The organism is Metallibacterium scheffleri, assembly GCF_002077135.1.
Classification (GTDB): Bacteria; Pseudomonadota; Gammaproteobacteria; order Xanthomonadales; family Rhodanobacteraceae; genus Metallibacterium; species Metallibacterium scheffleri.
In genome coordinates this window covers 1,125,455-1,178,339 of sequence record NZ_LDOS01000001.1, presented here as the reverse complement: position 1 = coordinate 1,178,339, position 52,885 = coordinate 1,125,455, and the positions used below count along the sequence as shown (strand labels likewise).

The window sequence follows — 52,885 nt, the reverse complement described above, 5'->3', positions numbered from 1 at the left end:
GCGCACTCAGGGAACTCGCCACGACATCGCTCCGCGTTGGGTGAAGTGGAAATCGAGCAGGCTGCCGCCTTGCTCCAGCAGTGCGCGGTTGAGCGTGAGCCGGTCCTCTGCGCCACACAGGAACATCATGAATCCGCCACCGCCCGCGCCGGAGATTTTCGCCGCGCGCGCGCCATTGGCAAAGGCCACGCGCTCGATGTTTTCGATCAGCAGGTTGCTGATGCTGCTGGCGGTTTGCTTCTTCGCCTCCCAGCCGGCACGCAAGGTCGCTTCCAGTCGCCTCAAATCGCCCATGAGCACACATTCCTTCATGGCCACAGCTTCGTCCTTGAGCCGGTGCATGGCCTCGATCGACGCTTGATTCTGCTCGCTGACGTTGCGCGACTGTTGATCGATGATGTCCGCCGAGGCGCGCGACACGCCGGTGAAATACAGCACCAGCGATGCTTCGAGCTCAGCCCACACCCAGTCCTTGACGCGCAGCGGGTTCACGATCACGCGGTCGTCGGCATAGAACTCCATGAAGTTGAAGCCGCCAAAGGTTGCCGCATACTGGTCCTGCTTGCCGCCCGCCAAGCCCAGGTCATTGCGCTCGATCTGATACGCCAGCCGCGCGACTTCGTACTCACCCAACGGCAAACCGAAGTATTCGACGAACGCCTGCAGCAAGGCCACCACCATGGTCGAGGACGACCCCAGGCCCGAGCCCGGTGGTGCATCGGAATACGTGGTCACGCGCAGCGATGGCTGCTTGCCGTCGAGAAAGTCGCGGCAGACGCGCGCATACACACCACGCGCCAGTTGCAATGGGCCACTGAGTGAATGTTCGTCGCCGCAGATATGCTCGGCGTGGTGCCGGACATCCAGCGCCTCGAAGCACGTGCTCTGCCCATCGCCCGGTCGCACGATGGCGTAGGCATAGCGGTCGATGGTGACGTTCATCACCTGACCGCCGAACTGGTCGCAATACGGCGAGACATCGCTGCCACCGCCGGCAAGACCCAGGCGCAGCGGAGCGCGCGCACGCGCGATCATGCTGCCGCCCGGGTAACATGGCATGGCGCAAGTCCAGTTCGCGCGCAAAGGCCTGCCATTGAGCGTCCGACGTGTAATGCGCATGCACGAATGCTTGCCCGGCCAGCGCGCGGCGACGCCATTCGGCATCGTCACCGATCAATCCAAGTATGTGCTGCGTGAAATCGTCGCCGCATCGCAGACAGCCAGCGCATCGCACCCGTCCAATCCCTGCGCGCCTGCCGATGTGGTGACGCACGGCACTCCATGACGCATGGCTTCGATGACCTTGCCCTTGATGCCGCCGCCGAAACGCAACGGCGCGACCGCTACGCGAGCATGTGCATAGCGTTGCGCCAACTCCGCGTCGGTGACAAACCCGGTTACCTCGACGCGTTCGTCTTGCAGGGCGCGCACATCGGCGGATGGATTCGAGCCGACCAGACTTAGGCGCAATCCGGGCATGTGCTGATGCAAGCGCGGCAATACCTCGCGCACGAGCCACAGCGCCGCATCCACATTCGGCGGGTGCGCGAATCCGGCGACGAAAATCAACCCCTCGCGCTCGTGCAGATTGCGCGTGGGGTCATCATGCAACTCTTCGAAGGCATAGGCAGGCACGGTGCGCGCGCACCTGCGCGCATGCAGCGCCAGCCAGGCGCGCACCTGCGTGGTTTCAGAATCTGATGGGTAATACACCGCATCCACACTGCGCCAGACCTCGTGCTCGAGTTCCGCGATCATTTGGCGCTCCTTGCGCACGGCAGCATCGTCAGGCATCACGCGCAATTGATCGTCCAGACGCAGATGATGCACGTCATGCCCGTAGTACAGCAGCGGCGCAGCCGAATACTTGCGCGCAATCTCGATGAACTGCACCGCGATATGTGGCCGACTCAACAAAATGTAGTCCAGCGCGACACCATGCTCGCGCATCCAAGCATCGAAAGCACCAGCATATTCGACGCCGTACATAACCTCAACCACCAAGCTGCAGTAATGGCGGCACATACACCGGATCGAAGTGCAGATTCTCTGGCCAGAACTTGACCCGATAGCCGCGCTCCAGGAAGCGCTGGATGAACTGCATCATTGTGCGCGAGCCGGCATCGCGATCCGGCTGTGGTGCGTAGTGGTCTATGATCAATATGATGCGCGCGTATTTATCACGTCCACGCGCGCGAAACACGTTTTCGGCGTTTGGATAATGATCGGCTTGCAGAGTCGACTGCCAGCGCTGGCGAAAGATTGCCTGATTGCGCACCTGGTAGGACTTGATGCCGCTGCCGGTGTCGGTGCCATGCGGGACGCCCTCGTAATGCACCACCACCGACGCGGGCTGGTAATAAACCTTGAGTCCTGCGGCGCGCACCTTGAACGCGAGATCCGAGTCCTCGCAGTAGGCCGGTGCGTAGATTTCATCGAAGCGACCCAGTTGCTCGAACAGCGCCTTGCGGATCAGCAGCGATGCGCCCGAGCAATAGTCGGATTCACGCAGGTAGTTGTAGATGCTGCGCTCGGGATCATCGAGGCGACCGTAGTTCCAGGCGCTGGCGTCCTGCCACATGATCCCGCCGCTTCCTGCAAGCGTCCATCCGGATAGACCAGTTTCGATCCCGCCAGGCCGCAATCGGGATAGCGCCGGAACACGTCCAGCAGCGCATCCAGCCAGCCTTCGGTAACTTCGGTGTCGTTGTTGAGAAAGTACACGTACTCGCCGCGCGCGAGCCCCGCCGCGCGATTGCAGGAGCGCACGAAGCCCAGGTTCTCGGGATTCTTTTCGTAGCGCAAGCCGCTGACCTTGGCCAATTGATCGATATCCGTATCGCCCGAGGCATCCTCAACGACGATCACCTCGAACGGTACGCTCGGCGGATGCGCCATGATCGGAGTGCAGGCAGCGCGCGGTGACATCCAGCATGCCGTACGCCGGCACGATGATGCTGACCAGCGGCGCATGGTAAGCAGGCAGGGCCAAATCGCTGATTCGAGCGCGCGGCAAGTAGTTTACAAGCGCCGGAGAGGACTCGATGCGCGCAGTCAGATCGCGTGCTGCTGGCGCATCGCGCGTCCCCGGATCAATGCTGGATTCACGAGCGGTCGCGGCGATGCGCGCCTGTTCGCGGCGGCGCTTTATTTCATTGCGCACCACTGGCCATTCGCCGCGCAGAATGCGCGCGATGACGCGCAAGGGGCGCGTGATGCGCCATGACCGGGAATCACGTATCTCCTCAAATAGACGCCGTGCTGACGCCGCCTCGCCCGCCATGCGCTCGGATTGTTCGCGTTGGTGCACAAGAGTCTGCTGCAGGGTGAGGATCAGCGTATCCCGGTCGCCAATGCGAAGTCGTGCACGATCCTCGGCCTCGCTGAAGCGGGTGCGCTCGACTTGCAACTCGCGATCCAATGATTGCGCCCACGACGCGACGCGCTCGTGTTCACGCTGCAACTCACCGAATTGCGCACGAGTCGACTCCTGTTCGTTCTCAAGCCGTTGTGCCCAACGCACGGCTTCATCAATGCGAAGTCGTGCACGATCCTCGGCCTCGCTGAAGCGGGTGCGCTCGACTTGCAAGTACTCGGCTTCCGCATAGGCAAGCGACTCGCGCGCGATATGCATGAGTGCCGCATCCGCGGCATCTGCCAGTTGTTTGAGATCCAGTCCAGGAGCGCTCAGCACCAGAGGCAACCGGTCGCTGCGAAAGGGCGTCAGCTCGGAAGCACGATCGGGCTCGGTACGCGCCGAGTGCAGAAAAGCATCAATGCGTTCCATGGCTTGCTCGTTCCAATCCATGTTCAGGGCGAATGTCGAATCAAGCCGCTTCATCTCGGTTCGCCAATCTTGCAGCAAGTGTGAGTAACGCAATTCCGCGTGCCGGTTGCGCGCGCTGCCGCGTATGGCTTCGACGGTATAACGGCACCACAAGGCCTCGCCCAATGCAGCGGGAATCGCATTGCGCTCGTGCAGCGAACGCGCTGTCTCCGCTGGTTCACGCAGCACGATCAGCGCGCAAGGCTCGATGCCAAGACTGCACAACACGCGCTCCCATAACGGCACGAACAGACATAAACGCGGATCCTTAACAGCCCACAATGGCGCATCGGAAAACTCGGACTGAATCAATTGCAGGATTTGTTGCTGGGCATGCTTCGCCGCCGCGCAGTGCAGCCAGCCCGCTGGCAGGGGCCGAAAGTCATCCCAACTGCGCCCCAGTTTCCCCAACAATCGGTCATGGATCTCGACCGCATCGAGATGTTCCCAAAAGCCCGTTGGGTTGTCGGGCGCCGGCGGCATCAGGCGCGATCCCAGCTCGACGCCCAGCAAATTGAGCACACGCGTGATGGCGGAGGTGCCGCTGCGATGCATTCCCAGCACCATGATCGCGCGTCGCGTGCTGATTTTGTTTGATGTCGCGCCAACCGCCGTGGAGCGCGTGATTTTCCGCTTGCTCATGACAACGTTCGCGTCAGCTCTCCGCGCAGATCATCGACGCACTCCACACCCACCGACAACCTTACCAGCGCATCGCTGATGCCGAGCCGCTTGCGCTGCGCGGGCGGGATGGAGGCGTGGGTCATGATGGCGGGGTGCTCGATCAGGCTCTCCACGCCGCCCAGTGATTCGGCCAGCGCGAACAGGTGGCAGCGCTCTAGCATGCTGCGCGCTTTCTTCAGCCCGCCCTTGACCTCGATGCTGATGATGCCGCCGTAGCCCTGCATCTGGCGTTTGGCCAGCGCGTGCTGCGGATGGCTTTTCAGGCCGGGGTAGATCACGCGCTCGATGGTGGGATGTTTCTCCAGCCAGCGCGCCAGTTCCAGTGCATTGTCGCAATGCGCGCGCATGCGCAGGTGCAGGGTCTTGAGGCCGCGCAGGGCGAGAAAACTGTCGAACGGCCCGGCGATGGCGCCGACCGAGTTCTGCAGGAAGGCCATCGGCTCGGCCAGTTCCTGCGTGCCGGCCACGACGATGCCGCCGACCATGTCGGAATGGCCGTTGAGGTACTTGGTGGCCGAATGCAGCACCAGGTGCGCGCCGTATTCCAGCGGGCGCTGCAGCATGGGCGAGCAGAAGGTGTTGTCCACCACCAGGGTCAGCCCGTGCTTGCGCGCGAAGGCACCGACCCTGGCGAGGTCCACCAGCTTGAGCATGGGGTTGGTGGGCGTCTCCGCCCAGATCATGCGTGTGTTGGGCTTGAGCGCCGCCTTCAGCGCGGCGCCGTCGTTCAAGTCGATGAAGCTGAAATCCAGCCCCGCCGAGCGCCGCCGCACGCGCTCGAACAAACGATAAGTGCCGCCGTACAAATCGTCCATGGCGATGACGTGGCTGCCGGAATCCAGCAGCTCGAGCACGGTGCTGGCCGCGGCCAGACCCGAGGCAAAGGCGAAGCCGGCGACACCGCCTTCCAGATCGGCCACGCAGCGTTCATAGGCGAAACGCGTGGGGTTGTGCGTGCGCGAATACTCGTAGCCCTGGTGCTTGCCGGGGCTGCGCTGCACGTACGTGGAGGTGGCGTAGATCGGCGTCATGATCGCGCCGGTCGATGGATCGGGCGCCTGCCCCGCGTGGATGGCGCGGGTGCCGAGGCCGAGGGGTTGCTGGGGTTTGTTCATGGGTGTCAGCGCAATCCGAGGTATTTGAAGATGTGCTTGGCCAAGGCATCTTCAACGTCGCGATGCCTCGGAATGGGTTGCTTTTGTCCTGTGCGCGGATTCAGCCAGATGTCATGACGCCCACCGTGACGCACCAGAACGCAGCCTGCCACTGCAAGTTGACGCAGCAGCTCCTCTCGCTTCAAAGGGCGATGTCTCGCACCTGATAACCAGGCGGCACATCCTCCAATAAGAGTTCGCGATAGGCGTCGCGCAGATTGGCTTCGAGCTCCTCGATGTTTTCGCCCTGACACATGATTTCAGGGTGGTCGACCAGCTTGCCCAGCCAGTAGCGATCGCCTTGCCAGAACACCATCTTGAGCTGAGCGTTCATCGCCCTTCCTCCGGCCATGTCGAAGCTCCTGAATTCTACCGCCGAACAGGCAGCACCTTACGATCCAGGCAGCGTTCACCCGTCGATTCGAAACCGGGCGCCTGCCCCGCGTGGATGGCGCGGATGCCGAGGGCGAGGGCTTGCCGGGGTTTGTTCATGGGTCAATGCGATCAGGGGAATGAGGGATGGGTCTGGCCGGATCGTCAAGGCTGAGGCGATGCCGTGTCCGATGGCCCATTGTGCCGTGTTACCGGGTTCCCATCCCCGACACAACCACTCGGGAACGGGGATCCATAGGGGGAAATGGGTTCCCGCCTACGCGGGAACGACGAAACCGAGATGGGAACGGCCAAGCGATCGGGCCGGCAGGATCACGGGACGTTGTTCGATGCGCTCGATGCGGGCGCCTGAACTCGATCGCGAATCGCCATTGCAGCGTGAATGGCGCATCCGATTCACCGGGACGGACTCGCGGATTCGCGCAGCGCGTCGTCCAGGACTTCGCGCAGGACATCACGTGCGCGCGCCCTGGAAAAGTGCTGGCGCACATTGTCCATGCCACCGCGCGACAAGCGTTGCCACAAGGCTTGATCGGTGTACGCACGTTCGATGGCCGCGGCCATGGCTGCGGGCGTGTCGGCCAGCAGTACGTCCACGCCGTCCGTCAACGCCATGGCCTCGGCCGCGATGCGGGTGGCGACCACCGGCAGCCCCGCGGCCATGGCGGTGTTGATCTTGCCTTTCACGCCGGCGCCATAACGTAGCGGCGCGACGGACACGCGACAGCGCTCCAGCCACGGCCGCAGATCATCGACGCGGCCATGGAAGACGACCTGCACGTCGCGCAACACATCGCGTGCCTGCGCATCGACGTTGCCGATGACGTGCAGGCAGAGCCTTGGCAGGCACGGGCGCAGCAGCGGCAACACTTCGCGCGCGAACCACTGCACGGCGTCGCGGTTGGGTGGATGCTGGAAGCCGCCGATGAACAGCAGATCGGCGCGGTCGGAAAACGGCGTGATCGGCTCGTGCACCTGATGAATATTGCCCAGCAGGCGCAACCGCGCCTGCGGCAGCTCAGCCTGCACCAGCGCGAGTTCGACCTCGCTGACCAGCAGGGTGCAGTCGCTGGCGGCGATCAAGGCCAGCTCGTGCGCGCGCAGTGCGTCGGCGCGTCGGGTATCGGATCGGGCCAGTTCCGCCGCGCGCCGCTCGCGCAGGAAGTTCAGATCGACCGTATCGAAAATGACCTGCGCGCGCGGCGCGAGTCTGCGCACCTGCGCCAGCCAGACCGACGCGACCGCATAGCGGCTCAGCATGACCACCGCGAAATCGTCACCGTGGGCACCCAGCCAGGATCGCGGGTTGCCCGGTACAACGACCTGCACACCCACGGCACCGAGGCGCGCCGCCAGCGCCAGATCCATGCGCCGGTCGTCCGGCATCAGGCTCACGCGCCAGCCCAGTTGCCCCGCGCTGCGCAGCAGCTCGACCAGGCGCAGCGACCCGGAATCGCGGGCAGCATCCGGCAGCGTGCTTTCGATCACCAGCAGGTACGGCCTGTCCGTTGCGGCGCGCGCGCTGGCCTCGGCTTCACGCGTTCCCGGCTGGGCTTGCTTGAGCAATGCGGCTGCCCACTTGCCGGCGAATTGCGCCTTGTTCTTCACCTGATGGCGCTTGACGCCCTGCTCGGGATCGATGCCCGCGGTCACGCCCTCGCAGTGGATCACGGTGCTGGCGGGCTGCACCAGCACGCGACGCCGTGCGGCATGCACCGCGAAAGCGAGATCGGTGTCCTCGTAGTAGGCCGGCGCATAACGCGTGTCGAATCCACCGACCTCGCGAAACAGAGCGGCCGGGATCATCAGCGCCGCGCCGGACACGTAATCGCACTCGCGGCGGTAGAGATAGCGCGGCTGATCCGGGCGCTCGAAACGCCCGCAATTCCACGCGCCGCCATCGGCGAACACCAGCGCGCCGCATTCCTGCAGGCGGCCGTCTGGATACAGCAGGCGCGATCCGGCGATGCCGCAATCGGGCACGTCCTCGAAGCAGGCGCGCAGCGCGTCCAGCCAGCCGGGTGTGACCTGCGTGTCGTTATTGAGGAAGCACAGGAACGGTCCGCGCGCGGCTGCGGCGCCGGCATTGCACGCACCGACAAAGCCGAGATTGCGCGGCAAGCCGAGCAGGCGCAGGCCACGGATTTGCGCGAGCGTCGCCGCGCTCGCGTCGGGCGAGGCGTCGTCCACCACGATGACCTCGAACGCGGTCGTGTCGCCACAGGCCGCGATGGAGCGCAGACACGCCAGCGTGTGGGCCAGATGCCCGTGCACCGGGATGATTACCGAAACGTCCGGATTGCCGGCCTCGGGCACCGCGAACGGCGCGAATGTCCAGTCCAGCGCCAGCAGATGCGGTTGCGACGCAGCGGGCGCGCTGCCTTTCAATTCCATCAGGATGCGCCGCCAGGTGCCGCGCCAGCCACGACTGAGCACGCTGCCGCGCGTCCGTTGCAACAGCGCGCGCAGACGACGCACGCGCCAGCTCAGCGCGTCAGTCCAGGTCATGGGCCGGTATCAGTACCGCGGATCCCGCATCCATGGCGTGAATGGCAAGGTCCAGTTTCACGGCAATGGTCATACACCGGAATCCCGAAGGTATTGATCGACGCATTGTAGGAGCGTGGCAACGCTGGGATTGGATCAAGACTGTAGGTCAACATCCAGCGCACGCCGCAGCTTGCGCCGCTGCTGCCACGACCACCAGCGCAGCATGGCGTGGCCGAGTGCATGATGGCCGTAGCTGCCCTCGAAGTGGCGCAGTGTTTCCGGCATGCGTAGCGGCTCTGCAAGACCCAGGTGTGCATAGACCTCGCGCAGCGTCGCCGCGGCATCCCGTGCCAGATCGACACTGCGCAACAGCAGCACCTGCTCGCGCGGAAAGTGATGCAATAACCGCTGCAATTGCGCCGCGTATTCACCGCGCGCGCGATAACTGTGATTGCGCAGTGACGAGTTCCATCCCAAGTCCCCGCGCGCGCGGTGCAACCGCCCGCGCTCGGCCAGCAATGCGCGCAGCAAGGGCAATGATTCCGTGCCGCGCGCACGCTCCATGGCGTGCTGCGAGATCGCGCGCGCGGCCGGATCGCGCAGCAGGATGATCCAGCGCAGGGCCGGGTTGTAGCGCGCGGCGCGGCGGATGGCCGTCTCCAGAAACAGGCTGATCGGCGTGGCATCGCCGTACACCAGCGAGTCCTGCCACGGCTCGGCAAAATGTGCGGCAAAGCGCGTATCGATGGCCTCTGGCAGCGCTGCGTCGTCGTAATCCGGCGCATCGAAGACATGTGCCTCCTTGCCCAGTGGCAGGCGCACCCGCGGATGCGCGCGCAGAAATTCGGCAAGCGCCGTGGTGCCGCATTTCTGCGCACCACCAATCATGAAGCTGATGCGTGGCGCGTGCGGGCTCATGTGATCGCGACCGCATGCGGACCGTCACGGACACCCGCGCAGAGTGTGGCAATGCGCGTGTATTCCAGTTGATGCATGGCCGTCGTGTTGATGCACGTCATAGCGCAATCGCGCCACACGGCAGAATCGGCGCGCGCAGACGACTGACAGTGCCGCGCGCACGCGTCGGGCTTTGCCAATGCCATGCCTACGCATGGCGTCGCTGATAGGCTCATGGCGAACGCAGCAAATGGGACGCGCGATTGTAGGCGAGGCAGCGCATGCGCGCTGGCGCCCGAGTGGACCCCACAGGCCGATTGCGCCCGTATCGCCGTGAAGGCGTCGAGCCGGGCCTTGGCCAGACTCGACGCCATGTTTACGCAATCCAGCAACTTGCCTGAGGCTACTCAGATCAGTTTGCAAGCATACCGTCGCGGCACAGCGCTGACACCCTTGTCGCGACAAGCAATTGCGCGCTGTTCATGTCAGCACCTTGGCATCGACGCGTCCTGCATCACTGCCAAAGTCCAGACCGCACCCTCATGATTCCAGCGCGCAGCTGGCAATAGCCCATTGCGCCGGAGATGTTTTGCAAACCGCTACTCAGAGGTAAGTGGGTGGAGACAGCCCGCAATAATCCGCCGTACCGCCAACCGCCGGCATACCAAAGTAGTACCAGTTATACCAATTGGTTGGATTAGTACCATAAGCGGTAGTTTCGAGCATGCCGTAATCGGCATTGCCCTGCGGATCAACGATCACCACGTTTTTCTGGATCAAATATCTGTAGCCCTGCAAACTCATGTTGGCCAGACTGCCGTTGGGCGTGGCGAACATGTTTCCGCTCGCAGCGCCGAAGCGCCAGGCGCACTGGTCACCGTTCTCGTAGCCATTGCCATCCCACCAGTCGTATCCGTAGAAGGCAAGGTTGCCTGTGCCCACCTCAGGATCGCTGGTGGCCTCCTCGGACTCGTGCGCGATCACGCTGACCATGCCATCGGCACCAGGGTTGTTGTTGGGGCTGTTCCACACGTAGTTGCTATACGACTGGAAGCTCTTCATGGCGATGCACGAGCCTGGCCAGGAGCCATAACTTTCCGCGGTCGCGCTGGCGCAGGCCTGGCCATCGCCCACAAAGGCGTACTTCACGTCCACGCCGTGCATGTTCAGGCCGTCGGTATGCCAGCCACAGTACTTGGTGCAAAAACCGCCCTGCGCGAGATTGCCGTTGCTCGATTCCATTACATCGGACGAGGTCAGCACGAAGTAGATGCCATTGTTGTCCAGCGGCAGTCGTCCCTCGGTGATCGCATCCTGCACGATGGTCTGGATATTGGCGTCACTGAGGTCCTGCCCCAGCGAATAATCATCAAAGGTTTGGCCCGCGAGCGTGATGGAAGGCATGATCGCTCTGTTATTGACCTTATAGGTGCCGAGAATCCGCTCGTAGGGCGACATGTTCAACGACTGCACGAACTGCGGGATGATGCTCAGCGCGCTGTTGCCTTGCCAATTGCCATACCAGATCAGATAGATATGGCGTTGGCTCTGCATCACCGGACCAAGCGGAAAATAATTGCCCGTGGTGTAGCAGTCGGAGCCCAGGCCACCGCACGCTGAAGATGCCCACGCATTTAAGCCATTGACGATCGGTGCATATGGATCGTTGAGTGGCGAAGTTTGCGCGTTGATGAGGCTGTTGCCGGCGACACGCCCGAATGTGTGGCCCTTGGTCAGAGAATAGCCCTTGGGCATGATGTCCAGAACATCTGGGCCGTTAGGGTGCGAAAAAATCTTGTGCCCGAATTGCTGGTTGGCTGCGGGCGGCAGCGCGGCTTGAACTTGCGGCACGGCCAGTATCCCGGCAAACGCTATTGCCAGCATGGCCCATACAGGTTTGTACATTCCCATGTGTGCTCCCCCTGAACAGTGAGATGGATGCAACAGGTCTCTAAAATGAGACGCAAAGCACTATATCTGCGCGTTGTTCACGTGGGTGGTGCGCAGCAGGTGCATTACGTATTTGTAATATCTGCGCAAATATACGCGGCACCTGCGTGCGTCCGGACGAGCACTTTTGCAATGACGCACTCCCTGGCCAGATCTTGCACCTCATGCTGTGCAAACATGGCTGCGGTAGGCATCGTGGCGCGCTCGAACAGCGGATCTCGACCTAACGCGCACGGTGCATTGCCCAATCTGCACGAGGCACGGCTGTAAGCAATGGCCGCAGTCCAACCTGACAAAGCGAAGCACATGCGCGCCCCGAAATGGGACGAGCTCTCAAGTGCTGGTCGCGACAAACGTGCTGCGATTTTTGCCGCGACAGTTTGTTTGCATGGAATCTCTAAGTGTCAGGCGGCAAGATGCCCCTTTTCGCACGCTGATCACCAACCATCTGTCGACAGAATACACTCCATGAACCAGCACCTGCCACGGCACCTGCAACGCGCCCAGCGTTATTTCGATGACGGCCAGCTCGTGGCCGCCTGCGCCACGCTCGAGGCGCATCTGCGGCGCACGCCCGATGACGCGGACAGCCTGTCCCTGCTGCTGCATGCGTGGCTGAAACGCGGGCGCATGCGACCCGCCGTGGAACTGGCGCAACGACTTGCTGCACTGCCAGCACGCGACGCGCAAGCTGCCTTGCGCACCGCGACCGATCTGATGCGCGTCGGCGATTTCTCGCGCGCGCGCGCGCTGCTGGATACCCCGCTCGTGCAAGACTCCCGCGATAGCGCCGTGCTGTTTCGCCACGCGCAACTGCGCGCGCGCGCAGGCGAATACCAACAGGTGCTGGCACTGACCGAGCTTGCCGCGCAACTGAGCGCCACCCCCGACACCAACCTATTGCTGCTGCGCGCGCGCGCGCGCGATTACTGCGGTGACGCCGATGGCGCCGGCGCCGATTACTCCGCCGCGCAACACCAGCGGCCCGATTCGGGCAGCGCGGCGCAGGGCCTGGCACGTGTGCATGCCAGCCAGCGTGATGCCGATGCGGCCACGGCGCACATCGCGCATCTGCACAGCGTGCTACCCAGTGTCACTGATGCCGACACCGAGGCCGCGCTGGCCTACGCACTGTTCGAGGAACTGCACACCTTGCAGCAATATCAGCAAGCCTGGCCAGCGCTGCAGCGCGGCGCGGCCGCGGCGCACCGGCAATGGCCGTACGACGCCGCGCGCGAGGCAACGCGCATCGACGCGCTGCTGCGCACCCAGCCGGGCACGGCCGCCACCGCCGTGCCACAGAGCGCGCCCGCGGGCACGGCCACGCCCATCTTCATCGTCGGTCTGCCGCGCAGTGGTACCAGCTTGCTGGAAACGCTGCTGGGACGGCATACGCAGGTGAGCGCCGCGGGCGAGCACGCGGATTTCGCCTACCAGTTGGGCCTGGCCACCGACTGCGACAGCGTCGAGCTGCTGCCGATGACCGCCATCGAGCGCAGCGCGGACATCGATTACCACGCGCTGGGCCAGGCTTACCTTGAGCACACGCGCTGGCGCGCGCGCGGGCGCAGCCACTACACCGACAAATTGCCATCAAACTGGATGCTCATCGCTCACATCGCACGCGCCCTGCCACAGGCACGCATCGTGCACGTGGCGCGCGCGCCCATGGATGCCGCTTTCGCCGTGTTGCGCCAGTTGCTGGGCGCAGCCTATCCGTGGAGTTTCGCGCAACAGGACATCGTTGCGCACTACGGCCACTACCGCGCGCTGATGTCCCACTGGCAACGCGTGTTGCCGGGGCGGTTGCTGCAGGTTGATTACGCCGAATTCGCCGATGCCGAGCGCCTGTTGCGCCGCGTGTGCGCGTTTTGCGCGTTGCCCTTCGAGGCGCAGTGTCTGGATGCGCGCCTCGACATCGGGGTGGTTGCCACACCCAGCAGTCTGCAAGTGCGCGATGCGATACGTCCGCGCGTGGGTGCATGGCAAGCCTACCGCGAGCACCTGGACGTTTTGCACGATGGCCTCGCGGGATGGCATGCGCCTGCATAGCCGGACGCCACGCATCCACCGAGCAGGATGTGCACGGTTGATGGCAACGACTTCACCTGCCATCGCCACTGCACTGACTGGCATTGCACGCCTCACCGGTGGCCGGGGGCCGCCGCCCCACTCGCAAAAGAAACGGGCGGCCCGGCCACGCTCCGCTCATAAAAGAGGGCAACCGGATTTCAGCGTAGGTTCCGGTCTGCCAAACGGTCAAGCCGCACGTTCGTTGTCTGCCATCGCGCGCCGCGCGGCTTCGGCCAGGAACCCGCTGCGCGTGGGCCATGCGTGCGTGCGTAAGCGTCGATGCGCTGCACCAGATTTTCCGGCAGCGACACGTTCAGGCGCACCGCGCGCGGATTCACCCGAGCCACGTCGATGTCAACCAGCAACCATTGACCGCCGGTGTACGCCTTGCCGCGCGGCAGCGCATCGGGCGCGGTCGGCGCCGGCACGTCCATCGCCTCACCCTCGAAATACACTTCCACAGCTTCCTGCACCGCGGCCGGCAAGTCGTCCAACGCATCGGCGGCTGCGAAGCAGCCAGGGAAATCCGGCAGGGTCGCGCCCCAGGCGCTGCGCTTGTCCTTGTGAATGTAGGCGGGGTAGATCATCGTTTCCTCCACTGCCAGCCGGCCTGTCGAAAAATATTGCGCGCGGTACCTTGCGGCAGATCGCGTTGCGGATGGGGTACGACCACGTACCCCGGCTTGTCCGGGTTGCTTGAACTTGTGATGCGAGCCGGCCACGAGGACTTCCAGCCAGCCTTCCTGTTTCAGTCTGCGGATGATGGTCTGACTGTCCATGGGCCATGATACACACCGTTACACACGCAGCGCAGCAGACGCGGGAGCCGCGATCCTGAGCAGCGCTGGCGACGACGATCAACAGCGGGCGGGTCAACGCAAGGCCAACCCGCACTGACATCCGGATACCCATAAAGGAAACGGGCGGCCCGGCCGCGCTCCACTCGCATCGGGTAGGGAGCCGGAATCCTCCGGTCCCCTCCCACACCACCGTACGTGCGGTTCCGCATACGGCGTTCATCGAGCTGACGCTGAAGATACCGGCTGGTTTTCGATCATTGAGACCAACTTCAGCCGGTCGAAGAAGGCTTTCGGAAACGCCTGATTCATGTGACTGGCACCACTGTTCCACCATGGGCCGTGCCCGTTGTGTCCCGAGTGCCAAGCCGCGCCTCCGGCAGCCCTCGTTTGCGCAGCAGCGCGGTACGCCGCGGACGCGTCTTGGCTTGCCGCCATAGCAGGCAGCGCAGCCGACGCCGCAGCCATCCGTCGAGGTCCTTCCACACCGTCTTGCTCTCGCTGAGCTGGAAATAGCCGATCCATCCACGAAGCACCGGGTTCAGTGTCTCGATGGTGTGGGTCAGGCTACGTCCGCGCCCCTGACGCAGCAGTTCACGCACGCGGTCGGTCAGGCGGGCCACGCTGTGCGGCGCGACCTTGAGCCTGATATGACCACCGGCGTTCGTCAGGGTGTAGCCCAGAAACTTGCGTTTCCATGGCGTGGCGCATGCGCTCTTGGCTTCATTGACCTGCAACTTCAGGCGTTCGTCCAGGAACACCTTCATGGCGGCCATCACGCGCTGCCCTGCCGCTTCGCTTCGGACATAGATGTTGCAATCATCCGCATAACGACAGAACGCGTGTCCGCGCTTTCCCAGTTCGCAATCCCAATCCGTGAGCAGGATGTTGGACAGCAACGGCGACAACGGCCCGCCTTGCGGCGTGCCTTGGTCACGTGCTGTTTCCACCCCGTCACGCATCAAGCCCGCTTCCAGATAACGGCGGATCAGCTTGAGCACCCGCTCGTCGTCGACGTGCCGGGCGACCCGCGACATCAGGATGTCGTGGTTCACCCGGTCGAAGAACTTCTCCAAGTCCATATCCACCACCCACGCACGGCCCTCCTGCACATAGTGCTTGGCCGCACGCAGAGCTTGATGGGCACTGCGCCCCGGCCTGAAACCGTAGCTCGATGCGGAGAACGTCGGCTCGACGATCGGTTGAAGGACTTGCAGCAGCGCCTGCTGGATCAGCCGATCCAGCACCGTCGGGATGCCCAGTGTCCGCACCCCGCCCGAGGGCTTGGGAATGTCCACCGCGCGCACCTCCGACGGCAGGTAACTGCCGTCCAGCAAGGCTGCTCTCACGCAGGGCCAGTGTCTCTTCAGCCAGTCCTTGAACGATCCCACCGTCAGGCCATCGACCCCCGGTGCGCCACCGTTACGAACCACCTTCTGATACGCCGACCACACGTTGCTGCGTTCGATCACGGCCTCCATCAGCCGTGACACCTCCGCTTTCGTTTGCCCGGCTGCCGCCGTGATCGACTCGGCACCACACGGCCTACCCACGGGATACTGTCCCGCCTCTTGGCCCTTGGCCCCGGCTTCCCGGGCTTCTGCTTCGTCGTCGATCATCGAGGTTCAGTCGTCCTAATCGCGGTCTCTCATGTTCGGCCCTTCGGTCGTAACGCACCTACTACGCCCCGCAGGAAGTCCCCTTGGGGGATGGCCTCTGCTGACTTCTCGCTCCGCCTTCCAGCGTCGCCCTTTCAGGCATGAGGCGAGATCTCCCCGGGTATGACGCACCTGCCTTCCCGCTTATGCCTGTCGGATATACGCCACGTCGTCTGTGCAAGTACCGGGCTTTGACCCCTTTTGCTGCCTCACCCCAACGTGTCGCCTCGTATCCGCTTCCTGTTCGTCAGGCCAGCGCTTTGCCTCGGGCTTCCTTCAGACGACCAGTCACCCGATTCGCCCTTGCCTCTGGCTAACTCTTCCCCTTGCCGGGTGAGTAGAGGACTTTCACCTCCAAGCAGGTGCGCCCTGCCGGGCGCACAAAAGAAACGGGCGGCCCGAGGGCCGCCCGTGTAGTGCATCCAGCAGTGATCCGCGGATCAGCTGCCGCCGCCTTTGCCACGGCCACCGCCGCCGCTTCCCGCGCCGTTGTCGCCGTACTTGCTCCAAGCTGCCTGCTTGCCCTGCACGTCGTAGTCGGTGAGGTTGCTCACCGTGCCGGAGGCGTTGTTGCGGTTCAGACTGGTGACCACCAGGTTGGGGAAGTACGAAACGACCGTCAAACGCCACTTGCCCGTGCCGGTGCCCAGCGCGCCGGTGATGGGCACACCCGCCGGGCAATTGCTGCCATTGGTCAGACAGGACGACTCAAGCTGCACGCTCTGGCCCGCAGCCAGCGAGAAACTGACTGGGCCGACGCCCGGGTGACCGGCATCATCGACACCGGTGATGATCACCTGGCCTCCCGCCGGACCCGTATCGCTGACGCGCAGGAAGCTATCCTGAGTCGTGTTGCCAGCCGGGTTGAAGGTGTACACGCGCACCACCGGGGCGTTGTATTGCATGGGTTGCAGCGCGCAGGATGGTACGTTCACGCTGATCCCGTTACGGGTGAACACCGTCTGCGGAACCACCGGGGTAGCTTGCAACGGAATCGTGTTGTTGCTGGGAACCGCGAAGCAAATGTTGGTGTACAGTGAGCCGGTGGAGAACGAGCCGCCATTGATCGGGAACATCTGCGACGCGGTGTACTGGAACGTCAGCGTGCCATTGCCATTGCTGAAGGCGCCGACCACGGTGGACGGCGCAGGACCGCAGGATGAGTTGTCGCGCAGCATGGCGGTGGCGCCTGCCTGATTGAACGCCGTGTACGCGCCTTGCAGCGTGGTGGTGAACTGATCGGTGGGGTTGAACTGGAAATAGCCGAAACCGGGCGCGGCCCCGTAATTGATATAGCCGGCATTAAACTGGCCCGTATCAAGCATGCCGATGCCGCCGGTGCTTGAGAAGTAAGTGCGGCTGGCATGGGCAGCATCCTGGCCAACGTCGATGCGCTCGTTCTGGTTGCCGTTCGGGATGCACACCTGCACCACCGGGTTGCCCGAGATCAACAGTGACTGGGTGATGGTGTTGAGGATCGGGTTGGTGCTGACCGGGTCAAAGAACTGCACCGTGGCGCCCACGGTTTGACCTGATGTTTGCAACGCGGCCAAGTTACTGACGAAGGTGCCCGTGGTCGGATTGATCTCGGCATTGGCACCGGTGATGTCCACGATGTCACCCGGCACGATGCCCGGAACCGGACTGGTGCTGGGCGGGTTGAAGTTGATGATCGCGGTGTTGGTGCCCACATAACCGCCAACCACCGTCACCGTCCAACCCAAGGGCGCCAGCGCAGGGCCGGCGGTGGCGACAAAGTTGTTGAACAGCGCGCCATTGTTGAGGGTGACGCGGATGGCGAAGCCGGTGGTGCGGCCGACGATGTTGTCGCTGGACAGCACGTTGACGCTAAGCATGGGAAGGATGCCGACCTGGGTGCTGGCATTGGCGATATCAAAGTTCGCGATGCCTTCGGGCAACGGCGTACTTGAGGTGACGGTCGCTGCAACGGTGGCGCCAGAGAGCGCAAGCGCTGCCAGCATGAAAGCAACGAGTGTGGAACGTTTCAGCATCATGAAATTTCCCCTCCTACGGCCAAGCAGCTTGACTGGTGATGACAAGTCTAGAGCAACAATTGCAAGGTAGTCCATCTGCGCGCATACAAATGATTACGGCATGGGCATGCATGCGTCCGGCGCTTGCAATCGTTGCCGTTGCGTCGTGCGCGTACCACGCGCCATGCAAGCTTGTGAAAGAGGTGGTTGCAAGTCGTGATGCGCCAACAAAAACGGGCGGCCCGAAGGCCGCCCGTGGATGCATCCAGCGTTGATCCGCAGATCAGTTGCCGTTGTCGCCGTAGTAGCTCCAGGTTGCCTGCTTGCCCTGCACGTCGTAGTTCGTCATGTTGGTCAGGGTGCCAGTGTTGTTGTTGCGGTTCAGGCTGGTGACCACCAGGTTGGGGAAGTACGAGGTGACGGTCAAACGCCACTTGCCCGTGCCGGTGCCCAGTGCGCCGGTGATGGGCACACCCGCCGGGCAGTTGGTACCGTTGGTCAGGCAGGACGACTCGATCTGCACGCTCTGGCCCGCAGCCAGCGAGAAGCTGACCGTGCCCGCGCCCGGGTGACCCGCGTCGTCGACGCCAGTGATGAACACCTGGCCGCCGCTCGGACCGGTATCGCTGACGCGCAGGAAGCTATCCTGGGTCGTGTTGCCCGCCGGATTGAAGGTGTACACATGCACCACAGGACCGTTGTACATCATCGGCGCCAGCGCGCAGGTGGTGCCCGGCACGGTCAGGCTGTTGCGGGTGAAGCTGGTGCTCACGCTCACCGCGGTCGCGGCGATCGGCGTGGTATTGCCACTCGGCACCTGGAAGCACACATAAGCTGTGCCGCCAGATGTGCTACCGCCAATGTCGCTCAGGTTGTAGGCGAACGTGGCCTGATTGGCGGCGGCGTTGAGCGTGCCAGTCACAGCAGCCGAACTGCACATCGGGCTCGTTGACAGGAACACACTGGCGCCGGCCTGAGCGAAGGCGCCAAAATTGCCGCTGGCCACGGTGCTGAACGCATCAGACGTCGTGTTGAAGGTGAAATAGCTGAAATTGGCCGCGGTCGAGGGACTGATGTCGACTGAGCCAGCTTCGAAGATGCCAGAATCCACCAGACCGATAGCGCCGGTCGTCGAGAAATACGTCTGACTGGCTTGTCCGTTGCCGAAGCCGACGTCGATCTTCTCGTTCGGGAAGTTCTGCGTGTTGCTGCACGACGCGACCACCGGGTTGCCCGAGACCAGCAGTGGCTGGGTGATCGTGTTGAGGATCGAGTTGGTGCTGACCGGATCGTAGAACTGCACCGAGGCATTCACCGTCTGCCCCGAGGTCTGCAGCGCCGCGAGATTGCTGAGGATGTTGCCCGTGGTCGGACTGAGCTCGGCATTGGCACCGGTGATGTCCACGATGTCACCCGGCACGATGCCCGGAACCGGATTGGTGCTGGGCGGGTTGAAGTTGATGATCGCGGTGTTGGTGCCCACATAACCGCCAACCACCGTCACCGTCCAACCCAAGGGCGCCAGCGCAGGGCCGGCGGTGGCGACAAAGTTGTTGAACAGCGCGCCATTGTTGAGGGTGACGCGGATGGCGAAACCGGTGGTGCGGCCGACGATGTTGTCGCTGGACAACACGTTGACACTCATGTGGTGGGCACAATGCCCACGTTCGTGGTGTTACTGGCGACATCAAAATAAGCCACGCCTTCGGGCAGGGCGGTCGCGGGAGTGAAGGTCACAGTGGCTGCCGTGGCCGCGGCTGACAGCGCCAGCCCGGCAACAATGGCCAGCGCGAGTGAGGACTTGCGGATGTTCGACATGTTGTTGGAACTCCTAGCTAGGTTTGGATGAACTTCGAGGCGTAGCCTGAAACCGAACGCTGCGACCAAACCGGTACCAGATTGGCTGCGGCGACCGGCGTCCATAATTCAGCGATGCATAAGGCTCCGACATGACAATTCAGACCCCCACCCATCTGGACCACATGCTACGGGCATGGAACATAGCGGGCGTTGATAGCGCGGTCAATCCCTTCACTGCGCGCAAACGAGACCTGTGCAACGTTTCCGTGCACTGCTGTGCGCTGCGGAGCAGGCCGAATGCGTGCTGGAGCGGCAGGCTGTCGATCAAACCACGGGGCGGCGCGTCGGTCACGCCCGCACCGGCTGCGCAAGCGCGCCAGACGCAGCGGCCTTTCGACACGTGTCCGGGGGCTATATAGTCCGTGGCTGTTCTGCCTGTGCCGTGACCATGCGCCGCGACCCCGCTTGCTCCCTAACCCGTCCGCGCTCGCTATGTGACTGTAGGCGCCGCGCATGCCTGCGCCACCGCGGCGTGGCGCTGATGCCGCAGCCATGACCACGCAACTGCTCGGCGAGATGTTGCAGGAACGCGGCCTGGTGAGCGCCGCCGATGTGCAGCACGCGCTGGAGCTGCAGGCGCGGCTGGGCGGACGCCTGGGCGCGTTGCTGATGCGCGTGGGCGCGATCAGCGAGGACAGCCTGCTGGAGGTGCTGGCCGCGCAACTCGATCTGCCACTGCTGGGCCGCGACGCGCCCATGCCCGACGAGGCGTTGCTGCGCGATAGCGCGGCGCAATTGCAGGTGAGCGCGGACTGGATGCTCGATCAGCAGGTGTTGATCTGGCAGACCGAGGACAGCGGCTGGTGGTGCGCGGCCCGCGATCCACTGGCACCCAGCCTGGGCGAGCTGCTGCGCGCGGTGCTGGGCGGGCGCGCGCTGCGCATGTGCCTGGTGCGCACGCAGGATCTGGAGCGCACGCTGGAGGCGCTGTCACGCATGCACGCATCGCTGCGCGTGGGCGCGAGCGGCGACGATGTGGCGCACCTGCGCGAACTGGCCGAGGAAGCGCCGGTGGTGGAGCTGGTCAACAACATGCTGGCGCAGGCGGTGGAACAGCGCGCCTCGGATTTGCATTTCGAGCCGGAGGAAAACCAGTTCACGGTGCGCTTTCGCATCGACGGCGTGCTGTATCCGCGGCTGAGCCTGCCGCGCGAGCGCTATAACGCGGTGTCGTCGCGGCTGAAGCTGATCTCGGGCATGGATATCGCCGAGCGGCGCCTGCCGCAGGATGGGCGCCTGAGCCTGCGCGTCAGCGGCCAGGACATGGATACGCGCGTCAGCGCGCTGCCCGGCGTGCATGGCGAATCGATCGTGATGCGCCTGCTGCCCAAGCAACGCGCGGACCTGAGCCTGGAACGGCTGGGCATGCTGCCGGATCACCTGCAATTGATGCGCGAATGGACGCGCGAGGCGCACGGCATCATCCTGGTGACCGGACCGACCGGCTCGGGCAAATCGACCACGCTGTATTCGGCGCTGGCCGCGTCGAACGACGGCAAGAAGAAAATCATCACCGTCGAGGATCCGGTGGAGTTCCAGTTGCATGGCGTGACCCAGGTGCAGACGCACGCAGCCATCGGCTTGAGTTTTGCCAATGCGTTGCGCTCGATCCTGCGCCAGGACCCTGACGTGGTGATGATCGGCGAGATCCGCGATCTGGAAACCGCGGAGATCGCCATCCAGGCCGCGCTGACCGGGCATCTGGTGTTGTCCACGGTGCATACCAACGATTCGATCAGCGCGTTCACGCGCCTGATCGACATGGGCGTCGAGCCGTTTCTGGTGGCCACGCCGATCAAGGCGGTACAGGCGCAACGTCTGGTGCGGCGCTTGTGCCCGCACTGCGCGCGCGCGGCGCCGGCGCCGGCGGGGCTGGATGCGCATGTCGCCGAGCTGGCGCGCGTGGTGCTGGGCGATGTCGCGCCCAACTGGCACGAGGCGGTGGGCTGCGCGCAATGCATGCACACCGGCTATCGCGGGCGGCTGGGCATCTACGAGATGGTGCCGGTCTCCGCCACGCTGCGCGCCATGATCACCGACGGTGCGACCACCACCGACATGATCGCGCAGGCGCGCCGCGAGGGTTGGCGCATGCTGCGCGAGGACGGCTTGCTGAAAGCCTGGCAGGGCGCCACGAGTGTCGATGAAGTATTGCGCGTGACCAGCGCCTGAGGATGCGATGCCGAGTTTCCGTTACGAAGCGTTGAATACCGATGGCGTGGTGATGAATGGCATGCTCAACGCCGACGACGAACGCGCCGCCATGCGCGCGCTGGAGCGCAGCGGCCTGACCCCGCTGAAGGTCGCCGCGCACGTGGCCACGCGCGGCGCGCTGGCGACGTGGCGGCAGCGCAAGCCCAGCGTGCCGGAACTGAGCGTGCCGTTGTACGAGTTGTGCACCATGCTCAAGGCCGGCGTACCGCTGGTGGATGCGGTGGCGGCGCAAGGACAGTCCTCGCACCATCCGCAGGTCACCGCAGCGTTCGCCGGCATGGCGCAAGGCTTGCGCCGCGGCCAGAGCTTTGCCGACGTGCTGGGCAGCAGCGGGCTGGAGCTGCCGCTGTATATCCAGCAATTGGTGCGCGCCGGCGAGTTGACCGGACGCATGGGCGAGGCGCTGTCCGGTGGCGTGGCGCAGATGGAATACGAGCATCGCCTGCACAGCGAGATGCGCAATGCGCTGATCTATCCGACGATTCTGGTGCTGGCCGGCGTCGGCGCGGTGCTGGTGATGTTCGCGTTCGTGGTGCCCAAGTTCTCGATGCTGCTGCACAAGTCGTCGCAACTGCCGTGGCTGGGCTGGGCGGTGCTGGCCGGCGGTACCTGGGTGAATGCCAATGCGTTCTGGCTGACGCCGGCATTGATCGTCGGGCTGATCGCGCTAGTGGTGGCGCTGCGCGAGCGCAGCGTGCGCAACCGCCTGGTGGACCGCCTGAGCGGCTGGCCGGTGCTGGGACCGTGGCTGGTGCAGGCCGAAACCGGGCGCTGGGCGAAGATGATGGGCACGCTGCTGCAGGCACGCGTGCCGTTGCTGCAGGCACTGGAACTGGCGCGCGACGGCCTGCAACTGACGCGTCAGCGCGTGCGCATGGGCGAAGTGACGCGCGCGGTGCGCGGCGGCACCGCGCTGTCGCAGGCACTGGAGGATCAGCAGGCGCTGACCGGCACCGGCTACAACCTGGTGCGCGTGGGCGAGCGCTCGGGGCAGTTGCCGGAAATGCTGGGGTCGCTGGCGCAGCTTTACGACGAAGCCGGCAAGCAGCGCATGAAGCAGGTGCTGGCGCTGATCGAGCCGATTTCGATTCTGGTCATCGGCATCATGGTCGCGGTGATCATCATGGGCGTGATGCTGGCCATTACGAGTTCGTACAATCTGGCGGTTTGAATGAGGCGACAACACATGTACGCACAGCACAGGCAGGCAGGTTTCACCTTGCTGGAAATGATCGTGGTGCTGGTCATCATCGGCCTGCTGATGGGCCTGGTCGGACCACGCCTGTTCCATCAGGCCGATCGCGCCAAGGTGCAGACCGCGGAAACGCAGGTGAAGATGCTGCGCGGCGCGCTGGAAACCATGCGTCTGGACATCGGCCGTTTTCCGACCACGCAGGAAGGCCTGGAACTGCTGCGGCACAAGCCCAGCGACCCGACCATCGCCACGCTGTGGCATGGCCCCTACCTCGACGGGCCGGTGCCGATGGACCCCTGGGGCCATCCGTATGTCTATGCCGATCAGCCCAGCCGCGAGCAAAAAATCACGCTGTACTCGCTGGGTCCGCAGGGCAAGCCGGGCGCAGGCGATGCGATCGGCTACCTGCCCGCCGACCAGACCGGCACCGAGCTGCCCTGAAGCCCGTGGCCGCCGCATGAAACCTCGGCGCACGCGCGCATTGCCTGGTGGCTACACGCTGCTGGAGATGATCGTGGTGCTGGTCATCATGGGCCTGGCGCTGGGTCTGGCTGGGACCTGGATGTTCAGCTTCATCGGCACCTGGCGCGCCAACGTGCACCGCGACACGATCCTTGGCGAAATCCAGCATTTGCCGATCCTGGCGCGCGAGGCGGGACGCGGCTTCATCGTCGACGCATTGCCGGCGGCCGCGAGCTCGGCGCCACAGGCACCGCCTCGGCTGCGCTTGCCTTCGGGCTGGAGCGTGCAATTCGATCCACCGCTGCGCATTCTCGCCAACGGCGCATGCAGTTCGACGCATTTCGTGCTGGGTGACGGCACGCGCCAGTGGGGCGCCAGCGTCGATGCGCCGTATTGCGCCACCGTGCTGGACGACAACGCGGCCACCCGATGAAGCGCGCGCGCGGCTTCACCTTGCTGGAAGCGATCGTGGCCATGGTGATCTTCGCCCTGGTGGCGAGCACTTTGTACGCATGGCAGGCCAGCAACATGTTGACCATCGACCGCGTCGCTTCGCTGGCGCGGCGCGAGCAACTGGTGCGCGACGCGTTGGGCGTGCTGCGCGAAGTCAATCCGATGCAAGACCCGCGCGGAACACGCAGCGTGGGCGACTTGCGCGTGCATTGGCGCGCGCAGGCGATCACGCCCGAAGTGGAAGGCAAAAGCCAGATCGGCAGTCCCAGTGCCTACAACCTGCGCCTGTATGTGCTGGATGTCGAGGTGCGACTGCGCGATCAGGAGGCGCTGCGCTTTCAGGTGCGGCAGACCGGTTACAAGCAAGTGCGCGCGGTAACCGATACGCCATGAAGCGCCACACGCACGGCTTCACGCTGCTTGAAACCATCGTGGCATTGGCCATTTCCATGATGGTGGTGACGATCGTGTTCCAGAGCCTGCGCGTGTTCAGTCTGGCGCGCGAGCGCGTGGCCGCGACCGGCGCCACGGTGGACCGCAATCAACTGACGCTGGCATGGATGCGTGACAGCGTGGCCAGCCTGCTGGCGGTGGACAAGAAACCGTTCAAGGGCAACGCATCCGGCTGGAGTGGCACCACCGCGAATGCCATGCTGCAAGCAGCAGGCATACCGGTACCGGTGCACTGGCAACTGGGACAGAATGGCGCGCCTGCCATCGACTATCGCGAGTGGAATGGCCCCGCGCTGGTGCTGCCAGCGCCAGCGCGGGATCTGCGCTTCGCGTATCTGGATGCAAAAGGCGCCGTGCATTCGCACTGGCCGCCGCGCCTTGGAGAGTTCCCCGATCTGCCCGCAGCCATCGCGCTGGAGGCCCGTGGCCATGCAGCGCCGTTGTTTGTTGTCGCAATCATCGGGCAGAAAAAACCACTGACCGATCAGGGCGCGTTCGACACCGAGGGCGACCTGTGAGGCATCTCGTCTCCCGCAGCATGCGCAACACCGGATTCGCGCTGCTGATGGTGCTGGGCGCCCTCGTGGTGCTGACTTTGCTGGCCGGCGCCACCGCGACCACCGTGGCGCGCCTGCGCGAGGCCGCCATCCACCAGCGGGCGCAACTGCTGGGCACGATCGATGCTTACTCGACCCAACAGACCGTGCTGTTCATGCTGGCCACGCAACGCATGACCTTTGGCGGCCTGACGGTGAACAACGCCATGGTGCTCAATGCGCAAGACCAGGCCATGCAAGGCAAGCCGGGACTGCCGGAGTTCTCGTTCGCTCTGGTGGGCAACGAATTGCGCATGGATGGCGCGTTGTATCGCGGCGTGGGCCAGGCGGATTTTGCGTTGCAGGATGACCGCGGCAGGCTTTCGCCCAACTGGGCGGTTCCCGGGATGATGCAGGGACTGATGCGCGAATTGAAGGTGCCTCTGGATGATCGCGGCAAGCTGACGGATCGCTTGCGCGATTATCAGGACAGCGATGATCTGCCGCTGCTCAATGGTGCCGAGGCACCTGAATATGCCGCGCGCAAGCTGCCGCCACCGCCTGACCGCCCGTTGTTGACACCTTATGAATTGCTGCGCGTGATGAGTTGGGGGAAATACCTCGCGCCATGGAGCGACAGCGCGATCACGCGCAATCTGACCGCGGCGCGCAATGTCTCGATCAACATCAACACGGCCAGTCTGCAAGTACTCGAGGCCGTGCCCGGGGTGACCCCTGAGCAGGCCAGACGCGTACTGGCGATGCGCGCTCTGGCACCACTGAACAGCTTCCCGGAAGCACAGGCGCTACTGCCCTCGATCCCGCCGGACTCGGGCTTGCTGTCCCTGTATCCGGGCAATTCGGGTACGCTTGAGATCTGGCCGGGGGAAGGTTCTGCCGGTTGGCTGATCCACTACACATTGACCCCTTTCGAAAATGACGGCAGCCCCTGGCGCATCGACTACGCCCTCCGCTTGGCCCGCCCGCTACAAGCAACTGTCGCGGTGGCTCGAGCCCGTGGTGCGGCGCTTCTTGCCGGCCCGTTATTTCCGCAGCCAGCGGGAACTGATTCCACTGCGCCCGGGGCGCGGGGGAACTGAGTGGGTACTTGCGCGCGAGTGGTGCCTGTACGCGAATCTGGCGTGCGCGCAGGTGCCGGTCGCGCGCCGCAGGGATTTCATCTCCACCCAGGTGCGCAAGCTGGCGCCGTTCGATGATCCGGAGTGGCACGCCGCGTACGCGGGCGATTTTGCGCAAGTCTGGATATGGTCGCGCGCTGCGGTGCGCGCTGGCACCGATTTCGCGTCGGACGCGCGCCGCCTGCAATGCCTGCCGGAATCCGTGCTGCGTGGCGAGCCACGCAGCAGCGGGACTGAACTGCTGAGCGATCACGAGGGCTGCGAAGGGCGTAGCTGGAAAGCCGGCAATCTCGTCGCCAGCACTTGGTGGCCGCAGTTGCCGGGCGCAAACGAGTGGGCAGCATTCTGCCGCAGTGCCGGCCTGCATCCGGATGCGGTACCTGAACCGCTGGATTTGCCCATGTCCGAACAGGCGTGGTCGCAGACTTCCTCGGTGGCGCAGTTGGGGCAGACCCTGAGCCATTATCGACGCGAGGCGATTCTTGCCGCGGTTGCATTGCTGGTGCTGCTGTTCGCCATGCAGTTGGGTAGCATCGCGCACTTGTGGTGGGCGCGACATGGGGTACAACGGCAACTGGTCACCGAGCGCAACGCGATCAGCGACGTACTGGCGGCACGTAATCGCGCCGAGATTGCACGTGCCGCATCCGAGCAATTGATGGCGCTGCACGACAAACCCTCGCAGCTCGCGCTGATCGCGGGCATCAGCGCGCATCTGCCCGGCACTGGCTGGACGATCGTGCAGTGGTTCGCACCGGATCCACAGCACATCGAAATCACGCTGAGCAGCGCGCGTCCCGATCCACCCGCCATCGTGCGCGCGTTGGAAGGCAGCGGCGTCTTGCATAAAGTCACCGCCAATCTGGCGCAAAGTTCAAGCAATGAGTTATTGATACGCGCCGTGGTCGGCGACCGTGCCGACACCAGCGCCAGCGAAGCCGTCACGGCGGATGGCGGCGACGGCCCATGACCACCCTGCAAAATCTGCGCAACGAAGTACGCGCGAAACCCGCGCTGGGGATCGGATTGGGGCTGATCGCGCTGCTGGCGCTGGCCTATGCCTACGGGTTTGTCAATCAGGCACGCAACAATTCGGCGCAAGCCTACCTGGAAGACGTCGCCGAGTTGCAGAAGATCAAGCTGCTGGCGCAGCAAAAGGATTGGCCGCAGCGCGCCAAGGCCGCCCAGGCGCTGCAATCCGGGTTGCAAGCCGCGATCCCGCGCAGTGACAGCATCGGCCTGGCCCAGGCGACCCAAGCGGCCTGGTTGCGCAGCGCGATTCTGCCCTTCGCGCCCAGGGTGAACGTGGTCATGGGCCAGCCCACCAAGGTCGATGGGTTGGCGGGGTATTGGAAGGTGCCCGCCGACATCAATGCCCAGGTGAATGCGGCGCGCGCCGTGCAAATCCTGCAGCGCGTCGAAGGCACGACCAATTTGATGTATGTGCAGTCACTGCGCATCGTCAATACCGCCAGTCCCGGCCTGCAAATGAGCGTGGTCGCCTATTACCGCATCGTGCGCGGCGCGGAGCGCCAGAATGGCGCTTGACGGCATGCAACAGCGATTGCGCTGGGGTGCGGTTGCCATCGTGCTGATCGGCTTGCTCGCGGGCGCCTGGCTATTGCCGCCGCCATCAACGAGCAGGCTGGTCGGCACGCTGGCCCCTTGGCGTTTGCCGCAGTTTCCGGACAAGGACCTGCGCTATGCGGACCGCGACTTGATCCAGATCGGCAGGCGCATGCCGTTCGGCCGCCAGTCCAGCGCCACGGACGCCAGCGCCGCGGCGGGCAACACTGCTGCGCGGGCGACGCGCTTGCTGGCGATCATCATGGCGCCACAACTGCAGGCGCTGATCATTCAGGATGGTCAGACGCGTGTCCGGCGATACTCTGTCGGGGACAAGCTCGATAACGGTGCGGTATTGACCCGCATCGAGCCCACGCAGATCGAACTGAGCGCTGGCGCGTGCCATCTCAAGGTGTATTTGTTTGGCCGGCATGCCGCCAATGTCATCCCCACCCCGCTTTGCGATGGCGCATCAAGCGCCAGCGCAAAAGCAACCGCCGCAATGCCTGTGGAATCGCATCGATGAAGTTGAAACACCTCGGTCTGTTGCTGCTACCGCTGATGCTGGCCGCATGCCAGACCACGACCACGAAAATGCAACTGCCGGCGCCCTTTCCCGCGCCGCACGCCCAGCGCACCTTGACTGCCAGCAATGGCCACATCCAGCCGCGGCTCAGTTTGAAGGTGAGCGAGACACCCCAGGTCAATGTGCCGACCGAAGCCGTCAGCGCCGTGGAATTGAGCGGCGAGGAACCCAAGCTCAGCGGCGCGCCGATCAATGCCTCGATCGAGAACATGGCACTGCCGGCCTTCATCAACGAGGTCTACGCCAATATCTTGCATCTCAATTTCCAGGTCGATCCGGCGGTTGCCAAACTGACCGATCTGGTAACCCTGCGCATTCCCAAGAAAACCTCGCCACAGGATTTCTACCGCCTGATCGCCACGGTACTGCGCTCGTATGGCCTCGCCGCGCACTGGACCGGCACCGTGGTACAGATCGAACCGGTGCAAGCCACCGTCGGCAGTGAGCCGCCATTGATCATCAGCGGACGCACGCTGCCCTCGGTGCCGCAAAGTCATCGTCCGATCTTCCAGATGGTTGACCTGGAATACGTGCGCGCATCGGACGTGGTCAATTGGCTCAAGGTTGCCTACAAGATCAACGGCCTTACCATCGAGAGCGATGTCAACCGCAACTCGGTGGTGCTGTATGGCAAGCCATCGGTGGTGATCCAGGCCGCGCAAGCGATCGCGGTGCTGGACCGCCCCTATCTGCGCGGCCATTACAGCGTGCGCCTGACACCGGCGTTCATGAGTGCACGTGACCTCGCCGCGCACCTCACTGAAATCCTCAACGCTGAAGGTTATGCAGCGAGCAATGTCATTTCGCCCAATACAAGCGTGCTGGTCATACCGATCAACAGCGTGAATGCGGTGATCGTGTTCGCACCCAGTCAATCCATCCTCAACCATGTGGTGGAGTGGGCGCACACGATCGACAAGCCTGCGCCGACATCGGGTACCAATGACTTCTTCTACTACCAGGTCGAGAACACGCGCGCGGCTGACATTGCCGGCGTATTGCAGGGTCAATCCAGCAGCCGTGGCCCGACGGCTGCACCCATGGCCCCCGCGCCCGGAGCCGCCGCCACACCACAAGCCAGTACTTCAGGTGGCCTGGGGGGAATCGGACAACTCGTCGTGGATGCTTCGCGCAATGGTCTGATTTTTCGTGGCAGCGCCGATGAATGGGCACGCTTGTTGCCACTGATCAAGGAGATGGATAAGCCCGCGCGCCAGGTGATGGTCGAGGTCACCATCGCCGAGGTGACCCTGGACAAGAACGATCAGTTTGGCGTGAACTGGCAGGCCGGGAAATGGACCGTCGGCACACTGGGCTCGTCCACGCCGACCACCGGGACAACTGGCACATCCAGCACCGGTACCACCAGCGGCGGCGGCGGACTGACTTACCTGCTTGATGTCGCCGGACAGAACAAGGCCCAACTGCAAGCCTTGGCGGCCGACTCGCGTGTATCGATCCTGTCCACGCCGCGCATCCTCGTAACCAGCGGATCGGACGCCAGCATCGACGTGGGCACCCAGGTGCCCATCATCACTTCGCAGACCACTGCCAGCCAGACCACGTCGGGCACGTCGAACCTGTTGCAGTCCGTCGAATACCGCAATACCGGTGTGCTGCTCACGGTCAAACCCACCGTGCTGTCCAACAACCGCGTCGATCTGGACATCAGCCAGGAGGACAGCCAGGCACAGCCCATCGCCAGCGGTTCGGGCGTCGCTTCGCCTTCGATTTTCCAACGCAAGATCAAGACCACGCTGACCCTGCGCGATGGCGGCTCGGTGGTACTGGGTGGACTCGTTTCCAACCAGGTCACGACGAGTGACTCCGGGGTGCCGTTCCTCAAGGACATCCCCGTTCTCGGCAATTTGTTCAAGTCCAGTTCGCGCGATAACCAGCGCACCGAGCTGGTCGTGATCATCGTGCCGTACATCATCGAAAACAGCGATCAGGCCGAGCAGATTACCCAGGACATCACCAAGAACCTGTCGCTGATCAGCCCGGCGAGCCTCAAGTCGGGTGGCAAGGTACCGGCCGGCAAAACCGACGGCAAGGGTTCCGGCGATCAGCACTGAGCGATTCGATACCAACCCAGCCAACCGCGCATCGGCGCAACGCGCAAAGTACGCGCTCGCCGCGCATGCAATCGCCGCGTCGGTTTCATCGTGAGACTTGCGCTCCGCGCGAGTTGACTCGCCGGCTTCAGTTCACCCGCCGCCTCAGGTAATTGAGCAGGTCGATGCGCGTGATCAGGCCGAGAAACTTCGGGCCGTCCATGACGATGGCGATATGGCCGCGGTCGAACACCGGCATCAGGCTGGAGACCGGGGTGCGCATGTCGACGAACTCGAGCGTGCGGACCATGGCGGTGGACACCGGATCGGCGAAGCGCGCGCTGTCGGCGTGCACGTGCATGAGCAGGTCGGATTCATCGAGGATGCCGACGATGCGCTCGCCGTCCATCACCGGCAGTTGCGAGACGTCGTAGAGCTTCATGCGCTGGTAGGCCACGGTCAGCGGCTCGTGCGGGCCGATCACCACGGTGTCGCGCTGCGCGTAGGGGCGCAGGATCAGGTCGCGCAGGTCGCCGTGCTGGGTGCGCTCGAGAAAACCGTTGTCCAGCATCCAGTAATCGTTGAACTGCTTGGACAGGTACTTGTTGCCGGTGTCGCAGACGAACACCACCACACGCTTGGGCGTGGTCTGCGCGCGGCAGTATTTGAGCGCCGCGGCCAACAGCGTGCCGGTGGAGCTGCCACCGAGCACGCCTTCTTTTTCCAGCAGCAGGCGCGCGGTGAGAAAGCTTTCCTTGTCGCTGATCGCGTAGGCCTTCTTCACGCGCGAGAAATCGCTGATCGAGGGCAGGAAATCCTCGCCGATGCCCTCGACCATCCAGCTTGCCGACTTCTGTGACAGCGTGCCGTCATTGATGTACTGCGCCAGGATCGAGCCGACCGGATCGGCCAGGATCAACTCGGTCGCCGGCGAATGCCTGGCGAAGCAGCGCGACAGGCCGGTCATGGTGCCGGAGCTGCCGCAGCCGAACACGATGGCGTCGAGGCGCCCGTCCATCTGCTCGAGGATCTCCGGGCCGGTGATTTCCTCGTGCGCGGCAGGGTTGTCGGGGTTGCCGAACTGGTTGATGAAATAGGCGCCCGGGGTGCGCTCGGCCAGCGCCTTGGCCATGTCCTGGTAGTACTCGGGGTGGCCCTTGGCCACGTCGGAGCGGGTCAGGATCACCTCGGCGCCCATGGCCTTGAGGTTGAAGATCTTCTCGCGGCTCATCTTGTCGGGCACCACCAGCACCAGCCGGTAGCCCTTCTGCTGCGCCACCAGCGCCAGACCGATGCCGGTGTTGCCGGCGGTGCCCTCGACCAGCGTATCGCCCGGCTTGATGCGGCCCGCCTGCTCGGCGCGCTCGATCATCACCAGGCCGATGCGGTCCTTGATCGAGCCGCCAGGGTTGGTGCATTCCAGCTTGAGAAACAGCTCGCAGCGGCCGCTATCGAGGTGCTGCGCCTTGAGCATCGGCGTGGCGCCGATCAGTTCGAGCACGGACTGGTGGATCATGCGGATGGACCTCGAAAGTGGGCACGGGCCGCGCGAAGAAAGGCCTCCAAAACACCACCCGGGGTTTTCGAGATTGCCCTATGCAACCGCCGCGGAATGGCCGCGGCGGTTGCTCGGGGACGACGCGTGGCGCACCCGCATGATAGCGGCGCGCGCCGCGCCGCGCGCTTCAGTGCGCGGGCACGCGCGCGTCCTGCCACATGCGCAGCAGGCGTTCCTTGGCGACCATTTTCTCGCGCTTCATGCCGTTGAGCGTGGTGCCGTCCATCGGCAGCACGCCGATCTCGGCATCGTGCACCTTGCTGTCCAGTTCGCGGTGGCGCAAGAACAGACGCCGGAATTCGATATTGGCCTTCATCATGGCTTCGATGTCTTCACGCGGATGATTTTCGAACATCGTGCGACCTCCATAAGGTTGATGAAACACGGGGACGAAGCCCTCTCCCGCCGGGAGAGGGTGGCGCGCAGCGCCGGGTGAGGGTTCGTGCGGCGTGCACGCAGACACCGCCCGCCCGTCACGGCGGTGTCGCAGGGGTTTGCCGGGTGAGCGCGGCCTGCACACCACCCCGCCGGCTGTGCGGCAGGGCATCGGTGGCAGGCGGCGCAATGCATATCGGCGGGCTTCACGACTCCCGCGGGGAAGATACCCCGCGGACCTTGGACGCTACTCCCGGGCATCGACACTGACAAGTACCGCAAGCTGACCCGCGCAAAGCGTGTTGCTGCCGGTCACACAGTGTCTCCAGAATCGCGCATCCATGCGCTTGATCCGGCAGCGACGGGCCGCATAACGATCGGCTGTGTCTTTTCCTGCCGGAGTTGCCCGATGCGTGTCCAATCTGCCCTGTCCGCCGCGCCTGAATCCGTCGCCGCGTTGTTTTCACCGCTGCGCGTCGGCGCCATCGAGGTCGCCAACCGCATCGTCATGGCGCCGCTGACGCGCAATCGCGCCGCGGCCGGCAATGTGCCCTCGCCGCTGGCGGCCACGTATTACACGCAGCGCGCCAGCGCCGGCCTGCTGATCGCCGAGGCCACGCAGATCTGCCCCGAGGGCCAGGGCTACATCGCCACGCCCGGCATCCATTCCGCCGCGCAGATCGCCGGCTGGAAAACCGTGACCGCGGCGGTGCATGCCGCGGGTGGCCGCATCGTGCTGCAGCTCTGGCACGTCGGCCGCATCTCGCACACCAGCCTGCAGCCGGGCGGCGTGGCGCCGGTGGCGCCGTCGGCCATTGCCGCCCAGGCCAAGACCTTCACCGCGGAAGGCCTGGTGGATGTTTCGGCGCCGCGCGCGCTGCGTCTGGACGAAATTCCCGCGCTGGTGCAGACCTACGCCACGGCCGCGCGCAATGCCATGGCCGCCGGCTTCGATGGCGTCGAGGTGCACGCGGCCAACGGCTATTTGATCGACCAGTTCCTGCGCGATGGCAGCAATCGGCGCAGCGATGCCTACGGCGGCACGATCGAGCACCGCGCGCGCCTGCTGATCGAGGTCACCGCCGCGGTGGCCGCGGCCATCGGCGCGGATCGCGTCGGCGTGCGCCTGTCGCCGGCGGCGAGCTTCAACGATGTGCACGACAGCGCGCCGCAGCCCTTGTTCGAATACGGCGTCGAGCAGCTCGATGCATTGCGCATCGCCTATGTGCATGTGATCGAGGGCGAAACCGGCGGCACGCGCGAGGTGGATTTCGATTTCGCCGCGCTGCGCCGCCGCTTTCGCGGCACGTGGATGGTCAACAACGGCTACGACCGCGCCAGCGCGGCGGCGGCGATCAACGCCGGCGCGGCCGATCTGGTGGCCTTTGGACGCCTGTTCATCGCCAATCCCGACCTGGTGCGGCGCCTGCGCGAGAACACAGCGCTGAATGCGCTGGATGCCAGCACGTTATACGGCGGCGACGCGCGCGGCTATACCGATTACCCCGCGCTGGATTGAGGCGCCGGCGGGAACGACGCTGGCTGGCCCGCGCGGATGACGAGCAGGCGCAACGCGGCGACGGTCGTGCCTTGCTTGCCGCCAGCGCGGGTGGGTCGCGGCGCGGCGGGTCGCCGCAGAACCGGTCGGCACCGGCCGCGCGCGGTCTGGGCGTGGCTCAGCGGCAGGCGGCGGGAAGGTATTGCTGCTGCAGCGTGCTGCCGGCCGGAAGCTTGCACGTCCACTGGATCGAGCCGGTGCCGATTGTCGGCGAGAGCGACAGCGTGGCTGAAGTACCGAGATTGATGTTGGCCTTGGGGCCACCGAACGCCACCACGACGGCACCGCTGCTGACCGTGACCCCGGAAACGTAATTGCCCGAGATCGAGGTCGCGGTTGGCAAGCCCGCCGAGGTGTTATTGCTGGGAAACTTACCGAAAGTGGAAACGTAGTCCCACACCGCAGCCTTGGTGCCATCAGCCAGCGACAGGCCTTCGGTGACCTGGGCACGGATCAGGTAGTTCTGGTACGCCGGGATGGCGATGGCGGCGAGGATGGCGATGATGGCCACCACGATCATCAGCTCGATCAGCGTGAAGCCGGACTGCATGGGCCTGCGCATGGGTGGATTCCCCCTGGATTCGGGGTGAATATCAAGCAGGTTCCGGGCCAAACAATGGTTACATCGTGACGTGCGTCACACAGAATGCGCGCGTGCGCCCGCGTCGTTCCCGCGCACACGTCATGCCTGCGCCTCCCGACGTCACCCCTGCCACCTCGTCGTCATTCCCGCGCGGGCGGGAATATGCGGGGCGTGGGGATGCCGAACCGTGGCAGCGCGGCGCGGGGCATCGCGCTGGGCCTGCGCGTCGCGGCGCTGCTGCTGCGCGCTGCGCTGCGCGCCAAAGAAAAGGGCCGCGCGGGGCGGCCCTTGTCAAACCCGTGACAACTGCGATCAGCGGCAGGTGGCGGGCAGGTACTGTTGCGAAATCGAGCTGGTCGTGCTGCAGGTCCAGTTGATGCTGCCGACATTGGCAATGGGCGACAGGATCAGCGTCTTGCCAGCGATGTTGGTGTTCACCTTGGGACCATTGAACGTGGCGGTGATCAAACCACCCGTACTGACAGCGACCTTTGACACGTAGTTGCCGCTGATGCTGGTGTCCGTGGCGATGCCAGCAGACAAGTTGCTACCAGGGAAGCCGCCGTAGTTGCCGTAGTATTCGGCCACGCCGGTCTTGGCGGCGCCCATCAGCGACATGCCTTCCGCAACCTGCGCGCGGATCAGGTAGTTCTGGTAGGCCGGGATGGCGATCGCGGCCAGGATCGCGATGATCGCAACCACGATCATCAATTCGATCAGGGTGAAGCCTTTCTGCATCGTCTTCATGGTGTTACCTCGAAAGTAGTTGGTCAGCTGACGTTGTAGCCTCTGAGCCCCCTGGCCTGTAGACCCTCCTAGGCAGGTCTGCCGGCCAACCGCTGGGATCACTCCACGGCGGCAACGGCCGAAGCTCACCGGGTATCGAAGCAGTGATCGTGCCAACGCCCCCGGTGTCCGCGCGCGAGCCACGCGAACCGGATGAGTGTGCATGCGAATGTGAACGCGGCGCAAGCGTGCGCGGGCCGTGCGCGGCACGCGTCGGCGCCAAAGCGTGCGCGACGTCACGCGCACGCGGCGAACGTAACGGATTTGCAAGCCCTTCCCGCGCGACGGCGCGGTTGGCGGGCGCCCACCCGGTGCCGCCCCGGCGCGCGTGGCAGGCCCGCCGCCGTCCGCGGCGACCACGCACGACCTGCCGCGCAACATTCGCGCAAGGGCAAGGCCTGAGAGGGTGAGAGTTTTTCTCTGAGCCACCCAAACGGTTGTGCGGCAGGCATGATAGCGAGCATGACGACATCCACTGAGCATGACCCGGCGGCGACGCAGACAGGCCTGTTTCTGGACCTGCCCGAGCCCAGCGAAGCCCAGGTACGGGAGGCGCAGGCCAAGGCGGCGATGCAGCGAGAGCAAGGCGCGCCGCGATTGCTCGAACCCAACCGTTTGCAGGTGGAGCTGCGCGCCTCGGACCTGGAATCGTTGTTGCCCGAGGACCACCGGGCGCGACTGGTGTGGGGTTACGTCGAGCGTCAGGACCTGAGTCGGTTGATCGAGGCGGTCAAGGCGCGCGGCAGCAACGCCGGTCGTGCGGCGATCGACCCGCGCATTCTGTTCGCACTGTGGCTGTACGCCACGCTGGACGGTGTGGGCAGCGGCCGCGAAGTGGCGCGGCTGAGCCTGGAGCACGATGCGTACCGGTGGATTTGCGGCGGCGTGTCGGTGAACTATCACGCGCTCAATGATTTTCGTGCGGGCAACGAAGCGCTGATGGACGAGCTGCTCACGGATAACGTAGCCGCCCTGGCCGCGGTGGGTGCGATCACCTTGCAGCGCGTGGCGCAGGACGGCATGCGCGTTCGCGCCGCTGCGGGTGCCGCCTCGTTCCGCCGCCAAGCCAGCCTGGACGACCACCTGAGCCAGGCCCGCGAGCTGGTGCAGACGATCAAGACGCAGGCCCAGGCCGATCCGGGTCAAGCCCGGCGGCAAGCGCAGGCGGCCAAGCTGCGCGCGGCCCGGGAGCGCGAAGCGCGCATCCAGGCGGCGCTGGAGCAACTGCCTGAAGTGGCCGCTGCCAAGAAGCGCAACGGCTCCAGGGCCGAAGACGCCAGAGCGAGCACCACCGACGCCGACGCGCGGGTCATGAAGATGGGCGACGGCGGTTTCCGTCCGGCGTTCAACGTGCAGTTTGCCACCACCTGCGAAGAACAGGTCATCGTCGGCATGGACGTGGTCACCGCCGGCAGCGACATGGCGCAACTGGCGCCGATGGTCGAGCAGGTCGCGCAGCGCCTGGGGCGCAGCCCGGAGCAGTGGCTGGTCGATGGCGGCTTCCCCGCGCACGAGCAGATCGATGCGGTGGCCGGCAGGACCAAGGTCTACGCGCCGGTGCCAGAACCCAGGACGAAGCAGGACGCGCAGGGCAAGGAGGTCGCGCAGGACAAGCACCAACCCAAGCCCGATGACTCCGAGGCGGTGGCCCAGTGGCGCGTGCGCATGGCCGGCAGCGAGGCCAGGGACATCTACAAGCAGCGCGCGGCAACCGCCGAATGCGTCAACGCCCAGGCGCGTAACCGAGGCCTGCTGCGCATGCCCGTGCGTGGCTTGGCCAAGGTCCGCTCGGTGGTGGGCCTGTTCGTGCTGGCGCACAACCTGTTGCGCACCGCCGCGCTGGCACCGCAACTCATCGGTTGGGGGACAGATCCGTCCGCCATGGCGGCGCAGGCCGCATGAGAGGGCAAGAAATGGCCCCAAAGCGCTCAGCCAGCGCGAAGTTCGGGAGACCGACACCCATCACGGGCACCGTCTGCGCCATTCGACCGCACGCGCAGGCGACCACGTCCAGCATCAGCAGCCGTCGCGCCCACGCCGACAACCGAAAAACTCACAGCCTCTGACGCGGCGCGTCACCTCGGTTGACGTGGTGCGGCAGGGGTGAGGGTGGTTGGCCGCCGGTGGACCTTCGTCCCTGGCCCTCTCTGGCGGACTTCCCCGTTGGTCGTTTCCCAGGGGCGAGGGGTCGCCTTGTTCTCACTGGATCCCCGCCTGCGCGGGGATGACGAGCAGTGGAGCACGGGGAGGACGACGAGCAGTGGAGCCCGGGAATGACCTCGTTTTCGTCATCCCCGCGCAGGCGGGGATCCAGTGCCTTTCGCTGTCCTAGCGCCCATCCAACGCCCGGCCCCGGCGCTACACTGGCCGCGCCAGTCGTGACCCGACGGAGCCCACGCGATGTCCTTGCCGCTAGCAAAAATGAGCCTGCAAGCCTTTCTGGACTGGGAAAACCAGCAGCCGGGGCGCCATGAATTTTACCGCGGCGAGGTGTTCGCCAGGGTCGGCGCGCGACGCGTGCATGGCATCGTGGCCTTGAACGTTGCCGCGGCACTGAAGACGCGATTGCAGGGCAAGCCCTGTCAGGCGTTTATCGAAAGCATGAAAGTGCGCGTGGCCGACGACGCGGTGTTCTACCCGGACGTGTTCGTTACCTGCGATGCGCGCGATCTGCGCACGGAGATGGTGTTCGAGCATCCCGTGCTGATCGTGGAAGTGCTGTCGGCCAGCACGCAGGCGTTCGATCGCGGCGCGAAGTTCGCGGCGTATCGTGGCTTGGGCAGTCTGCGCGAGTACGTGCTGATCGACTCGGAGACGCGCGGCGTGGAAGTGTTTCGGCGCAACGAGCGCGGCCTGTTCGAACTGCACGACCAGAGCGGCGCGGCGGCGCTGATGCTGGCCAGCGTGGATGCGGGCATCCCGATGGACGCGGTGTTCGAGGGCGTGCAGGCTGAAGGTATCGTGGGCGCACCTGGCCCGGATGAACCCGCGCGGCAGCCGTGAATGCCGGGATGCTTCGCTGCGCTCAGCATGACAAGCTCAGACATGCAGCGCGTCGATGAACTCTTGTGTCGTCAGCCCTGCTTGTTTGAGCACGCCAGCGAGGGTGCCCAGCTTGAGTTCGCGATGCAAGGGCACCACGCAGCCGCTGGTGCCACGCCGGAGTACGACGTGGCTGCCGCGAAGCGCAGTCGCTGCAGCGTGCGCACCACGGTGTCTCCGGAAACATGCGGCAGGCTAGGCACGCACAGCCACTTCGAAGGTGGTCACCAGCGGCCGCCCTGCGCCCGCCACGGGAAATTCCTCGACATGCAGCGCGGTTGCCTCGCGCAGATTGGTCAACGCTTCTTCAACCGTTGCGCCCTGCGAGGTCGATCCGGTTTCCGGATTCAGCGCGGTAAATCCGCCCTCGGCGGCAGGCAATAAAATGGCAGTGAACAACATGGCGACCTCCCGGAAGAGCCTGGCACTGCATGTCAGTATCGCGCGAAGCAGGGGCTGTCGGGCAGCATGGAGGGGGCGCGCGGCAGCCGTGAATGCGGGGATGCCGAGCCGCACCCGGCACGAGCTGGACCGGCTCAGCGGCAGTTCGCGGGCAGGTATTGCAGGCTCAGGCCGCTGCCGGGCTTGCAGTTCCACAGGATCGAGCCGCTGCCCTTCACCGGCGACAGTTGCAGCGTGGCGCGGGGATCGCCTTGTTGGCCTTGGGCCCGCCATAGGCCATCGTGACCACGCCGCCGGTGACGGTGACGCTGGACACATAATTGCCAGAAATCGAATTGGCGCCCGGCAAGCCGGCCGAGGCGTTGTCGCCGGGCATACGGCCGGTTTCGTTGGCGAACAGTTCCACCGCCGATCGGGCGCTGCCCGCCAGCGACCAGCCTTCGCTGAACTGGGCGCGGATCAGGTAGTTCTGGTACGCCGGGATGGCGATGGCGGCGAGGATGGCGAGGATGGCGAGGATGGCCACCACGATCATCAGCCGATCAGCGTGAAACCGGACTGCATGGGCCTGCGCATGGGTGGATTCCCCCTGGATACGGGGTGAATGGCGAGCAGGTTCCGGGCCAAACAATGGTTACGTTGTGATGAACCTCACACAGTACGGCGCCCCGGCTATTTGGCGATACCGAGAAACACCGCCAGGCGGCGCACGACGTCTTGCAGGATGGGGGCGTCGATCACGCCGATGCTGGCGCCGATCTTGTCGCGCGCCACGGTGACGGCCTTGTCCAGCATCACCTGCGAGGGTTTGCGCAAGCCATTGCCGGCGCCGGGTTCGATGTCCACGCGAAACAGCGGTGCCGCGCGCAACTCGCTGGTCACCGGCAGCACCGTGACGGAGGGGTGCGCGGCGAAGAAGTCCGATTGGATCACCAGCGCGGGCCGCGGTTTGCCCTGATCGCCCTGCAGGACAATGGTGACCAGATCGCCGCGCTTCACTTCCAGCCCGCGCTGCTGAACACGTCCTCGATCCAGTGCAGGCTTGCGCGTTCGTGCGCGTCATCCAGCAGCAGCGCGGATTGGCGCCGGCATGCGTCGGCGAAGCCGGGCGCGCGCGTATCGGGAACCCAGAGCTGCACCGGGCGCAGTCCTGCCTTGCGCAAGGCTTGGCGGTGGCGGGACACGCGAACGGCGATGGGTGTGGTCATGGCGGGCATCGTGCTGTTACAAGTAACAGCCTGGCACCGCCCGGAAGGTCGTGCAAGCCGCGCGCGCAAGGCGCGGCTTGCCTGGAGGCGGTCCGCTCAGGGCCGGCGCGCGAGTTCCGGATTGTCCTTGGTCACCGGCATCAGGTCTTTCTTGGACACGCCCATCCACAGCAGCAGCGGGCTGGAGATGAAGATCGACGACAGCGTGCCGATGAGGATGCCGAACAGCATGGTGATGGCGAAGCCATGCACGGCGGGGCCGCCGAAGAAGAACAGCGCGGCCATGGCGATGCCGGTGAACAACGAGGTGATGATGGTGCGCGACAGGGTGTTGTTGATGGCGCGGTTGAGCACTTCCTCGGGCTCGGCGCGGCGCGCGGTGCGGAACAGCTCGCGCACGCGGTCGAACACGACGACCTTGTCGTTGATCGAATAACCCACCACGGCCAGCACCGAGGCCAGCACGGTGAGGTCGAAATCGCGCTGGGTGAGCGCGTAGAAACCCAGCGTGACCACGGTGTCGTGCACCTCGGTGATCAGCGCGGCCACGGCGAAGCGTTTCTCGAAGCGCGCCCACAGGTAGATCATGATGCCGAAGATGACGAAGATCACCGCCACGATGCCGTCGTTGCGCAGCTCGGAGCCGACCTGCGGGCCGACGAAATCGGTGCGCTTGAGCGTGGCGTCGGGACGCGCGGCCTGCAGGACCTTCATCACCGTGGCGGCCAACTGGTCGGCGGTGCCCTGCTGCTGGCTGAGGTTCTTGTCGGCCGCGTTGTGCGGCTGCAGGCGGATGGACAACTCGCGCGTGCCGCCCAGGCTTTGCACCAGCGCGTGCTCGTAGCCGGCCTTGGCCAGGGTGTCGCGCACCGCGCCGGCGTCGATGGGCTTGGCGTAGCTGACCTCGACCAGCACGCCGCCGGTGAAATCCAGCCCGTAGTTGAGCCCGCGCGTGGCGATCAGCGCGACCGAACCCAGGAACAGCACCAGCGCGATGCCGATGCTGTATTTGCGCAGGTTGAGAAAATGGATGTTGCTGTGCGGGTTGAAGATTTCCATGGCTGGGTCCTTATACCGACAGCGTCTTGAGCTTGCGGCCGCCGTGGATCAGCGCGGTGACGGCGTGGGTGACGGTCACCGAGGTGAACATCGAGGTGAGGATGCCCACGCCGAGCGTGATGGCGAAGCCGCGGATCGAGCCGGAGGCGAAGATCATCAGTCCGGTGGCCGCCAGCAGGTGGGTGACGTTGGCGTCGAGGATGGTCGCCCAGGCTTTCTCGTAGCCGGCGCGGATCGAGGCCAGCGGCGTCGAGCCGTTGCGCAGTTCCTCGCGGATGCGCTCGCAGATCAGCACGTTGGCGTCGATCGCCATGCCCAGGGTGAGCACGATGCCGGCGATGCCGGGCATGGTCAGCGTGGCCTGGAACAGGCTGAGCACCGCGACCAGCAGGATCAGGTTGAACACCAGGGCGATGTCGGCGACCAGGCCGAACAGCTTGTAGTAGATCGCCGCCGCGACCAGCACCAGGCCCAGGCCGAGCAGCACCGAGAGCAGGCCCTTCTCGATATTGAGCTGGCCCAGGCTGGGACCGATCACGCGCTCCTCGACGATGTTCATGGGCGCGGCCAGCGAGCCGGACTTGAGCAGCAGCGCCAGGCTGGTGGCCTCGGTCTGGGTCAGGCCGGTGGTCTGGAAGTTCTTGCCGAATACGCCCTGCACGGTGGCGCTGCTGATGACCATTTCCTTGGTCTTGGAGGTGTGCACTTCCTTGCCGTCGACGGTTTTCACCTCGGGGATGCGCTCGATGTACACCACCGCCATCGGCTTGCCGACGTTCTTGGTGGTGAAGTCGAACATGCGCGTGGCGGCGGCCGAATCCAGCTCGACGTTGACCGTGGGCTGGCCGGACTGCGAGTCGAAGCCGGCGCTGGCGTTGAGCATCTGGTCACCGGAGGCGATCACCTGTTTCTTCAGCACGATCGGCTGGCCGTCGCGCATGTAGTACAGGCGGTCCTCGGGCGGCACGATGCCGGTTTTCACCGCCTGCGCCACGTCCACGTTCTGATCGACGGCGTGGTATTCGATGGTGGCGGTGGCGCCGAGGATCTTCTTGGCCTCGGCGGTGTCCTGCACGCCGGGCAGTTCGACCACGATGCGCGTGGCGCCCTGCTGCTGGATCACCGGTTCGGACACGCCCAGCGCGTTGACGCGGTTGCGCATGGTGGCCAGGTTCTGGTGGATGATCGAGCCTTCGATCTTGTCCATCTCGGCCGGGCTGAGCACCGCGGTCAGCACATAGTCGCCCGCGCCGGAAGCGCCATTGGCCACGGTCAGCGCGGTGTCGTTGGTATTGATCAGCGTGCGCGCGGCGTCACGCGCGGCGGCGGTCTTCAGCACCACGGTGATCGTGCTGCCGCGGCGCTCGACGCTGCGATAGTCGATCTTCTTGGCGCGCAGGCTGTCGCGCACGTCTTCCAGATAGCGATGCATCTGCTGGTCGAGCACGCTGTTGGCATCCACCTGCATCAAAAAGTGCACGCCGCCTTGCAGATCCAGGCCCAGCGGCATGGCGTTGGCGCCGATGGCGCGCAGCCAGGCGGGCACCGAGCTGGCCAGGTTCACCGCCACCACGTACTTGTCGCCCAGCGCATCGCGCAGCACGGTGTAGGCCTTGAGCTGCACGTTGGTGTTGGGAAAACGCAGCAACAGGCGCTCGCCCTTCAGGTCGGGGGTGGGGCTGGGCACGCCGGATTTCTGCAGGTCCTGCGCGATCTGCTGCTGCAGCGCGGGCGTGATCGGGTTGCTGTTGCTGCCCTGGATCTGCACCGCGGCCTGCGGACGGAATGCGTTGGGCAGCGCATACAGGATGCCGAACAGCAGCACCACCAGCACCAGCCAGTATTTCCAGCGGGGAAAGTCGTTCATGATCGGGTTCCACCTGGGCCGCGCCAGCGCGTGGCGCAACGCGAGTTCAAGAGGACTTCAGCGTGCCCTTGGGCAGCACCGCGGAGATGGCCTGGCGCTGGATGCGCACGGTGACGTTGGTCGCCACCTCGAGGCTGATGAAGCTCTCGTCCATGGCGTCGATGCGCCCGACCATGCCGCCGGTGGTGATGACTTCGTCGCCCTTGGCCAGCTCGGAAATCATCTTCTTGAGTTCTTTCTGCCGCTTCATCTGCGGGCGGATCATCATGAAATACATCAGGCCGAACAGCACCACCATCATGATGATGAACTGCAGGCCACCACCACCTGGGGCTGCTGCGGGAGCCGCGCCTGCGGCGTGGGCGGAGGGAATCAGGAAATCCATCGTCGGTCTCGGTCAGGGCCGGCGTGCCGGCGTTCAAAAGCGCTGAAGTATGCCACGCGCCCCGCGGTCCTGCAGGCGCGGCGCACGCCATGCGACCGTCATGGGGCTGGCGCGGGACCGGCGCGGACCCGTCATTCCTACGCCCCGCTGCGCGTCATTCCCACGCAGTGCCTGCCCCCGCGAAGGCGGGGGTGGGAATAAGGGACGCAGCGGTGGCGGGGATGGCTTGCGGGCAAGCTCAGACGAAGCGGTGGCGGCGATGACGGAAGCGAAGGCCATGCCGCGCGCGCCTGCGCGCGAGCAGGTCCGTGCGCAAGGGTTATGACGAAGCGGCGCCGGGGGTACCGCCCCCGCGACGCGGGTGGTATCCTGTACAAATCCTTTTACTGATAGACACTTAGCGCAACACGCGCGTCCGTTCGGGCGGCGTCGGCGCGGGAGGAACCATCATGCAGCTGCTGCAAAAACTCGCCGAATTGCGTGCCGCCGGCGGGCGCGCGCTGTGCCAGGGCCTAGACGAGGCCAGCCTGCGCGGCTTCGCCGACGACGCCAACCTGATCGCCGCGGTGGACGAGGCCGTGGCCGCGTTCGCCAGGCTCAAGGCCGAGATGCCCGAGTTCGTGGCGCTGGACGAGCACGCGCAGATCCAGCGCGCGCAGGCCGGCTTCGTCAATTTCTACCCGGACGACGCGGTCAACCCGTACATCGCGCTGACCGCGCGCGGACCGTGGCTGGTCACCCTCAAGGGCGCGGTGCTGCACGACAACGGCGGCTACGGCATGCTCGGCTTTGGCCACGCGCCGCAGCCGGTGATCGACGCCATGGCGCGACATCAGGTGATGGCCAACGTGATGACGCCAAGCGTGTCGCAACTGCGCTTCGACGCGGCGCTGCGCGCCGAGATCGGCCATACCCGCGGCGGCTGTCCGTATTCGCATTTCCTGTGCCTGAACTCGGGCTCGGAGGCGGTGAGCCTGGCCGGCCGTTTCGCCGACGTGAACACCAAGCTGATGACCGACCCCGACGCGCCGCACGCGGGACGCACGGTGAAACGCCTCGCGGTCAAGGGCGCCTTCCACGGCCGCACCGAGCTGCCGGCGCAGTATTCCGATTCCTCGCGCAAGACCTACACGCAGCACCTGGCCAGCTACCAGCACGACGCCGCGCACCTGCTCACCGTCGCGGCCTACGACGTGGAGCAGTTGCAGCGGACCTTCGCCGACGCCGCGCGCGAGGGCTGGCACATCGAGGCCATGTTCATCGAGCCGGTGATGGGCGAAGGCGATCCGGGCCGCGCGCTGACGCCGGCGTTCTACCAGGCCGCGCGCGAGCTCACCCGTGAACACGGCACGCTGCTGCTGGTGGACTCGATCCAGGCCGGGCTGCGCGCGCACGGCGTGCTGTCGATCGTCGATTACCCCGGCTTCGAGGGGCTCGACGCGCCGGACATGGAAACCTATTCCAAGGCGCTCAACGCCGGTCATTACCCGCTGTCGGTGCTGGCGCTGAACGCGCGCACCGCGGCGCTGTACCGCAAGGGCATCTACGGCAACACCATGACCAGCAACCCGCGCGCGCTGGACGTGGCCTGCACCACGCTGGGCATGCTCACGCCACAGATGCGCGCGAACATCCGCGCGCGCGGCCAGGAGTTTCTGGCCAAGTTCAACGCGCTCAAGGACGAACTGCCCGGCCTGATCACCAAGGTACAGGGCACCGGCTTGCTGTTTTCCTGCGAACTGGCGCCGCAGTTCAAGTGCTTTGGCGCCGGCTCCACCGAGGAATGGCTGCGCCTGCACGGCATCGGCGTGATCCACGGCGGCGCCAATTCGCTGCGCTACACCCCGCATTTCAACGTGAACAGCGGCGAAATCGAACTGATCGTCGCGCATCTGCGGCGGGCCCTGCTGGAAGGCCCGCGCCTGCAACAGCCGGCCGGTGCCCGCGCCGCAGCCTGAACGCCCACCCCGCGCCGCGCCGGCTGGTGCCATGGGGCGCGCGTAAACTCGATGAGCCGGTCGTGGGATCGGCTCATCGTCTGGAGGGGTTTTCCATGCAGATTCGTCTGATCGCGAGCCTGGCGCTCGCCTGCCTGTTGTTCGCCGGCGGCGCCAGCGCCGCCACCACCGCCAGCGGCAAGACCATGACGCCGCAGCAGGAGCGCATGGCCGAGTGCAGCCACCAGTCCAAGGGCATGCACGGCGCCGAGCACAAGACCTTCATGAGCCATTGCATGAAGGGCCACGCCGCCATGCCGATGGCCACGGCCAAGCACGAAATGGCCAAGCCCAGCATGACGGCCAAGCATGAAATGGCCGAGCACGAAATGATGGCCAAGCATGAAATGGCCAAGCCCGGCATGATGGGCGGCAAGGCCATGCAGAACGAAAAAATGAAAACCTGCAGCGCCGAGGCCAAGGCCAAGAAACTGATGGGTGCCGAACGCACCATGTTCATGAGCACGTGCCTGAAAGCGCATTGATCGCGCCACGCGGCGGGTTCGCATACCCTGCGGGCGCCACGGCGCCCGCTTTTCAAGAAGACAAGGCCATGCGCCACGCCCCGCCCGCGCCCACGGCCCCTCATTCCTGATATTCGATCACCCTCCGCATCAGACCAGCGCCAGCACATCACCCAGCAGCGCCTGCGCGGTGATTTCCGGGCCGGCGCCGGGGCCCTGGATCACCAGCGGCTGCGCGCGGTAGCGCGTGGTCTTGAGCGCGAACAGGTTGTCGGTGCCGCGCAGATGCGCCGCCGGATGCGTGGCGGCCACCTCGACCAGCCCCACCTGCGCGCGGCCGTGGCGATCGATGCGTGCGAGATGGCGCAGCACCGCGCCGCGTGCCGTGGCCGCGGCATGGCGCGCGGCCAGCGGCGCGTCCAGCGCTTCGAGGTTGGCCGCGAACTGCCCGGTGTCGAGCGCGCGCAGCACCTCGGGCACCAGGTTCTCCACCTGCACGGCGGCGCGGGTCAGCGCGAAGCCAGCCGTGCGCGCCAGGATCAACAGCTTGCGCGCGACATCCTCGCCGGACAGGTCGGCACGCGCATCGGGCTCGGTGTAGCCGCGCGCGCGCGCCTCGCGCAGCAGCGCCGAGAACGGCCGCGTGCCGTCGTAGCGGTTGAACAGCCACGACAGCGATCCGGACAACACGCCTTCGAGGGACAGCAGCGCATCGCCGCAAGCGTGCAGCCGGCGCAGCGTGGACAGCACCGGCAGACCGGCGCCGACCGTGGCCGCATCGCCATAGCGCGCGTGGCCCGCGCACGCCGCCTGTAGCGCGTGCCAACCTTGCAGATCGCCGCCGGCCAGCGCCTTGTTGGCGGTGACCACGTGGTAGCCGCGCGCCAGCCACGCCGGGTGGCGCGCGGCCAGCACCGCGCTGGCGCTGGCATCGATGATCACCTTGTGCACTGCCGCGTCGGCATCCAGCGCGGCCAGCAGGGCCGCGTCGTCGCGCGCGGCGCCGGCGACAGCCAGCCGCTCACGCAGGCTGCGCTCGGCCAGGCCCGCGGGATCGGTCTGCTGATGGCGCGAGTTGGCCGCGCCGACCAGGCCCAGCGCCGCGCCCGCCGGCGTGTCCAGCAACCTGAGGAATGCGCCGCCGACCATGCCGGTGCCGAGCAGCACCACGGCGTGGCGCCGCCGCAACGCGCGCGGCAGCGACGCCTGCCCGGCCAGCAGCGCATTCACGCCGGCACCTTGCGCGCGGCGGCGTGCCCGACCCATGCACGCTCACGCATGGCCGGCTGCCTGCACCAGCGCGGCGCGCAGCAGCGCGCCCAGCGCCGCGGTTTCCTTGAGGAACGCGTCGTGGCCGTAATCGGAGTCCAGCACGTGCAGCTCGCACGGCGCGCCGAGGCCGCGCTGCAGCGCGCACAAGTCGGCCACCGGCACCAGTTGGTCGGTGCTGAAGCCGATCAGCGTGGTCGGCACGCGCACCGCGGCAGGATCGAGCGCGTGCAGATCGATGGATTCGGACAACGCCAGGAACCGCCGCGCGTCGAAGCGCTGCACGAAACGCGCGCCGGCACCTTCCAGCCAGTCCTCCGCGGCCACGCGCACGCGGCCCGCGGCGAGCACGGCCGGCGCATCGAAGCGCCGCGCCAGTTCACGCGGGCTGCGGTAGCCGATCATCGCCAGTTGCCGCGCCAACGCCAGGCCGCGCGCGGCGTCGCCGCTGTCCAGCGCGAGGCGCACGATGCCGCGCTGCACCGCGCGCAGCGCCGCGGCCTGCGGGTGCGCGCGGTGCGCACCGGCGATGGCGATCAAGCGCCGCAGCCGCGCCGGAAACTGCGCGGCGAAAGCCAGCCCGACCATCGCGCCGTAGGACGCTCCCACCAGCGCATGCAGGCGCGCGATGCCCAGCGCATCGAGCACGCCGGCCAGGGCCTGCGCCTGGTCACGGCTGTCGACGGCGTCAGCCGCCAGGCTTTCCGCATCCAGCCAGTCGAAACTGAGCACGCGCCAGCGCGCGACATCCAGCGCGCCGTCGCGCGCGGTCTGCGTCTGCCACCAGCCGGGCTGCCCGGCGGCGTCGGCCACCTGCCGGTCCGCCGAGATGCCGCCCAGCACCGCGATGACCGGCGCTGCGGCCGGCCCGTGCAGGCGCCATGCCACGCGCAGCGCGCGCGCCTCGTGGCCGTGCGCGGGCCGCAACCACAGCCGCGCTTCGCCTTCATGCAGGTCGCTGTCGTGCGGCGCGGATGCCGAAGTCGTGGATTGCGCCAGCGCGTGCCGGGCGGGTTGCAGATCGAGCAGGCTCATCGGTGGCTCCGGTGATCCAGTCCCGCGGACTCCGGAAGCGCGCAGCGCAGACCATCCGCGCCCGCCCATCTTCCGGATCGCGCACCATGCGCGCTCCGCAGGAATTGGCACCTTGCGCATCGCGCTGGCTGCCTCGGCGTCACTGGGCCTGTCCCTACGCCGATCTGGATGAGGTGCGCGCACTCTAGGCGCGCATCAGTAACATGTCAATAGACGTTTAGACGTCTGTACGTCCATTGACATCGTGCGGCGTGCACGCCGTGACCACCGCGCGGTGCGGCGCTATGCTGCGCGCCCGCGCCGCGCCTGCCGCGTTTGCGCATCACCCATCGCGCCACCCCATGCCCACCGATCTGTCCCGCGCCGGTTTCGCGCGCATTCCCGCCACCCGCATGCGCGCGTGGCTCGAATCCCATGGCAGCCTGCGCGACTGGCCCGCCTTCGCCGCGAGCTGGAACCAGCTCGAACCGGACACCTACCTTGCCGCGCTGGGACGCCAGCGGCGACGACGCTACGCGGTGTTCACGCTCGATGCCGCCGCGATCCGCCTCGAAGTAGCGCAGCCGCACTACCAAAGCGTCCACTACAACGCGTTGCAGGGCGGCATCGAACGCTGGTTCGCGCCGATCCTGCCCGCGATCACCGCCAGCGCCAGCCTGCTGTGCATCCTGCGCAGCGCGCACGCTCTGTTCGCGCCGTTGTCGCCCGCAGTGCGCCGATGGCACGTGGAGGTGCACCAGTTCCGCATCGAGGCACGCGCGGATGCCGCCGGCGAGCCCACCCCGGAGGGCAGTCATCGCGATGGCGTGGACTGGGTGCTGGTGCTGCTGATCGAACGCCGCAACGTGCGCCACGGCAGCACCACGATCCACGCGCCGGATGGCAGGCAGCTGGGCGAGTTCACCTTGTCCGCGCCGCTGGACGCGGCGCTGGTGGACGACACGCGCGTGCTGCACGGCGTGACCGCGGTGCAGCCCATTGACCCCGCGCTGCCGGCCTGGCGCGACGTGCTCGTGGTGACCCTGCGTGCCCTGCCGCCGCCTCACCGCCATCCAGCGCCTTTCGCTGTCCCGCCTCCTGGATGACCAGCTTCGCTGTTGAGAAGCGCAGACTCCGGCCTCGTCGAAGCGCGATCAGCCGAGGCCGCGCGCGAGGTCGTCGATGATGTCGGTGACGGATTCCAGGCCTACCGAGACGCGCAGCAGGCCGTCGCTGATGCCAGCCTCGGCGCGCTGCGCGGTGCTCATGCGGCCGTGCGTGGTCGTCGCCGGGTGCGTGATCGTGCTCTTGCTGTCGCCGAGATTGCCGGTGATCGAGATCATGCGCGTGGCATCCACCACGCGCCACGCGGCCTGCTGACCGCCGCGCACCTCGAACGCCACGATGCCGCCAAAACCTTCCTGTTGCCGCTGCGCCAGCGCGTGCTGTAGGTGCGTGGCGAGTCCTGGGTAATACACCCGTTCGACCTGCGCTTGCCCCTGCAGCCAGAGCGCCAGGCGCTGCGCATTCTCGCAGTGTGCGCGCATGCGCAGACGCAGCGTTTCCAGGCCCTTGAGAAATACCCAGGCATTGAACGGACTCATGCTGGGCCCGGCGCTGCGCAGGAATCCGAAGATGTCCTTGCCCACGCGCTCGGCATCGCCGACCACGGCTCCGCCGAGGCAGCGGCCCTGGCCATCGAGGTACTTGGTGGCGGAATGGATCACCAGATCGGCGCCCAGCGCCAGCGGTCGCTGCAGCGCCGGCGTGCACAGGCAATTGTCGATCGCCAGCAACGCGCCGTGCGCATGCGCCAGCTCGGCCAGCGCGGCGATATCGACCAGCTCGAGCAGGGGATTCGAGGGCGTTTCCGCGAACAGCAGCCGCGTGTTCGGACGGATCGCGGCGGACCAGGCCGACAGCTCGGTCTGCGCGACGAAATCCACCTGCACGCCGAAGCGCTTGAGGTAACGCTCGAACAGATTGATCGTCGAGCCGAACACGCTGCGCGAGCACACCACGTGGTCGCCCTGCTGCAGCAGACCCATGCAGGTGGCCAGGATGGCGGCCATGCCGGACGCGGTGGCCACGCAGGCCGCGCCGCCTTCCAGCGCGGCCAGGCGATCCTGGAACGTGCGCACGGTGGGATTGGTGAAACGCGAATAGACGTTGCCCGGCGTGGCGCCGGAAAACCGTGCCGCGGCCTCGGCCGCGCTGCCGTAGGCGAAGCTGGAGGTCGCATAGATCGCCTCGGCGTGCTCGCCCTCGCTGCCGCGCACCTGTCCGGCGCGCACCGCGAGCGTGTCGAAATCCTGCGGAAAATCACTGCCCATGTGCAACCCCGTCGCGTTGAGTTCGGATCCCGGCACGAACACGCCGGCACGGCCTGCGGCCATGGGCGATGGTAGCGCGGGGGCCGGCGCGTGCGGCGCAAGCGCGGCGTCACGCACCGGCACCGCTACAATGGCCGGCTTGCTGCCATCCGTGGGTCACCATGTCCGCGCACCTCGACGAAACCCGCCGCCGACGCACCTTCGCCATCATCTCGCACCCGGATGCGGGCAAGACCACGCTGACCGAAAAACTGCTGCTGTTCGGCGGCGCCATCCAGATGGCCGGCTCGGTCAAGGGGCGCAAGGCCGCGCGACATGCCACCTCCGACTGGATGGCGCTGGAGAAAGAACGCGGCATCTCGGTGACCAGCTCGGTGATGCAGTTTCCCTACGCCGGGCGCATCGTCAATCTGCTGGACACGCCCGGCCACGCGGATTTCTCCGAGGACACCTACCGCGTGCTCACCGCGGTGGACTCGGCACTGATGGTGATCGACTGCGCCAAGGGCGTGGAGGAGCGCACCATCAAGCTGATGGACGTGTGCCGGCTGCGCGACACACCGATCATGAGCTTCGTCAACAAGCTCGACCGCGAGGGCCGCGCGCCGATCGACCTGCTCGACGAGATCGAGTCGGTGCTGCAGATCCAGTGCGCGCCGATCACCTGGCCCATCGGCATGGGCTCCAGCCTCAAGGGCGTCTATCACCTGCTCGACGACGAGGTGCACCTGTACGAGCCGGGGCGCAACTTCACGCGCCAGGATTCCACGATCTTCAAGGGCCTCGACGCCCCCGAGCTGCTGGCGCGCATCGGCGCGCAGGCGCTGCGCGAACTGCGCGACGAGCTGGAACTGGTGCAGGGCGCCTCGCATCCGTTCGACCGCGCGGCCTACCTGGCCGGGCAGCAGGCGCCGGTGTTCTTCGGCTCGGCGGTGAACAACTTCGGCGTGCAGTTGCTGCTGGATTTCTTCGTCGAACACGCGCCTGCGCCGCGACCACGCGCCACCATCACCCGTCCGGTCGATCCCGTCGAGGAAAATTTCAGCGGCTTCGTGTTCAAGATCCAGGCCAACATGGACCCGCAGCACCGCGACCGCGTGGCGTTTCTGCGCGTGTGCTCGGGCCACTACGCGGCGGGCATGAAGGCGCTGCAGGTGCGCACCGGAAAAGAGGTGAAGCTGGCCAACGCGCTGACCTTCATGGCCGCGGACCGCGAGATCGCCGAAAGCGCCTGGCCGGGCGATGTGATCGGACTGCACAACCACGGCACCATCGCCATCGGCGACACCTTCAGCGCCGGCGAGAAACTCACCTATACCGGCATTCCCAACTTCGCGCCGGAGCTGTTCCGGCGTGCGCGGCTGCGCGATCCGCTCAAGCTCAAGCAATTGCACAAAGGGCTGGCGCAACTGTCCGAGGAAGGCGCCACGCAGTTCTTCCGCCCGCTGCTGTCGAATGATCTGATCCTCGGCGCGGTCGGCGCACTGCAGTTCGAGGTCGTCGCGTATCGCCTCCGGGACGAATACGGCGTGGATGCCGGCTTCGAGGCGGTGGGCGTCGTCACGGCACGCTGGGTACGCTGCAGCGATGCGAAAACACTCGAGGAATTCCGCGAGAAATACGCCATGAACCTGGCCGTGGATGCAGCCGGCGAACTGGTCTATCTGGCCCCCTCGCGCGTGAACTTGCAGCTCGCCCAGGAACGCGCGCCCGGCGTGACGTTCGCGGCCACGCGCGAGCATGCGACTGCGCTGGCGGGCTGAGCACGCCACGCATCGAGTCTGCCCGGGTGCTGCGCGCGGTCTGCGCCGATGCGGACTGATACGAAATGGCAATCAACCATCGAGAATGATCAGGCTGCATCCCCGCGCAAGGCCTGCCCCCATGAAGGCGGGGCGGGAATCCAGTGGGAATGGCCTTGTCTTTCGTTCCCCGCCGCCTCATCGTCATCCCCGCCGCCTCATCGTCATCCCCGCGCAGGCGGGGATCCAGTGACTTCAGCAAGCGATGGATCCCCGCCTGCGCGGGGATGACGAGCCGACTTGCGCGGGGAGACGAGCCCAAACGACCGGCCGTTCGCTCGAAGAATCTGATCTTGGCGAATACACGTTGATATGAAACCACAACGTGCCCGTCCCGGATCCCTTCAGGCCACGCGCGTCGCGTCCGCGCTGGCAGGCGTGGCGCGTGCAGCAGCGCCCGCGCGCAAATCGGCCGGATCGAAGTCATCGACGTTGATGAATTCGGCGCCGGCCTCGCGCACGTGCTTGAGCAGGGCGCCTTCGCTGGCCGTGATGGCACCGGCGCGCACCGCCGCGTCCACCTGCGCGGCGTACTCGTGCGCCTTGACCAGGCCGGCCTTCAGCGCCTTTTGCAGCTTGCGTTCGACCGGCTCGGCGGCGACCACGTCCGCCAGCAGCGCATGCAGGCGCCCGACCGGGTGGTTGGCGCTCGGCGTGAGATAACACCACTCCAGCATCATCGCGCGCGCCGCGCCGGGCGCGGTGATGGCGGCGGCCACGCGCCGCCCCAGCCGGTCGGACGGCGGCAC

Annotated in this window: 52 protein-coding genes, 1 pseudogene and 1 riboswitch (1 of these 54 only partly in view); of the genes and pseudogenes, 20 read left to right on the top strand and 33 right to left on the bottom strand. The window is 65.6% G+C overall.

Going from position 1 to position 52,885, the window contains the following annotated elements:
* Positions 1 to 6: 6 nt before the first annotated feature.
* The 11 genes from Mschef_RS05260 to Mschef_RS05215 all read right to left on the bottom strand — a co-directional run bounded on the left by Mschef_RS05260 (position 7) and on the right by Mschef_RS05215 (position 11,355).
* A complete protein-coding gene (locus Mschef_RS05260) occupies positions 7 to 1,059 on the bottom strand; it encodes a GHMP family kinase ATP-binding protein (protein ID WP_242426453.1) in 1,053 nt (350 codons plus the stop codon).
* Between the two features lie 114 nt (positions 1,060 to 1,173).
* Positions 1,174 to 1,989, bottom strand: a complete 816-nt coding sequence (locus Mschef_RS05255) for a glycosyltransferase (RefSeq protein ID WP_176212403.1) — start codon at positions 1,987 to 1,989, stop codon at positions 1,174 to 1,176.
* A 4-nt stretch (positions 1,990 to 1,993) separates the two neighbouring features.
* Positions 1,994 to 2,581: a glycosyltransferase family 2 protein gene (locus Mschef_RS05250; RefSeq protein WP_139789389.1), complete on the bottom strand. Its 588-nt coding sequence runs from the start codon at positions 2,579 to 2,581 to the stop codon at positions 1,994 to 1,996.
* Positions 2,473 to 2,898: a glycosyltransferase gene (locus tag Mschef_RS05245; RefSeq protein WP_176212402.1), complete on the bottom strand. Its 426-nt coding sequence runs from the start codon at positions 2,896 to 2,898 to the stop codon at positions 2,473 to 2,475. The genes Mschef_RS05250 and Mschef_RS05245 overlap by 109 nt, the downstream gene beginning before the upstream one ends.
* Positions 2,855 to 4,468 (bottom strand): sulfotransferase family protein, encoded by a 1,614-nt coding sequence (locus Mschef_RS17105; RefSeq protein ID WP_139789388.1) that lies wholly within the window; start codon positions 4,466 to 4,468, stop codon positions 2,855 to 2,857. Before Mschef_RS17105 ends, Mschef_RS05245 begins: the two co-directional genes overlap by 44 nt.
* Entirely contained in the window at positions 4,465 to 5,625 is a 1,161-nt protein-coding gene (locus Mschef_RS05240; RefSeq protein ID WP_081126716.1) for a trans-sulfuration enzyme family protein, read from the bottom strand. Before Mschef_RS05240 ends, Mschef_RS17105 begins: the two co-directional genes overlap by 4 nt.
* A 5-nt stretch (positions 5,626 to 5,630) precedes the next feature.
* Positions 5,631 to 5,810, bottom strand: a complete 180-nt coding sequence (locus tag Mschef_RS18375) for a type II toxin-antitoxin system HicA family toxin (RefSeq protein WP_081126715.1) — start codon at positions 5,808 to 5,810, stop codon at positions 5,631 to 5,633.
* A complete protein-coding gene (locus Mschef_RS05230) occupies positions 5,807 to 5,998 on the bottom strand; it encodes a type II toxin-antitoxin system HicB family antitoxin (protein WP_081126714.1) in 192 nt (63 codons plus the stop codon). Before Mschef_RS05230 ends, Mschef_RS18375 begins: the two co-directional genes overlap by 4 nt.
* 455 nt (positions 5,999 to 6,453) lie before the next feature.
* Positions 6,454 to 8,565, bottom strand: a complete 2,112-nt coding sequence (locus Mschef_RS05225; RefSeq protein WP_081126713.1) for a glycosyltransferase — start codon at positions 8,563 to 8,565, stop codon at positions 6,454 to 6,456.
* Positions 8,566 to 8,700: 135 nt separating this feature from the next.
* Positions 8,701 to 9,465 carry a sulfotransferase domain-containing protein gene (locus Mschef_RS05220; protein ID WP_081126712.1) on the bottom strand — a complete coding sequence of 255 codons (765 nt, stop codon included), beginning with the start codon at positions 9,463 to 9,465 and terminating at the stop codon, positions 8,701 to 8,703.
* A gap of 582 nt (positions 9,466 to 10,047) precedes the next feature.
* Positions 10,048 to 11,355 (bottom strand): hypothetical protein, encoded by a 1,308-nt coding sequence (locus tag Mschef_RS05215; protein WP_081126711.1) that lies wholly within the window; start codon positions 11,353 to 11,355, stop codon positions 10,048 to 10,050.
* Positions 11,356 to 11,862: 507 nt separating this feature from the next.
* On the opposite strand from Mschef_RS05215, the gene Mschef_RS05210 reads away from it, so the two are divergent.
* A complete protein-coding gene (locus Mschef_RS05210; protein WP_168708967.1) occupies positions 11,863 to 13,446 on the top strand; it encodes a tetratricopeptide repeat-containing sulfotransferase family protein in 1,584 nt (527 codons plus the stop codon).
* Positions 13,447 to 13,625: 179 nt separating this feature from the next.
* On the opposite strand, the gene Mschef_RS05205 is transcribed toward Mschef_RS05210, so the two are convergent.
* The 6 genes from Mschef_RS05205 to Mschef_RS17610 form a co-directional block, all read right to left on the bottom strand.
* Complete coding sequence (locus Mschef_RS05205; RefSeq protein WP_197686721.1) at positions 13,626 to 14,054, bottom strand: type II toxin-antitoxin system HicB family antitoxin; 429 nt, start codon at positions 14,052 to 14,054, stop codon at positions 13,626 to 13,628.
* The gene (locus tag Mschef_RS18370; protein WP_425480125.1) at positions 14,051 to 14,176 is read right to left on the bottom strand and encodes a type II toxin-antitoxin system HicA family toxin; all 126 of its coding nucleotides are present in this window, start codon (positions 14,174 to 14,176) and stop codon (positions 14,051 to 14,053) included. The genes Mschef_RS05205 and Mschef_RS18370 overlap by 4 nt, the downstream gene beginning before the upstream one ends.
* 396 nt (positions 14,177 to 14,572) lie before the next feature.
* Positions 14,573 to 15,883, bottom strand: coding sequence for a group II intron reverse transcriptase/maturase (gene ltrA / locus Mschef_RS05195; protein WP_197686720.1), 1,311 nt, complete (start codon positions 15,881 to 15,883; stop codon positions 14,573 to 14,575).
* Between the two features lie 479 nt (positions 15,884 to 16,362).
* Positions 16,363 to 17,937: a hypothetical protein gene (locus Mschef_RS05190; RefSeq protein WP_136256278.1), complete on the bottom strand. Its 1,575-nt coding sequence runs from the start codon at positions 17,935 to 17,937 to the stop codon at positions 16,363 to 16,365.
* A 262-nt stretch (positions 17,938 to 18,199) separates the two neighbouring features.
* Entirely contained in the window at positions 18,200 to 19,561 is a 1,362-nt protein-coding gene (locus Mschef_RS05185) for a hypothetical protein (RefSeq protein ID WP_081126708.1), read from the bottom strand.
* A complete protein-coding gene (locus Mschef_RS17610) occupies positions 19,558 to 19,734 on the bottom strand; it encodes a hypothetical protein (protein ID WP_176212401.1) in 177 nt (58 codons plus the stop codon). Before Mschef_RS17610 ends, Mschef_RS05185 begins: the two co-directional genes overlap by 4 nt.
* 495 nt (positions 19,735 to 20,229) lie before the next feature.
* Here Mschef_RS17610 and Mschef_RS05180 point away from each other — a divergent pair, with 495 nt between their 5' ends.
* From Mschef_RS05180 to Mschef_RS05135, 11 genes are read left to right on the top strand one after another with little or no spacing between them, the layout of a single operon-like run.
* Positions 20,230 to 21,948, top strand: a complete 1,719-nt coding sequence (locus tag Mschef_RS05180; protein WP_197686719.1) for a GspE/PulE family protein — start codon at positions 20,230 to 20,232, stop codon at positions 21,946 to 21,948.
* A 7-nt stretch (positions 21,949 to 21,955) separates the two neighbouring features.
* The gene (locus Mschef_RS05175) at positions 21,956 to 23,161 is read left to right on the top strand and encodes a type II secretion system F family protein (protein WP_081126706.1); all 1,206 of its coding nucleotides are present in this window, start codon (positions 21,956 to 21,958) and stop codon (positions 23,159 to 23,161) included.
* 15 nt (positions 23,162 to 23,176) lie between these two features.
* A complete protein-coding gene (gene gspG / locus Mschef_RS05170) occupies positions 23,177 to 23,626 on the top strand; it encodes a type II secretion system major pseudopilin GspG (RefSeq protein WP_081126705.1) in 450 nt (149 codons plus the stop codon).
* Between the two features lie 16 nt (positions 23,627 to 23,642).
* The gene (locus tag Mschef_RS05165; protein WP_168708843.1) at positions 23,643 to 24,080 is read left to right on the top strand and encodes a pilus assembly FimT family protein; all 438 of its coding nucleotides are present in this window, start codon (positions 23,643 to 23,645) and stop codon (positions 24,078 to 24,080) included.
* Positions 24,077 to 24,493 (top strand): PulJ/GspJ family protein, encoded by a 417-nt coding sequence (locus Mschef_RS17605; RefSeq protein WP_168708842.1) that lies wholly within the window; start codon positions 24,077 to 24,079, stop codon positions 24,491 to 24,493. The genes Mschef_RS05165 and Mschef_RS17605 overlap by 4 nt, the downstream gene beginning before the upstream one ends.
* Positions 24,490 to 25,071, top strand: a complete 582-nt coding sequence (locus Mschef_RS17600; protein ID WP_168708841.1) for a PulJ/GspJ family protein — start codon at positions 24,490 to 24,492, stop codon at positions 25,069 to 25,071. Before Mschef_RS17605 ends, Mschef_RS17600 begins: the two co-directional genes overlap by 4 nt.
* Before the next feature lie 20 nt (positions 25,072 to 25,091).
* Positions 25,092 to 26,189, top strand: a complete 1,098-nt coding sequence (locus Mschef_RS05155; RefSeq protein WP_081126703.1) for a type II secretion system protein GspK — start codon at positions 25,092 to 25,094, stop codon at positions 26,187 to 26,189.
* Entirely contained in the window at positions 26,110 to 27,198 is a 1,089-nt protein-coding gene (locus Mschef_RS05150; protein WP_136256276.1) for a hypothetical protein, read from the top strand. Before Mschef_RS05155 ends, Mschef_RS05150 begins: the two co-directional genes overlap by 80 nt.
* Positions 27,195 to 27,776: a hypothetical protein gene (locus Mschef_RS05145; protein ID WP_081126701.1), complete on the top strand. Its 582-nt coding sequence runs from the start codon at positions 27,195 to 27,197 to the stop codon at positions 27,774 to 27,776. Before Mschef_RS05150 ends, Mschef_RS05145 begins: the two co-directional genes overlap by 4 nt.
* A 40-nt stretch (positions 27,777 to 27,816) precedes the next feature.
* Positions 27,817 to 28,320, top strand: coding sequence for a hypothetical protein (locus Mschef_RS05140; RefSeq protein WP_168708840.1), 504 nt, complete (start codon positions 27,817 to 27,819; stop codon positions 28,318 to 28,320).
* Positions 28,317 to 30,455: a secretin N-terminal domain-containing protein gene (locus tag Mschef_RS05135; protein ID WP_081126699.1), complete on the top strand. Its 2,139-nt coding sequence runs from the start codon at positions 28,317 to 28,319 to the stop codon at positions 30,453 to 30,455. Before Mschef_RS05140 ends, Mschef_RS05135 begins: the two co-directional genes overlap by 4 nt.
* A 127-nt stretch (positions 30,456 to 30,582) precedes the next feature.
* On the opposite strand, the gene Mschef_RS05130 is transcribed toward Mschef_RS05135, so the two are convergent.
* Complete coding sequence (locus Mschef_RS05130; RefSeq protein ID WP_081126698.1) at positions 30,583 to 31,950, bottom strand: pyridoxal-phosphate dependent enzyme; 1,368 nt, start codon at positions 31,948 to 31,950, stop codon at positions 30,583 to 30,585.
* A 169-nt stretch (positions 31,951 to 32,119) separates the two neighbouring features.
* Positions 32,120 to 32,347 carry an HP1242/YdcH family protein gene (locus Mschef_RS05125; RefSeq protein WP_081126697.1) on the bottom strand — a complete coding sequence of 76 codons (228 nt, stop codon included), beginning with the start codon at positions 32,345 to 32,347 and terminating at the stop codon, positions 32,120 to 32,122.
* Positions 32,348 to 32,776: 429 nt separating this feature from the next.
* Here Mschef_RS05125 and Mschef_RS05120 point away from each other — a divergent pair, with 429 nt between their 5' ends.
* The gene (locus Mschef_RS05120; protein WP_081126696.1) at positions 32,777 to 33,886 is read left to right on the top strand and encodes an alkene reductase; all 1,110 of its coding nucleotides are present in this window, start codon (positions 32,777 to 32,779) and stop codon (positions 33,884 to 33,886) included.
* A gap of 157 nt (positions 33,887 to 34,043) precedes the next feature.
* On the opposite strand, the gene Mschef_RS05115 is transcribed toward Mschef_RS05120, so the two are convergent.
* Positions 34,044 to 34,487, bottom strand: coding sequence for a pilin (locus tag Mschef_RS05115; RefSeq protein ID WP_081126695.1), 444 nt, complete (start codon positions 34,485 to 34,487; stop codon positions 34,044 to 34,046).
* A 198-nt stretch (positions 34,488 to 34,685) separates the two neighbouring features.
* On the opposite strand from Mschef_RS05115, the gene Mschef_RS18250 reads away from it, so the two are divergent.
* Positions 34,686 to 34,811 (top strand): hypothetical protein, encoded by a 126-nt coding sequence (locus Mschef_RS18250; RefSeq protein WP_277921465.1) that lies wholly within the window; start codon positions 34,686 to 34,688, stop codon positions 34,809 to 34,811.
* 9 nt (positions 34,812 to 34,820) lie between these two features.
* On the opposite strand, the gene Mschef_RS05110 is transcribed toward Mschef_RS18250, so the two are convergent.
* Entirely contained in the window at positions 34,821 to 35,255 is a 435-nt protein-coding gene (locus Mschef_RS05110) for a pilin (protein WP_081126694.1), read from the bottom strand.
* Between the two features lie 501 nt (positions 35,256 to 35,756).
* Between Mschef_RS05110 and Mschef_RS05105 the strand changes: the two genes are divergently transcribed.
* Positions 35,757 to 37,196, top strand: coding sequence for an IS1182 family transposase (locus tag Mschef_RS05105; protein ID WP_081126278.1), 1,440 nt, complete (start codon positions 35,757 to 35,759; stop codon positions 37,194 to 37,196).
* A 498-nt stretch (positions 37,197 to 37,694) separates the two neighbouring features.
* On the top strand, positions 37,695 to 38,297 hold the full coding sequence (locus Mschef_RS05100) for a Uma2 family endonuclease (RefSeq protein WP_081126693.1): 603 nt from the start codon (positions 37,695 to 37,697) through the stop codon (positions 38,295 to 38,297).
* A gap of 36 nt (positions 38,298 to 38,333) precedes the next feature.
* On the opposite strand, the pseudogene Mschef_RS05095 reads toward Mschef_RS05100, so the two are convergent.
* The 8 genes and pseudogenes from Mschef_RS05095 to yajC form a co-directional block, all read right to left on the bottom strand.
* Positions 38,334 to 38,465 (bottom strand): annotated as a pseudogene (locus Mschef_RS05095) (type II toxin-antitoxin system HicA family toxin); the annotation flags it as partial.
* Positions 38,466 to 38,531: 66 nt separating this feature from the next.
* The gene (locus Mschef_RS05090) at positions 38,532 to 38,738 is read right to left on the bottom strand and encodes a type II toxin-antitoxin system HicB family antitoxin (protein ID WP_081126692.1); all 207 of its coding nucleotides are present in this window, start codon (positions 38,736 to 38,738) and stop codon (positions 38,532 to 38,534) included.
* A 214-nt stretch (positions 38,739 to 38,952) separates the two neighbouring features.
* Positions 38,953 to 39,273 carry a pilin gene (locus Mschef_RS05085; RefSeq protein ID WP_339325988.1) on the bottom strand — a complete coding sequence of 107 codons (321 nt, stop codon included), beginning with the start codon at positions 39,271 to 39,273 and terminating at the stop codon, positions 38,953 to 38,955.
* 137 nt (positions 39,274 to 39,410) lie between these two features.
* The gene (locus tag Mschef_RS05080; RefSeq protein ID WP_081126691.1) at positions 39,411 to 39,737 is read right to left on the bottom strand and encodes a type II toxin-antitoxin system PemK/MazF family toxin; all 327 of its coding nucleotides are present in this window, start codon (positions 39,735 to 39,737) and stop codon (positions 39,411 to 39,413) included.
* Positions 39,734 to 39,946 carry an antitoxin MazE family protein gene (locus tag Mschef_RS05075; RefSeq protein WP_081126690.1) on the bottom strand — a complete coding sequence of 71 codons (213 nt, stop codon included), beginning with the start codon at positions 39,944 to 39,946 and terminating at the stop codon, positions 39,734 to 39,736. The genes Mschef_RS05080 and Mschef_RS05075 overlap by 4 nt, the downstream gene beginning before the upstream one ends.
* A 96-nt stretch (positions 39,947 to 40,042) precedes the next feature.
* Entirely contained in the window at positions 40,043 to 41,005 is a 963-nt protein-coding gene (secF, locus tag Mschef_RS05070; RefSeq protein WP_081126689.1) for a protein translocase subunit SecF, read from the bottom strand.
* Positions 41,006 to 41,015: 10 nt separating this feature from the next.
* Positions 41,016 to 42,872: a protein translocase subunit SecD gene (gene secD, locus Mschef_RS05065; RefSeq protein ID WP_081126688.1), complete on the bottom strand. Its 1,857-nt coding sequence runs from the start codon at positions 42,870 to 42,872 to the stop codon at positions 41,016 to 41,018.
* Positions 42,873 to 42,918: 46 nt separating this feature from the next.
* Positions 42,919 to 43,257 carry a preprotein translocase subunit YajC gene (gene yajC / locus Mschef_RS05060; protein ID WP_081126687.1) on the bottom strand — a complete coding sequence of 113 codons (339 nt, stop codon included), beginning with the start codon at positions 43,255 to 43,257 and terminating at the stop codon, positions 42,919 to 42,921.
* A gap of 449 nt (positions 43,258 to 43,706) precedes the next feature.
* On the opposite strand from yajC, the gene Mschef_RS05055 reads away from it, so the two are divergent.
* Positions 43,707 to 45,215, top strand: a complete 1,509-nt coding sequence (locus Mschef_RS05055; protein WP_081126686.1) for an aminotransferase class III-fold pyridoxal phosphate-dependent enzyme — start codon at positions 43,707 to 43,709, stop codon at positions 45,213 to 45,215.
* Between the two features lie 95 nt (positions 45,216 to 45,310).
* Positions 45,311 to 45,739, top strand: coding sequence for a PsiF family protein (locus Mschef_RS05050; RefSeq protein WP_081126685.1), 429 nt, complete (start codon positions 45,311 to 45,313; stop codon positions 45,737 to 45,739).
* A gap of 129 nt (positions 45,740 to 45,868) precedes the next feature.
* Here the strand turns inward: Mschef_RS05050 and Mschef_RS05045 are convergent, their stop codons facing one another.
* Together Mschef_RS05045 and metX are read right to left on the bottom strand one after the other, a co-directional pair.
* Positions 45,869 to 46,948: a homoserine dehydrogenase family protein gene (locus Mschef_RS05045; RefSeq protein WP_081126859.1), complete on the bottom strand. Its 1,080-nt coding sequence runs from the start codon at positions 46,946 to 46,948 to the stop codon at positions 45,869 to 45,871.
* Between the two features lie 42 nt (positions 46,949 to 46,990).
* A complete protein-coding gene (gene metX, locus Mschef_RS05040) occupies positions 46,991 to 48,022 on the bottom strand; it encodes a homoserine O-succinyltransferase MetX (RefSeq protein WP_168708933.1) in 1,032 nt (343 codons plus the stop codon).
* Positions 48,023 to 48,084: 62 nt separating this feature from the next.
* Positions 48,085 to 48,197: riboswitch (SAM riboswitch) on the bottom strand.
* A gap of 166 nt (positions 48,198 to 48,363) precedes the next feature.
* Here metX and Mschef_RS05035 point away from each other — a divergent pair.
* Positions 48,364 to 49,107 carry a 2OG-Fe dioxygenase family protein gene (locus Mschef_RS05035; protein ID WP_081126858.1) on the top strand — a complete coding sequence of 248 codons (744 nt, stop codon included), beginning with the start codon at positions 48,364 to 48,366 and terminating at the stop codon, positions 49,105 to 49,107.
* A gap of 48 nt (positions 49,108 to 49,155) precedes the next feature.
* On the opposite strand, the gene Mschef_RS05030 is transcribed toward Mschef_RS05035, so the two are convergent.
* Complete coding sequence (locus Mschef_RS05030; RefSeq protein ID WP_197686717.1) at positions 49,156 to 50,397, bottom strand: O-succinylhomoserine sulfhydrylase; 1,242 nt, start codon at positions 50,395 to 50,397, stop codon at positions 49,156 to 49,158.
* 98 nt (positions 50,398 to 50,495) lie between these two features.
* On the opposite strand from Mschef_RS05030, the gene Mschef_RS05025 reads away from it, so the two are divergent.
* Complete coding sequence (locus Mschef_RS05025) at positions 50,496 to 52,097, top strand: peptide chain release factor 3 (protein WP_081126683.1); 1,602 nt, start codon at positions 50,496 to 50,498, stop codon at positions 52,095 to 52,097.
* A 383-nt stretch (positions 52,098 to 52,480) separates the two neighbouring features.
* On the opposite strand, the gene Mschef_RS05020 is transcribed toward Mschef_RS05025, so the two are convergent.
* A protein-coding gene (locus Mschef_RS05020) for an acyl-CoA dehydrogenase (protein WP_081126682.1) crosses the window boundary here: on the bottom strand, positions 52,481 to 52,885 show its end. The gene runs 2,073 nt beyond the window's last position; the window shows 405 of its 2,478 coding nt (coding positions 2,074-2,478); its start codon lies beyond the right edge, outside the window; its stop codon occupies positions 52,481 to 52,483.

Excerpts from the sequence above, each read along its gene's own strand:
- ltrA (WP_197686720.1), bottom strand. The coding sequence starts at position 15,883 with ATGATCGACGACGAAGCAGAAGCCCGGGAAGCCGGGGCCAAGGGCCAA.
- Mschef_RS05085 (WP_339325988.1), bottom strand. The coding sequence starts at position 39,273 with ATGATCGTGGTGGCCATCCTCGCCATCCTCGCCATCCTCGCCGCCATC.
- Mschef_RS05230 (WP_081126714.1), bottom strand. The coding sequence starts at position 5,998 with ATGAACGCTCAGCTCAAGATGGTGTTCTGGCAAGGCGATCGCTACTGG.
- metX (WP_168708933.1), bottom strand. The coding sequence starts at position 48,022 with ATGAGCCTGCTCGATCTGCAACCCGCCCGGCACGCGCTGGCGCAATCC.
- Mschef_RS05250 (WP_139789389.1), bottom strand. The coding sequence starts at position 2,581 with ATGTGGCAGGACGCCAGCGCCTGGAACTACGGTCGCCTCGATGATCCC.
- Mschef_RS17605 (WP_168708842.1), top strand. The coding sequence starts at position 24,077 with ATGAAGCGCGCGCGCGGCTTCACCTTGCTGGAAGCGATCGTGGCCATG.
- Mschef_RS05240 (WP_081126716.1), bottom strand. The coding sequence starts at position 5,625 with ATGAACAAACCCCAGCAACCCCTCGGCCTCGGCACCCGCGCCATCCAC.
- Mschef_RS05115 (WP_081126695.1), bottom strand. The coding sequence starts at position 34,487 with ATGCGCAGGCCCATGCAGTCCGGCTTCACGCTGATCGAGCTGATGATC.
- Mschef_RS05255 (WP_176212403.1), bottom strand. The coding sequence starts at position 1,989 with ATGTACGGCGTCGAATATGCTGGTGCTTTCGATGCTTGGATGCGCGAG.
- Mschef_RS05125 (WP_081126697.1), bottom strand. The coding sequence starts at position 32,347 with ATGTTCGAAAATCATCCGCGTGAAGACATCGAAGCCATGATGAAGGCC.
- Mschef_RS05190 (WP_136256278.1), bottom strand. The coding sequence starts at position 17,937 with ATGATGCTGAAACGTTCCACACTCGTTGCTTTCATGCTGGCAGCGCTT.
- Mschef_RS05110 (WP_081126694.1), bottom strand. The coding sequence starts at position 35,255 with ATGAAGACGATGCAGAAAGGCTTCACCCTGATCGAATTGATGATCGTG.
- Mschef_RS05035 (WP_081126858.1), top strand. The coding sequence starts at position 48,364 with ATGCCCACCGATCTGTCCCGCGCCGGTTTCGCGCGCATTCCCGCCACC.
- Mschef_RS05130 (WP_081126698.1), bottom strand. The coding sequence starts at position 31,950 with ATGATCCACCAGTCCGTGCTCGAACTGATCGGCGCCACGCCGATGCTC.
- Mschef_RS05180 (WP_197686719.1), top strand. The coding sequence starts at position 20,230 with ATGCCTGCGCCACCGCGGCGTGGCGCTGATGCCGCAGCCATGACCACG.
- Mschef_RS05185 (WP_081126708.1), bottom strand. The coding sequence starts at position 19,561 with ATGAGTGTCAACGTGTTGTCCAGCGACAACATCGTCGGCCGCACCACC.
- Mschef_RS17610 (WP_176212401.1), bottom strand. The coding sequence starts at position 19,734 with ATGTCGAACATCCGCAAGTCCTCACTCGCGCTGGCCATTGTTGCCGGG.
- Mschef_RS05260 (WP_242426453.1), bottom strand. The coding sequence starts at position 1,059 with ATGCCATGTTACCCGGGCGGCAGCATGATCGCGCGTGCGCGCGCTCCG.
- Mschef_RS05105 (WP_081126278.1), top strand. The coding sequence starts at position 35,757 with ATGACGACATCCACTGAGCATGACCCGGCGGCGACGCAGACAGGCCTG.
- Mschef_RS05075 (WP_081126690.1), bottom strand. The coding sequence starts at position 39,946 with ATGACCACACCCATCGCCGTTCGCGTGTCCCGCCACCGCCAAGCCTTG.
- gspG (WP_081126705.1), top strand. The coding sequence starts at position 23,177 with ATGTACGCACAGCACAGGCAGGCAGGTTTCACCTTGCTGGAAATGATC.
- Mschef_RS05145 (WP_081126701.1), top strand. The coding sequence starts at position 27,195 with ATGACCACCCTGCAAAATCTGCGCAACGAAGTACGCGCGAAACCCGCG.
- Mschef_RS05025 (WP_081126683.1), top strand. The coding sequence starts at position 50,496 with ATGTCCGCGCACCTCGACGAAACCCGCCGCCGACGCACCTTCGCCATC.
- Mschef_RS05210 (WP_168708967.1), top strand. The coding sequence starts at position 11,863 with ATGAACCAGCACCTGCCACGGCACCTGCAACGCGCCCAGCGTTATTTC.
- Mschef_RS17600 (WP_168708841.1), top strand. The coding sequence starts at position 24,490 with ATGAAGCGCCACACGCACGGCTTCACGCTGCTTGAAACCATCGTGGCA.
- Mschef_RS05205 (WP_197686721.1), bottom strand. The coding sequence starts at position 14,054 with ATGATCTACCCCGCCTACATTCACAAGGACAAGCGCAGCGCCTGGGGC.
- Mschef_RS05120 (WP_081126696.1), top strand. The coding sequence starts at position 32,777 with ATGCGTGTCCAATCTGCCCTGTCCGCCGCGCCTGAATCCGTCGCCGCG.
- secF (WP_081126689.1), bottom strand. The coding sequence starts at position 41,005 with ATGGAAATCTTCAACCCGCACAGCAACATCCATTTTCTCAACCTGCGC.
- Mschef_RS18250 (WP_277921465.1), top strand. The coding sequence starts at position 34,686 with ATGCCGAACCGTGGCAGCGCGGCGCGGGGCATCGCGCTGGGCCTGCGC.
- Mschef_RS05135 (WP_081126699.1), top strand. The coding sequence starts at position 28,317 with ATGAAGTTGAAACACCTCGGTCTGTTGCTGCTACCGCTGATGCTGGCC.
- Mschef_RS05225 (WP_081126713.1), bottom strand. The coding sequence starts at position 8,565 with ATGACCTGGACTGACGCGCTGAGCTGGCGCGTGCGTCGTCTGCGCGCG.
- Mschef_RS05215 (WP_081126711.1), bottom strand. The coding sequence starts at position 11,355 with ATGGGAATGTACAAACCTGTATGGGCCATGCTGGCAATAGCGTTTGCC.
- Mschef_RS05055 (WP_081126686.1), top strand. The coding sequence starts at position 43,707 with ATGCAGCTGCTGCAAAAACTCGCCGAATTGCGTGCCGCCGGCGGGCGC.
- Mschef_RS05165 (WP_168708843.1), top strand. The coding sequence starts at position 23,643 with ATGAAACCTCGGCGCACGCGCGCATTGCCTGGTGGCTACACGCTGCTG.
- Mschef_RS05100 (WP_081126693.1), top strand. The coding sequence starts at position 37,695 with ATGTCCTTGCCGCTAGCAAAAATGAGCCTGCAAGCCTTTCTGGACTGG.
- Mschef_RS17105 (WP_139789388.1), bottom strand. The coding sequence starts at position 4,468 with ATGAGCAAGCGGAAAATCACGCGCTCCACGGCGGTTGGCGCGACATCA.
- Mschef_RS05155 (WP_081126703.1), top strand. The coding sequence starts at position 25,092 with ATGCGCAACACCGGATTCGCGCTGCTGATGGTGCTGGGCGCCCTCGTG.
- Mschef_RS05050 (WP_081126685.1), top strand. The coding sequence starts at position 45,311 with ATGCAGATTCGTCTGATCGCGAGCCTGGCGCTCGCCTGCCTGTTGTTC.
- Mschef_RS05175 (WP_081126706.1), top strand. The coding sequence starts at position 21,956 with ATGCCGAGTTTCCGTTACGAAGCGTTGAATACCGATGGCGTGGTGATG.
- Mschef_RS05220 (WP_081126712.1), bottom strand. The coding sequence starts at position 9,465 with ATGAGCCCGCACGCGCCACGCATCAGCTTCATGATTGGTGGTGCGCAG.
- Mschef_RS05090 (WP_081126692.1), bottom strand. The coding sequence starts at position 38,738 with ATGTTGTTCACTGCCATTTTATTGCCTGCCGCCGAGGGCGGATTTACC.
- yajC (WP_081126687.1), bottom strand. The coding sequence starts at position 43,257 with ATGGATTTCCTGATTCCCTCCGCCCACGCCGCAGGCGCGGCTCCCGCA.
- Mschef_RS05245 (WP_176212402.1), bottom strand. The coding sequence starts at position 2,898 with ATGGCGCATCCGCCGAGCGTACCGTTCGAGGTGATCGTCGTTGAGGAT.
- Mschef_RS05030 (WP_197686717.1), bottom strand. The coding sequence starts at position 50,397 with ATGGCCGCAGGCCGTGCCGGCGTGTTCGTGCCGGGATCCGAACTCAAC.
- secD (WP_081126688.1), bottom strand. The coding sequence starts at position 42,872 with ATGAACGACTTTCCCCGCTGGAAATACTGGCTGGTGCTGGTGGTGCTG.